At 26.8% G+C, this 56,139-nt stretch carries 45 protein-coding genes, 1 tRNA gene and 1 rRNA gene; 15 read left to right on the forward strand and 32 right to left on the reverse strand.

Going from position 1 to position 56,139, the window contains the following annotated elements; translation table 4 throughout:
- Both ACXYRN_RS01330 and ACXYRN_RS01335 read right to left on the reverse strand, forming a co-directional pair.
- Nucleotides 1-709 (reverse strand): restriction endonuclease subunit S (locus ACXYRN_RS01330; RefSeq protein WP_458607378.1); only part of this gene is annotated, 709 nt, incomplete at its 3' end.
- Nucleotides 710-865: 156 nt separating this feature from the next.
- Nucleotides 866-1,204 (reverse strand): deoxynucleoside kinase, encoded by a 339-nt coding sequence (locus tag ACXYRN_RS01335; protein WP_458607410.1) that lies wholly within the window; start codon nucleotides 1,202-1,204, stop codon nucleotides 866-868.
- A gap of 283 nt (nucleotides 1,205-1,487) precedes the next feature.
- Between ACXYRN_RS01335 and ACXYRN_RS01340 the strand changes: the two genes are divergently transcribed.
- Nucleotides 1,488-1,563: transfer RNA gene (locus ACXYRN_RS01340), tRNA-Thr, on the forward strand.
- Nucleotides 1,564-1,575: 12 nt separating this feature from the next.
- Here ACXYRN_RS01340 and ACXYRN_RS01345 read toward each other — a convergent pair.
- The 9 genes from ACXYRN_RS01345 to ACXYRN_RS01385 form a co-directional block, all read right to left on the reverse strand.
- A complete protein-coding gene (locus ACXYRN_RS01345; RefSeq protein ID WP_458607379.1) occupies nucleotides 1,576-1,887 on the reverse strand; it encodes a thioredoxin family protein in 312 nt (103 codons plus the stop codon).
- A 578-nt stretch (nucleotides 1,888-2,465) separates the two neighbouring features.
- The gene (locus tag ACXYRN_RS01350) at nucleotides 2,466-2,687 is read right to left on the reverse strand and encodes a TM2 domain-containing protein (protein WP_458607380.1); all 222 of its coding nucleotides are present in this window, start codon (nucleotides 2,685-2,687) and stop codon (nucleotides 2,466-2,468) included.
- Nucleotides 2,688-2,838: 151 nt separating this feature from the next.
- Complete coding sequence (locus tag ACXYRN_RS01355) at nucleotides 2,839-4,437, reverse strand: ATP-binding cassette domain-containing protein (RefSeq protein ID WP_458607381.1); 1,599 nt, start codon at nucleotides 4,435-4,437, stop codon at nucleotides 2,839-2,841.
- Complete coding sequence (locus ACXYRN_RS01360; protein ID WP_458607382.1) at nucleotides 4,437-5,999, reverse strand: ATP-binding cassette domain-containing protein; 1,563 nt, start codon at nucleotides 5,997-5,999, stop codon at nucleotides 4,437-4,439. The genes ACXYRN_RS01355 and ACXYRN_RS01360 overlap by 1 nt, the downstream gene beginning before the upstream one ends.
- Nucleotides 5,983-7,854: a class III lanthionine synthetase LanKC N-terminal domain-containing protein gene (locus tag ACXYRN_RS01365; RefSeq protein ID WP_458607383.1), complete on the reverse strand. Its 1,872-nt coding sequence runs from the start codon at nucleotides 7,852-7,854 to the stop codon at nucleotides 5,983-5,985. The genes ACXYRN_RS01360 and ACXYRN_RS01365 overlap by 17 nt, the downstream gene beginning before the upstream one ends.
- 44 nt (nucleotides 7,855-7,898) lie before the next feature.
- Nucleotides 7,899-8,036 carry a hypothetical protein gene (locus ACXYRN_RS01370; protein WP_435129896.1) on the reverse strand — a complete coding sequence of 46 codons (138 nt, stop codon included), beginning with the start codon at nucleotides 8,034-8,036 and terminating at the stop codon, nucleotides 7,899-7,901.
- Nucleotides 8,037-8,215: 179 nt separating this feature from the next.
- On the reverse strand, nucleotides 8,216-8,461 hold the full coding sequence (locus tag ACXYRN_RS01375; RefSeq protein ID WP_458607384.1) for a hypothetical protein: 246 nt from the start codon (nucleotides 8,459-8,461) through the stop codon (nucleotides 8,216-8,218).
- Nucleotides 8,462-9,013: 552 nt separating this feature from the next.
- Nucleotides 9,014-12,922 carry an Ig-like domain-containing protein gene (locus ACXYRN_RS01380; protein ID WP_458607385.1) on the reverse strand — a complete coding sequence of 1,303 codons (3,909 nt, stop codon included), beginning with the start codon at nucleotides 12,920-12,922 and terminating at the stop codon, nucleotides 9,014-9,016.
- A gap of 283 nt (nucleotides 12,923-13,205) precedes the next feature.
- Complete coding sequence (locus ACXYRN_RS01385) at nucleotides 13,206-17,015, reverse strand: Ig-like domain-containing protein (protein WP_458607386.1); 3,810 nt, start codon at nucleotides 17,013-17,015, stop codon at nucleotides 13,206-13,208.
- Between the two features lie 617 nt (nucleotides 17,016-17,632).
- Between ACXYRN_RS01385 and ACXYRN_RS01390 the strand changes: the two genes are divergently transcribed.
- Entirely contained in the window at nucleotides 17,633-20,329 is a 2,697-nt protein-coding gene (locus tag ACXYRN_RS01390) for an HsdM family class I SAM-dependent methyltransferase (RefSeq protein ID WP_458607387.1), read from the forward strand.
- Nucleotides 20,330-20,816: 487 nt separating this feature from the next.
- Here ACXYRN_RS01390 and ACXYRN_RS01395 read toward each other — a convergent pair whose 3' ends face one another.
- Both ACXYRN_RS01395 and ACXYRN_RS01400 read right to left on the reverse strand, forming a co-directional pair.
- A complete protein-coding gene (locus ACXYRN_RS01395; protein WP_458607388.1) occupies nucleotides 20,817-21,572 on the reverse strand; it encodes an IS30 family transposase in 756 nt (251 codons plus the stop codon).
- Nucleotides 21,573-22,133: 561 nt separating this feature from the next.
- A complete protein-coding gene (locus ACXYRN_RS01400) occupies nucleotides 22,134-26,009 on the reverse strand; it encodes a hypothetical protein (protein ID WP_458607389.1) in 3,876 nt (1,291 codons plus the stop codon).
- A gap of 672 nt (nucleotides 26,010-26,681) precedes the next feature.
- On the opposite strand from ACXYRN_RS01400, the gene ACXYRN_RS01405 reads away from it, so the two are divergent.
- The 4 genes from ACXYRN_RS01405 (at nucleotide 26,682) to rpmA (ending at nucleotide 28,975) form a co-directional block, all read left to right on the forward strand.
- A complete protein-coding gene (locus ACXYRN_RS01405) occupies nucleotides 26,682-27,989 on the forward strand; it encodes a YitT family protein (protein WP_458607390.1) in 1,308 nt (435 codons plus the stop codon).
- A 58-nt stretch (nucleotides 27,990-28,047) separates the two neighbouring features.
- Nucleotides 28,048-28,293: a hypothetical protein gene (locus ACXYRN_RS01410; RefSeq protein WP_435129919.1), complete on the forward strand. Its 246-nt coding sequence runs from the start codon at nucleotides 28,048-28,050 to the stop codon at nucleotides 28,291-28,293.
- Between the two features lie 112 nt (nucleotides 28,294-28,405).
- Entirely contained in the window at nucleotides 28,406-28,705 is a 300-nt protein-coding gene (gene rplU, locus ACXYRN_RS01415) for a 50S ribosomal protein L21 (protein ID WP_435129922.1), read from the forward strand.
- 6 nt (nucleotides 28,706-28,711) lie between these two features.
- Complete coding sequence (rpmA, locus tag ACXYRN_RS01420; RefSeq protein ID WP_458607391.1) at nucleotides 28,712-28,975, forward strand: 50S ribosomal protein L27; 264 nt, start codon at nucleotides 28,712-28,714, stop codon at nucleotides 28,973-28,975.
- Between the two features lie 25 nt (nucleotides 28,976-29,000).
- Here the strand turns inward: rpmA and ACXYRN_RS01425 are convergent, their stop codons facing one another.
- On the reverse strand, nucleotides 29,001-29,738 hold the full coding sequence (locus ACXYRN_RS01425) for a DNA-processing protein DprA (RefSeq protein ID WP_458598066.1): 738 nt from the start codon (nucleotides 29,736-29,738) through the stop codon (nucleotides 29,001-29,003).
- 496 nt (nucleotides 29,739-30,234) lie between these two features.
- Here ACXYRN_RS01425 and ACXYRN_RS01430 point away from each other — a divergent pair, with 496 nt between their 5' ends.
- The 6 genes from ACXYRN_RS01430 to ACXYRN_RS01455 are packed head-to-tail and all read left to right on the forward strand — an operon-like array spanning nucleotide 30,235 to nucleotide 36,007.
- Complete coding sequence (locus ACXYRN_RS01430; protein WP_458607392.1) at nucleotides 30,235-31,056, forward strand: MIP/aquaporin family protein; 822 nt, start codon at nucleotides 30,235-30,237, stop codon at nucleotides 31,054-31,056.
- 23 nt (nucleotides 31,057-31,079) lie between these two features.
- Entirely contained in the window at nucleotides 31,080-31,778 is a 699-nt protein-coding gene (locus tag ACXYRN_RS01435) for an NERD domain-containing protein (protein ID WP_458607393.1), read from the forward strand.
- Nucleotides 31,759-33,906, forward strand: coding sequence for a helix-hairpin-helix domain-containing protein (locus tag ACXYRN_RS01440; RefSeq protein WP_458607394.1), 2,148 nt, complete (start codon nucleotides 31,759-31,761; stop codon nucleotides 33,904-33,906). The genes ACXYRN_RS01435 and ACXYRN_RS01440 overlap by 20 nt, the downstream gene beginning before the upstream one ends.
- 16 nt (nucleotides 33,907-33,922) lie before the next feature.
- Entirely contained in the window at nucleotides 33,923-35,011 is a 1,089-nt protein-coding gene (gene dcm, locus ACXYRN_RS01445; protein WP_458607395.1) for a DNA (cytosine-5-)-methyltransferase, read from the forward strand.
- Nucleotides 35,012-35,015: 4 nt separating this feature from the next.
- Nucleotides 35,016-35,609 carry a DNA cytosine methyltransferase gene (locus ACXYRN_RS01450; RefSeq protein WP_458607396.1) on the forward strand — a complete coding sequence of 198 codons (594 nt, stop codon included), beginning with the start codon at nucleotides 35,016-35,018 and terminating at the stop codon, nucleotides 35,607-35,609.
- Between the two features lie 32 nt (nucleotides 35,610-35,641).
- A complete protein-coding gene (locus ACXYRN_RS01455; RefSeq protein ID WP_458607411.1) occupies nucleotides 35,642-36,007 on the forward strand; it encodes a DNA cytosine methyltransferase in 366 nt (121 codons plus the stop codon).
- Between the two features lies 1 nt (nucleotide 36,008).
- Here ACXYRN_RS01455 and ACXYRN_RS01460 read toward each other — a convergent pair whose 3' ends face one another.
- Genes ACXYRN_RS01460 through ACXYRN_RS01510 form a run of 11 tightly spaced genes read right to left on the reverse strand, consistent with a single transcriptional unit; the run spans nucleotide 36,009 to nucleotide 45,147 of the window.
- The gene (locus ACXYRN_RS01460; protein WP_458598054.1) at nucleotides 36,009-37,310 is read right to left on the reverse strand and encodes a hypothetical protein; all 1,302 of its coding nucleotides are present in this window, start codon (nucleotides 37,308-37,310) and stop codon (nucleotides 36,009-36,011) included.
- Complete coding sequence (locus ACXYRN_RS01465; protein WP_458598052.1) at nucleotides 37,283-37,618, reverse strand: hypothetical protein; 336 nt, start codon at nucleotides 37,616-37,618, stop codon at nucleotides 37,283-37,285. Before ACXYRN_RS01465 ends, ACXYRN_RS01460 begins: the two co-directional genes overlap by 28 nt.
- Nucleotides 37,619-37,624: 6 nt before the next feature.
- Nucleotides 37,625-38,989, reverse strand: coding sequence for a M17 family metallopeptidase (locus ACXYRN_RS01470; RefSeq protein ID WP_458607397.1), 1,365 nt, complete (start codon nucleotides 38,987-38,989; stop codon nucleotides 37,625-37,627).
- A complete protein-coding gene (locus ACXYRN_RS01475; protein ID WP_458607398.1) occupies nucleotides 38,977-39,363 on the reverse strand; it encodes a YigZ family protein in 387 nt (128 codons plus the stop codon). Before ACXYRN_RS01475 ends, ACXYRN_RS01470 begins: the two co-directional genes overlap by 13 nt.
- A complete protein-coding gene (ylqF, locus tag ACXYRN_RS01480; RefSeq protein WP_458607399.1) occupies nucleotides 39,356-40,207 on the reverse strand; it encodes a ribosome biogenesis GTPase YlqF in 852 nt (283 codons plus the stop codon). Before ylqF ends, ACXYRN_RS01475 begins: the two co-directional genes overlap by 8 nt.
- Nucleotides 40,194-40,481, reverse strand: coding sequence for a hypothetical protein (locus ACXYRN_RS01485; protein ID WP_435128783.1), 288 nt, complete (start codon nucleotides 40,479-40,481; stop codon nucleotides 40,194-40,196). Before ACXYRN_RS01485 ends, ylqF begins: the two co-directional genes overlap by 14 nt.
- Nucleotides 40,481-41,197 (reverse strand): TrmH family RNA methyltransferase, encoded by a 717-nt coding sequence (locus ACXYRN_RS01490; RefSeq protein WP_435128786.1) that lies wholly within the window; start codon nucleotides 41,195-41,197, stop codon nucleotides 40,481-40,483. Before ACXYRN_RS01490 ends, ACXYRN_RS01485 begins: the two co-directional genes overlap by 1 nt.
- Nucleotides 41,184-41,723, reverse strand: coding sequence for a tRNA (cytidine(34)-2'-O)-methyltransferase (locus ACXYRN_RS01495; protein WP_458607400.1), 540 nt, complete (start codon nucleotides 41,721-41,723; stop codon nucleotides 41,184-41,186). Before ACXYRN_RS01495 ends, ACXYRN_RS01490 begins: the two co-directional genes overlap by 14 nt.
- Before the next feature lie 8 nt (nucleotides 41,724-41,731).
- On the reverse strand, nucleotides 41,732-43,588 hold the full coding sequence (locus ACXYRN_RS01500; protein ID WP_458607401.1) for a hypothetical protein: 1,857 nt from the start codon (nucleotides 43,586-43,588) through the stop codon (nucleotides 41,732-41,734).
- A complete protein-coding gene (locus tag ACXYRN_RS01505; protein WP_458598039.1) occupies nucleotides 43,578-44,453 on the reverse strand; it encodes a DNA adenine methylase in 876 nt (291 codons plus the stop codon). The genes ACXYRN_RS01500 and ACXYRN_RS01505 overlap by 11 nt, the downstream gene beginning before the upstream one ends.
- Nucleotides 44,443-45,147, reverse strand: a complete 705-nt coding sequence (locus ACXYRN_RS01510; RefSeq protein ID WP_458607402.1) for a DNA-methyltransferase — start codon at nucleotides 45,145-45,147, stop codon at nucleotides 44,443-44,445. The genes ACXYRN_RS01505 and ACXYRN_RS01510 overlap by 11 nt, the downstream gene beginning before the upstream one ends.
- Before the next feature lie 172 nt (nucleotides 45,148-45,319).
- On the opposite strand from ACXYRN_RS01510, the gene ACXYRN_RS01515 reads away from it, so the two are divergent.
- The 3 genes from ACXYRN_RS01515 (at nucleotide 45,320) to ACXYRN_RS01525 (ending at nucleotide 47,235) form a co-directional block, all read left to right on the forward strand.
- Complete coding sequence (locus ACXYRN_RS01515) at nucleotides 45,320-45,472, forward strand: hypothetical protein (protein ID WP_458607403.1); 153 nt, start codon at nucleotides 45,320-45,322, stop codon at nucleotides 45,470-45,472.
- A 181-nt stretch (nucleotides 45,473-45,653) separates the two neighbouring features.
- Nucleotides 45,654-46,004 carry a hypothetical protein gene (locus ACXYRN_RS01520; protein ID WP_458598035.1) on the forward strand — a complete coding sequence of 117 codons (351 nt, stop codon included), beginning with the start codon at nucleotides 45,654-45,656 and terminating at the stop codon, nucleotides 46,002-46,004.
- A gap of 1 nt (nucleotide 46,005) precedes the next feature.
- Nucleotides 46,006-47,235, forward strand: coding sequence for an Eco57I restriction-modification methylase domain-containing protein (locus ACXYRN_RS01525; RefSeq protein WP_458607404.1), 1,230 nt, complete (start codon nucleotides 46,006-46,008; stop codon nucleotides 47,233-47,235).
- A gap of 36 nt (nucleotides 47,236-47,271) precedes the next feature.
- On the opposite strand, the gene ACXYRN_RS01530 is transcribed toward ACXYRN_RS01525, so the two are convergent.
- The 7 genes from ACXYRN_RS01530 to ACXYRN_RS01560 form a co-directional block, all read right to left on the reverse strand.
- Nucleotides 47,272-49,089: an AAA family ATPase gene (locus tag ACXYRN_RS01530; RefSeq protein ID WP_458598178.1), complete on the reverse strand. Its 1,818-nt coding sequence runs from the start codon at nucleotides 49,087-49,089 to the stop codon at nucleotides 47,272-47,274.
- Nucleotides 49,089-50,093 (reverse strand): hypothetical protein, encoded by a 1,005-nt coding sequence (locus ACXYRN_RS01535; protein WP_458607405.1) that lies wholly within the window; start codon nucleotides 50,091-50,093, stop codon nucleotides 49,089-49,091. Before ACXYRN_RS01535 ends, ACXYRN_RS01530 begins: the two co-directional genes overlap by 1 nt.
- Nucleotides 50,093-50,470 (reverse strand): hypothetical protein, encoded by a 378-nt coding sequence (locus ACXYRN_RS01540; RefSeq protein WP_458607406.1) that lies wholly within the window; start codon nucleotides 50,468-50,470, stop codon nucleotides 50,093-50,095. Before ACXYRN_RS01540 ends, ACXYRN_RS01535 begins: the two co-directional genes overlap by 1 nt.
- 53 nt (nucleotides 50,471-50,523) lie before the next feature.
- Nucleotides 50,524-51,138: a hypothetical protein gene (locus tag ACXYRN_RS01545; protein ID WP_458607407.1), complete on the reverse strand. Its 615-nt coding sequence runs from the start codon at nucleotides 51,136-51,138 to the stop codon at nucleotides 50,524-50,526.
- 332 nt (nucleotides 51,139-51,470) lie between these two features.
- Entirely contained in the window at nucleotides 51,471-52,013 is a 543-nt protein-coding gene (locus ACXYRN_RS01550) for a hypothetical protein (RefSeq protein WP_458607408.1), read from the reverse strand.
- Complete coding sequence (locus ACXYRN_RS01555) at nucleotides 51,985-55,680, reverse strand: AAA domain-containing protein (RefSeq protein WP_458607409.1); 3,696 nt, start codon at nucleotides 55,678-55,680, stop codon at nucleotides 51,985-51,987. Before ACXYRN_RS01555 ends, ACXYRN_RS01550 begins: the two co-directional genes overlap by 29 nt.
- A 374-nt stretch (nucleotides 55,681-56,054) precedes the next feature.
- Nucleotides 56,055-56,139: ribosomal RNA gene (locus ACXYRN_RS01560) — 23S ribosomal RNA — on the reverse strand; the annotation flags it as partial.

Consider the following 56,139-nt stretch of genomic DNA (forward strand, 5'->3'; position numbering starts at 1 on the left):
CATATGAATCAAAGAGCGATTCCAGAACCTCCTGTTCTCAAGCGTGAGTAAATTCAGAGAAACGAATATTAGGAAATTTTGAGTTTTGATTAGGAAACATTTTAGATAGCAAAGTTGACTTAATGTTCATTAAAAAGTCATATTTTTGCTGATGAAGCAAAAGGAGAGAATCTAAAGAAGAAAATATGCTTCCTATTAAAATATTTTCTCTTTCATTTGATGATTTTCAAATTTTTGCTTTATTAACCATCTCGCTACTTAAATTAGGTTGAGTTCCTGTTGATAATACTTTATTTCAGTGTCTTTTAAAATTTTTAAAAAATAAATTATAGAAATAAAAATCAAGCAATTTATTATTTTTTAAAATAAAACTAAAAATAGCTTGACTTGTTGCTAAATTTTCTTTATTAATCGCTATTTTTCCTATAGAAGCATAAATAGACATATTTAATGAATTTCTTGGAACCAATCAAGCGTTAGAGTTATTTAAACCTTCTTCAGAAATTCTTTTTTCTGTATTTTTTATAAGTTTTTCTGAATTTGTTATATCTTTAATAGTTAAAAAAGGTATATTTCCTGAATAATATTTTTTATTTGTTGTTAAAGGAGTCCCACCAGATTTACCTAAAACATAAATATCTTTAAAAAGTTGTTGTTCTCACTCATCTTCAAATCCATTAAACCTCAAACTAGGTACTTTTTTGTCCATTTCTATCCTTTCTTTTTATAATTATATTTAAAAATATCAATTTTTAAATAGACAAAAACTAGATATCATCTGATATCTATTTTTCGTAAACAAATCGATCTATAATTTTTGTTGCTTCTTTTAACACTTGATGGTCATCTAAATCATTTGTGTTAATTATTTTATAAGGAATATTATATTTTTCACCAATTTCTCAAGCAAAGGACGATATAACTGATGTAATCTTTTTAAATAATCTATATTCAAATCAAAGTTTTTAATTTCAACATCTCTACCTCTTTTTAGGATGCGATTTTTAATTACATCAAAATCAGCATCTAAAAAAATTGCTAAATCAGGGTTATCTTTTAAATCTATAATATAATCGAACAAAGCATTAAATGCATTTAGATACTTTGTTGGTTTTTGCTCAAGTGTAACGGTTGCAAAAATATGATGTTCAACATTAAAGCGATCTAAGAAGATGTGGTGTCGTTTATGATTATGATTTTTTAAACTCTCATCGTTTCTTTACCAGTAAGTTGATATAAATAAAGATATATTCATAGATGCAATGCTCAAAAAACTTTATGAGAAATGAAAATTCGTTTCAAAATCAAAGATGCAAGAAATTTATTTTACTTCTGAGTCATATTAACCAAATCTTTAACAAAAAACAGTTAAGAATTTATTTCATTTCTTAACTGTTTTAAAAGTTGTAAAAAAGATAATATACAGACATAAAAGTCCAAAATTAATCTTTTATTTTATATCTAAAAATGGTATAATATCAGAAGTTGCCGTCATAGCTCAGCAGGCAGAGCACGTCCATGGTAAGGACGGGGTCGCTGGTTCAAGTCCAGTTGTCGGCACCATTTTTTATACCTTTATTTTAAATATTCTTGAATATCATTTTTTAATACATCATATGGTTTAAAACCAGTAAATTCTTTTACAAGTTTTCCGTTTCTGTATAATTTTGAATAAGGTATAGATTCAGTTCCTGATTCCTTAGCAAAAGCTCTATGAGTATCTATATTAACTCTTAAAACTTCAAAATTGTCTTTATCTGCTAACTCTTGTAAAGAACCCTTATACATTCTACATGGCCCACATCAGTCGGCATAGAAAACTACTAATCTGTCTCCTGGTTTTTGAAGTTCTGATAAAACTTCTTCTTTGTTTGATTCTCTTAACATATTTTTTGTTTCCTTTCTAATTTATATATTTATTATATACTAATTTTATAAAAAGTTAATTTTTTCGTATTTTTTTAGCTAAAAATTAACTTTTTATAAAATTAAATTTATTTTTAAGAACTTTACACAATCTTTATCTATACATATCATATTATCCAAAATAAAAATTATGATATTTTTTCACAAAATATAAATAAAAACTTGCTTAAAAATATCAAATTCTAATTATTATAACAAAATGTGAAATAATTATTATGGATGCAAGCAAAAATTAATAATTTAGTTCACTCGTTTTCAACCATTGTTTGTTTAATGTATAGATATCCTTGAAGTTTATATTCATAATATTATCGCTCCTTTCTTAATATTTGCGATATCCTTATTGATTTTTTGACCCTTTTTATAATCGCATATCTTTCGTCTTTCGACTTGCTTGGATCCAAAATATCATTTTTTACCTCCTTTGTAAAGATTTTTATATTATTCATTTTTTTATTTCTCGTTATCAATTATTCGTAAAATTTATTATTGTTATTTTGTTTTATAAAAATCAGTCCATATCAATGGACTGGTTTTATTTAGTTACTTCATTTTAAGAAAGCACCAGATTTATCAGTAAAACTTCCTGAAATTATCATGATGATATCTATTATTCATCATACAAAACTTACACCAAGAGTTAATAAAAATAAAACTCCTGTTCCTGCTTTACCAACATAGAAACGATGTGCTCCTATGACACCAAGAAAAATGCACAGGATTAATGCAACTAAATTACTTTTTGGAGACTGTATTGTCATTTTTTCCTTTCTTTTTTGTGTTTTTTTTAATTTTAAACAAAAAAAAAAAAAAAAAACAGATTGGTCAAAATCTGCTATATTTAAGAAGCTAAATATGGAAAATATATGAAAAGTAAATAAAATTCGGTTCACATGAACCGAAATTAATTTATTAACCTAACTTTATAACTTCATCAAATTTTTCCAATTGCTCTGTATTTAAATGATGTGAAACTAGCAAAATTGTTTTTGATGATTCTAATAAAGTATTTAAAATCTTATCTGATAAATCTTTATTTAAATTAGATAATGTTTCATCTAATAGCATCACATCCTTTTCTTGATAAAAACTTCTTGCAAGAGTTAATCTTTGTTTTTGTCCTAATGATAAATTATTATATGAATCAAAATCTTTATCCTTAAACTTCTGTATTACTTCTTCATCCATATATGCTTGTTTAAGTGCTTTTAGAACCTTTTCTTCGTTATTTTCAAGTAACGAAACATTATTAAATGGATTAACATCAAAAACAAAGTTTTCTGCATTCAAATAACTTAAATTATCTTTAATCGATGCATCAGTATAGGTTTTTACATCAGTGTTATTAACTAATATTTGTCCTTGATAATCATTGATATTATTAATAAGTAAATTTAATAAAGTAGATTTTCCACAACCAGATGGCCCAATAATAGCATATTTTTTGCCTTTTTTAAAGGTATAATTGAAATTATTAAATAAAAGCTTATTTTCATATCCAAAAGTTAAATTCTTAACTTGTATGCTTTCAACAGGTTGCATTTTTACATTTCCACGATCTTTATCAAAGTTAAGGTCTAGCATTTTATATAAAACCTTTGAAGCCAATACATATTTTATTCCATCAACCATTTTTGAAAAGTTGTCTTTACTATCATCCATTCCTTTTTTAAAGGTATATATTAAACCAATCGAAATTGATAATGGATTTTTTATATATAAAAATCCTAACACAATTAAACCTACAATCACACCTATTTCAGTAATAGCATTTGATAAATTGTTATTTCAAACATTAATATTATCAAAATGATAAACTTTTTGATAATATTCTTTTACTTCATTTTCAATAAACTTATATAAGAGTTCTTGATTGTTTGAAAAATATAATAATAAATATCTTTTTAAGTAGTAAGTTAATTTTGATGTTAATTGATTTAATGCTAATTGATTTTGCTCAACATATCAACTAATTTTTTTATAAAAGATAAAGTTAGGTAATGCTGATAAAAGTAAAATTCCTATTACAAAAGCAAATGCGATGATGTTGGATAATCCAAAGAAAATCAATATTACAGCTAAATTTATCGCAGTAGATAAAAAGTTTACAAGTGGAAGCAGTGAATTATATGCGATTGCATTTGCATTATTAAAAACTTGTTCAAAGGCTTGTTGCGATGAATAATTTGATTTTGTTTTCGAATCTGCTTGAAATAATTGGTTATAAAAGATTCTAGAAACTGATTTTGCTGTATATATCCCAAATTTATTTGAAAGCATATAATAAAAATAGGTGCTTATCGATGACATAATATATGCAGCCACAATTACAATTAATAAAATACCAAAACTTAAAAATGCATCATTTTTAACAAATGTGTATTGCCCGATAACAGCATTAACTGCATAACCTTCTAAGATAGATAAAACAAATTGAAAACTATTAACTATGATAGCAACCAAAACAAAAAACAAAAATGGTGTTTTTATTTTTGATATAACATTTTTCATTATGCTACCTCTAAATTAATTACTGCATCATATAAACTAGCATCATCAAGATGATGTGTACAGTTAATTAATAATAAATCTGGATTTTGCATTAATTTATGAAATAAATCCTTTGTATTTTCTTTGTCAAGATTTGATGCTGCTTCATCTAAAATTAAAAGATTTTTGTTTCGATAAAAATGACGAGCAAAATTTAATCTTTGTTTTTGCCCAGTAGATAAGGATGTGTCGCTTTCTATAACATAATCTAGGTTAAATTCGGTTAAATTAGCTTGTTTTAGAGCTAATTTAACTTGATCTTGCATATTTTCTTTTCATAAAGTGACATTATTATATATGCTATCATAAAATACATTCTCGTTGCTATTTAAATATGTAAATGAATTATTTCATACACTTACATCTATATCTTTGATTTCTTGATCGTTTACTTTAATGCTTCCATTGTATCCATGAAGTTGCTTTAAAATTAAATTCAATAATGTAGACTTACCAGATCCAGATTTACCTACTATTGCATACTTTTTACCTTTATAAAAGGTAAAATTAAAGTCTTTAAAAATTACATTTTCTTCATAAGCAAAATTCAAATTAGTTATTCGAATTTTTTCTACATTTATCACTGCATTATCTTTGTTTGAAGCAACAAATTCACTACTAAAATCCTTTAAATAACTTTTATAAGCAATGTAATTTTGATTTACATAAATTGTATAACGCAGTTGAATTGAAAGGGTATAAAAGTAGCCAGGAACAGCAAATATTGCACCAAGTGGTTCATGTTGGTAGAAAATAAAGTAACCGATAATAAACATCATTAATATATATGAGATATATTGAAAACCACTATTGATTACTTCTAATTTGATAACGGTACTTTGTGTTTTATCCAAATCTTTTAATCATTTTTTTAATGTCACATCGATAAAATCAAATAATTTTTCAGGTTTATTTAAATATCATAAGAACTTAAATCCATTAAAGATGTTTTGTAATGTTGCAACATGAGATTCCATTGAAAACATAAATTTCTTATGCATTCTCCCAGCAATTGTTGATAAAAAGAAGGGAAAAATAAATGAAATTAACAATATTGCAAGTCCGATTAAAGCAAATTTTCAACTTATCACAAACATAACAATCAATGTTGCAACTTGCACAAAGACACCTATTACTGTATCAAAAAGGCTTGTAAATAAAAATTCTTGTAGCTCGGGTACACGTTTGTTTATTCAAACTAAGTATCTACCTTCCTTGTTTTCGGTGACTTCATGCGATGACAAAGTAGAAATTTTCGATACTGCTCCTTTAGTTAACAATGTACTAACATATTGTTTTAATTTATTCTTCAGAATTAACTGCATCAATGTAGCAACTAAAAATACAACAGTTAAAGAGATAACAACTATTAAATTTGTTTGAAATAATGCTTTATCACCACTTTTGACACTATCAATCAATGAAGCAATAAAATAAACAACTATCGATGATGCTGCAACTGAAATAATACTAAAAATAAAGATATAAAACAACAAAGGTTTATTATTAAATAGTCTTTTCAACTTTCTCCTTTCTATATTTAAAGACTTTATAAAGCAGATGCAATCCTTGATACCCATTTCAAAAACTTGCATCTATTTCTCTTTTGTCATAATCAATGATCTTTTGATCCCTTAAACAAATGTTTATAAATGCTATATGCTTATTGATTTTATCATTATTAATGTTATATAATTCAACATAAAGATAATGCACTAATAAAATACCTGCATAACCGTTTGCTAAACTTATTTTTCTTGTAAATGATTTGAATAACTTATTAGAAATTAACATAATTTCTTCATCAAAGTCATGGATATTAAACTTATATTTAGCAAAAAGCAAAATATATAAAATTCCTGCACTTCCGTTTATTAAATATGGTGAATGATAATTTCCTGTATCATAAAACAGATTATAATCTAACTTTTCTTTTATAGATTTATATCATTTTTCAAGGACTAATTTTGCTTCATAACTTGTTTTTATATCAATAAGAACTTGTAAAATACTTTGGAAAGCAAAATTGCTATAAATTAATCTTAAATTTAGGTAATTAAATATATCAGTTATACTTGAAATCGCTGGTAATAAATCATTTTTATTGCCAAAGATTTCATTTATTATTTCAAGGTTATACAACGAATCAAAATGTTTAATAGTTAGTTTTCTATTAAATACTTTAAATAAAAAAATTGCAATGTTTAAGAGTTCATACGAGTTGTTCAAATAAAAAATGAGTGATAAATAATCTGATGGATCTAAGGAAGAATCTTTTTTATAATCAAATAGAAAATCTAATAACATATAGAAAATCTTCATTTTATCTGTAGAGTGTGTTAAATTATTAGTATTACAATAAGGATTTTTAACATTCATTGGTGATGAACTTTTATGATATTGTGAATGTTCTAAATCAACAAAATAGAGCATCTTTTTATCTTCATTATAAAGAAAATTATCCATTTTCACATCGTTTAAAACAACTGAACTATATTTTAATGTATTAAAGAAACTTCTAAATGCATCAATTAAATCAATAACTTTATTTTGTTTTGCTTTATTAATATCATAAAGCAAATTATAATCATATTTATATAGATCTAGTTGTTTTCCATCGCAATATTTATATACATAAAAAATACTTTGTGAATTTCAGAATTTCTCAACATAAATCGGAAAATTCGGTATTTCTGATATTGATGCAATTATCGATTCTTTCTCTCTTGCTTTAAGGTTTTCGCCGTTTAAAAAGTATTTTTTACTTTCTTTTATAACATATTTTTGTTTATCCTTTGTTGCTAATCATATATTAGAAAATGAATCAAATGTTATTAAGCCTATTAAGTTATAACCATTAATTATTTTAGAATTTGGTTTACTGTAAAATAAATCTTTGATATCAGCAGGTTTATACATTTTTACAATTTTTTTATAATCGCTCTCATCTTTTTTACTAATACTGCCATATCGATAATGAATAATACTCTTTTTATATTGCTTATCTGAATATGTCAAAGGTGCTTTAAATTCTTTTAAAATTAGATATAAATTAATAATTATTTCTTTTGCTTCTTTTGCACTTGTAGGATAAATAGTAATAAATTTACCAGTCAGATTGTTTAATTGTTTTTCAAATAAACTCTGATATAAAACCTTATAATTTTGGATATATTTAAAACTTATGTTATGAATCTTACAAAATGCAACTACTCGTTGCAGAATATCATTATAAGATTTTATATTAGTTGAAATATGTATTTTTCAACCTTTATCAGGTAGTTTTGCTTTAAGATATTTATAATATGCAAAAGTTTCATCATTATAAATATCTCATCTGTCATCAAACTTACCATAAAATCTTTTTATTTTAATCAAACTTCTAATTTTGACTCCTTATTTTATAAATCAATATGATAAATTTATCATCTCGGAAATATTGGACAGATGATTGTGATAATTCTTTTTGATTCTAATGTAGCAACTTCAGATGAAGATTCAGCAAGTAAAATCTTTTCCATAGTATGTGGTTGTACTAAATCAAAGTTAAAGAGTTCCATTTTCTTAATCCCCTTTCATTTTATAAGTTATATAAAATTACAATATTAAGGTTTTAAATATTGTAATGAAATTTAATACAAAAGTATTGCAATAAAACTTATAGTTTTAATTCAAATTTTCATATAACTCATATGTATTATACCACATACGATCTTTATAGTTAAATATATTTTGAAATTTATTTAGCAATGTTTGCTAGTAGTTTTAAACCTCAGTATAATAATATAAAGAGTAAAATGATTGAAAGCACAATAAGCACAACAAGCAAAATAAATGAAACAATTGCTATTATCGGAATAATCATTATAGAAAACATTGATAAACTTTGTATCGGTTTTCAAGGTCCATAGAACTTATGATTTTCAAACATTGATGCAGCCATTAAAATATGAGATGCAAACATAAAGAACGCTGATGCAATCATTAAAGTATACAATAATTCGATTAAAAATTGGACAAAGCCTGTAATAAACGGAAATCATACAGAAAAGTTTTTTATTACATCAATTACAAACCAATAAAAATCATATAACGATCAAATACTGACAATTAAGAAAAATACCATCAGTATACAGGAAAATAAAATTCATATCCAACCATTTTCTTTGATATTATTTCCTAAATATATAATATAAATAACTATAAATGCCGTTTCAGCTGCAATATAGATAGCAATTAAAGTCAGTAAACTCACCTTATATGAAAATAACCATATTGTAGGATTCGGAATGATTCTTAACGCATTAAGTATGCTAATAACTAAGAAAACAATATTTATTATTGGTAAATAAACAAAAATTTCTATTGATTCAATTTTTTCTGTTGAGCCTTTTCAACTTTGTATATCAAAAAGGTTTTACAGAAACCCTCATAAATATTTAAAAGGTTCTGTAATTACCAATAATAAAATTTCCATAAAACAATTTTATTAAATTTACACAAACCATATAAATTTGATTCAAAAAAGTAGCATTTGCTACTTATTTGAATTCATTAATTTTTGTAAATCATCTCAGGCTTTTTGTAATTCAGTAAGTTTTGCTGTTTTGCTCATTCCATATACTTTATATGCCTTTGCATAAATTTCAGTTCCTTTAGTTAAAGTATATTCACGATCAGCAAATTTTCTTAGCAATCTTCTGACTTTTTTACTAATATCACTGCGTTCTTTGATCAAAGCATCTGCTGTGTTAGTCTTAAACTTATAAGTTTTTGACATACTTCCATCTTCAGATGTTACAACAACTGTTAGGGTTTCATCTTGATAAGATTTAAAAATATTAGCATTATTTGTTGCAGAAAATGTTAATAAGTTAAGACTTTGATCAACTGCTAATGTATAATCAGTAATTTCTGGATGTTCATTAAATCCTGGATAATTATTGTTTGCATATTTTACATTTAATGTAAAGGTGCTTTCTTTTGTTACATTTGTATCAGGTGATAACGCTTGCAGTTCTTTAATAACTACTGCATCTGATCCATTCGGTAAAGTAAATTTTATTCTTACTGCATATGCATCAACTGGTTTAGCAAAGATTAACTCAGTATAATCATTTGGTTTAATAGTAGGGTTTTGGTTTTGTAAGGTGATGTGGGTTCAGGTACCTGTTTTTAAGTTTGTTGCAGTTGATGAATTATCATTCAGATTAGATAATTGAGTTTTTGTAGAATCGGTTAATCCTGTGACTGCTGATGATAAATATTCGACACTAACAGTTGTAGGAATACCTACTTTCTTAGCATCATCAGCTGCTGCAAATCACACTTTAACTCGATCTATTTTAACTGATGCTGATGTGGTTGAACCAAAAGCTATACCAACATAATTTTCATTTACTTTTGCTGGTGTATCTTGTGTTTGTTTTACAGTTTCTCCATCTTGTGGTTCTGCAACAGTTGATACTTCCATTGATTGAGTATTAGGTTCTGAAACTGATGAACCTTCAGCACTACTATCTGGTGAAGCTTTCTGTGTTTTACTTTTCAAAGACTCTTCAGTTGTTTGTCCTTCATTAGGTTTCACCGGAGAAGCAGAACCACCTTCTCCTGTTGCTCCTGAATTTTCTTGTGTATTTTTACTTTCTTCTTGATTTTTATTTTGTGCAGTTACATTATGATTATTGCTTCAAATAGGAGTTGTTGTTGATGCATCAGCAGTTCCATCATTTAATGAATCTACATTATATGTTACAGTAGTAGAATTGTCACTTGATGTACTTGCACTCATAGTAGATGAAGCAAATGCAGCAGGGAATAAATCGGAACTTCCTGATGTTTTTTGTGAAACAACAGTTGTTTTTGTGGTAGCAGTTCTCGGAACTTTACGTACAAATAATTTTGCTGTTAAATTTATTCCTGTAACTGTTGCTGTTTTTTCAACAATATGATCAGAATTTAATTCATCATCTGTTAAATTTTCAAATGTAACAGATTTAGTATATGAATTACCTAAATCATCATAAACAGTAACTGATGTAGGTAAGGTAGGAGCATATCCAGATAATGTTGCAATATGTGTATCTGCAACTTTGACCAAATCATGTACGGAAACAGCAGCAGTTACATCACGAGTAAATCCACGATATGATGCAGTTCCTTTATATGTATAAAAACCTACTTTATCTGCTTTTTCTGGAACATTATCTCATGTTACATCAATTCATCTAGGATATTTATCACCTGGATAAATTGCTTCGATGTATTTAGGTAATGTTATATTATCACCTTTTAAAACATCAATAGTCTGTGTCTTAGCAACGGATAAATTATCCATATAAAAAGCATTTGAACCAGGTGTTTCATTAACATTAATATTTACTGGTGCAGATGTATAATCAACTCCTTGGTATTTTACTTTTAATACCACAGGTTGACTAATGGTAAAGTGCCTACCGATAAAGTGTCCATCCTGATAATCAAAGAAAATATTAGTTAAATTTGAATTAACTAATTCAAATTTAAATCCATCCTTATCTAATCACTCAGGTGTTATTTTACTTCCATCTTCTAAAACTAATGAAACATCAACTGCTTGTGCTTGTCCGATGGTAATATCCGAAACCGAGAACGCTACAGTTTTTAATTTATTAATTAATTTATGAGTATATGTATATGTTTTTGTAACTCCAGTTTCCGATCATACAAAAGCATAATATTTTTTAGTAAACTTATCGATTTGAATGCTAAAAGTTTGCATTCTAGCTCTTGATGGATTTGGTAGGTTAAAATCAACTTCTGTTGGGAATCCATCTGTAAAACTACTACTTCCTTGATAATCTAATTTATCAGCAGCAAACGATGTTGATGTATCAGATGTAACTCTATTACCTTTTACAACTATCGATTCTAATGAATCGCTGGCATCCTTTGTTCGATGTCCAGTAGTTTTTGTGGCACCATAAACAAATACTTCAAGTAATCCAAATACATATGATTTTGTCGGTACATCTGTTCTTGGATAATTGACATAATCAAAACGAACATATCTAGCATGTACTTTTTCAAAAGTAATCTTATAATTATTAGAATTATTTTCATTAGTAACTCCGACAGTAGATGAATTTACTAATGTAAAATCAGAATATTTTGATTGATTAAATACCCGATGGAAATTAACTCCATCTTCTGAAGTTGAAATATATAGACTTTTTGGCCCATTTGTTCCAGTATTATAATCAGCAAACATAAATAACTTAACACCACCTATATCTTGCGCAGTCTTTAAATCTATTGTAATTTGACCTGTCTGAGCATTCGCTTGACGATCACCTACTCAGTTATTAGAATTATTATCTCTGTTATTTCAAGTTCCATCAACTATTTTTTCTATACCAGTTTGTGACGGCACAGCCGTTGCAGTTGCATGATAGGGATCAGATGAGGTTGTATTTACAATATTTTGTGTTCCTGTAGTGTAATTACTATCAACAACCTTTAAATAAGTAGTAACTTCTTTATCAGCATAAGCATTTAAATGTCCTTTGATTTGAATATCACTTGATGTTCCGTTTGCAGTTGAAACATTAGTTGTAGAATTTCAAGTTACAGCTTCTGGTTTACTATCATATTTAGAAAACACATTTACTGTTGCAGGCAAACTAATTGAATCATTTTCATATACCGTTATATAAGGACTTTCGACTTGATATGCATTTTCAAAGGTATATACTTCATATTCTTTTACAAATGATTTACCATCAACTGTCGCAGTTATTTGGTAGACTGCGGCTCTGGTTTTATCAACCTTAGCACTATCTCATGTAACATCAACTTCCTTTTTACTTCCATCACTATAAAGAGCATTGACTTTAGAAGGTAAAACAAGTTCTTTGTTTATTTCACTATGTAAATTATTTGCATCTATATCTAAAATACTTGCAGGTTGTTTAGAAGTTTGTTCTTCATCTAAATCATCTGTATCACTAGGATTTTGTTCATTAGCATTACCAGGGGGTGTGGTTTGGTTTTCACTACCATTACCAGGTTTTGTTTCAACATTTCCTTGGCCACTACCTGAATTTTGTCCACCATTTTCTGGTGGTGTAGTTTGTGAACCTGTCCCTGAACCATCACTTGGTTTATCACCGCTTTCGTTAGAACCACCTGGATTTTGTGTTTGTGAACCACTTCCTTGTCCTGGGTTAGTTGCTTCACCTGGATTGGTTGTTTCACCATTGCCTGGTTTTGGTGTCTCAGAACCTGGTTTGCTTCCTTCGTCAGGCGGGGTTTGATCTCCTGGTTTGGGTTGTTCACCTGGTGTTTTTCCTTCTTCAGGTGTTTTAGGTTTAGTAGTTGAACTTTGACTTCCACAACTAGCTGCTATCGCTGTGGTAGAAGCAGATATAAATAAAAGTGATGTAAGTAATTTATTCTTTTTCCTCATAATTATTCCTTTTACATTATTTGAATATTTATAAAATTTTATTTTCTAGTAAATTTGTTTTATTATAAAAACAATGTTTTTAAAAATAAAACACTTTCTATTTTATTTAAATTTTTGAATTGTTTTTTTTTTTTTTTGTTTTTAGGTAATTTTAAAAGATAAAACTGCAAAATTTTCTTTATTTTTCATTATCCTACTTTTTAACAGTAAATATAGATATAATATATCAACAAAAATATACAAAAACATCGCATTGTTTACAATGCGATGTAAATATTAATAATTAATCTTGTTTCATTAATGTTTCTAATTCATTTCAAGCTTTTTCTAAATCAGTAACTGATGCTGTTTTAGTCATGCCTCAAACATTATACGCTTGTGCATATACTGCACTTCCTTTGGTAAGGGTGTAGTTTTTGCTAATAAAGTTGTTTAGTAAGTATCAAACTTTATCAACTACTTTTGATCTTCGTTCTGCTAGTGCATCAGCAGATGTAGTTTTAAATACATATGTTTTAAAATTACTTGCATCTTCTGATGAAACAGTAACTGTTAAAGTTTCATCTTGTAAAGTTGTAAAGATATTAGCATTATTTGTAGCAGAAATATATAATTTATCCAAACTTTGATCTGGTCCTAAAGTATAAGTTGTAATATCTGCTTTTTCATTAAATCCTGGATAGTTATTTTGATCATATTTTACAGTTGTTTCAAAACTACTTTGTTTTGAAACATTTGTATTTGGAGCAAGAACTTGAAACTCTTTAATTTGCACTGAATTTTTATTGGTTGGGATGCTAAATTTAATTCTTACTGCATATGCATCAACTGGTTTAGCAAAGATTAACTCAGTATAATCATTTGATTTAATAGTAGGATTCTGATTTTGTAAGGTGATGTGGGTTCAGGTACCAGTTTTTAAGTTTGTTGCAGTTGATGAACTATCATTTAGATTAGATAATTTAGTTTTTGTAGAATCGGTTAATTCTGTGACTGCTGATGATAAATATTCGACACTAACAGTTGTAGGAATACCTACTTTCTTAGCATCATCAGCTGCTGCAAATCACACTTTAACTCGATCTACTTTAACAGACTTAGATGTAGAATCCCCAAAAGCAACTCCAACATAGTTATCATTAGCAGTATTTATTGTATCTGTATGTGTTTCGCTTTGCTTTACTGTTTTAGATTCTTCTGTTTTTGCAACAGATGCTACTGCTGAACCGCTTGAATGTCCATCTTGTCCTTTTCCTTCTTGATTATCTGTAGCGCCAGTTCCTGTTTGTGATGCTGTATGTTCTGTATTGGACTTATCAGAACCAGATTCTGAACCCCCTGAACTAGCAACTTGTGTTTTTGGTGTACTTTCTGCTTCATTGTATTTATTGCTTCAAACAGGAGTTGTGGTATTTGCTGCAGCAGTTCCATCATTTAATGAATCTACAGAATATGTGACAGCACTACTATCTTGTGATGTACTTGCAGTCATAGTAGATGATGCGAATGCAGCAGGGAATAATGCAGAAGTTTGTCCTTGTGTAGTTGCTGATTTTTGAGAAACAACAGAAGCTGTGGTGTTTGCACTTCTAGCTACCTTAGCAACATATAATTTTGCTTTTAAGTTTGTTCCAGCAACACTTGCTTCTTTCATCACAACATCAGTTGAATTAAGTTCATCATCAGATAATGTAGGGAATATAACAGCCCTTGTATATGCTCTACCTAAATCATCAAATACAGTAACAGTATTAGGTAAATCAGGTGCATATCCACTTAAAGTTGAAACATGAATATCTGAAACACTTTTAATATCATGCACAGCTACTGCTGCTGTTACAGTTCTAGTTAAGTTTCGATATGTTGCGGTTCCACTATAAGTAAAGAATCCAACATTATTTGCTGTTGTTGGAACATTATTTCATGTTACATCAACATATCTAGCATATTTATCTCCTGGATAAATTGCTTCGATGTATTTAGGTAAATTAATGCTATCACCTTTTAAAACATCTAAGGTTTGAGTTTTAGCAACTGCTAATTCATCCATTCTAAATGAGAAAGGAGAAGTAGGTGATTCTAAGACATTGATACTTACAGGTGCAGATGTATATGAAATTCCTTGATATGTTACTTTCATCACGACTTGTTGAGCATTAGTAAAGTGACGACCGATAAAATTACCACTTTGATAACTAAAGTATATATTTGGATTTTGATTATTTACTAAGTGAAATTCAATTCCATTTTTATCTAGGTCTTTTGGCTCTATCTTAGTGTTATCATTTGCGATTAAATTAAATATAACAGGTTGTGCTTGTCCAATGGTAATGTCTGGAACTGAGAAAGCAACAGTGGTAAGTTTTTTGGTATTGGTAAGTAATCTATGAGTATAAGTATATGTTTTAACTTGTCCTGTTTCTGATCAAACTAATGCATATCATTTTTTGGTATTTGCATCAATTTGGATGCTAAAGGTTTGCACCCTTGCACGACTTGGTTGTGGTAAGTTAAAATCTACTTCGGTTGGGAAATTATCACTAGGACTACTGGTTCCGTTATAATCAAGTTTGTCAGGTGAAAATAATGTGGATGTATCTGTTGTTATACCATGTCCTTTAACAACAATAGAATCAAGTGAGTTACTACTATCTTTGTCTCTATGTCCTTGTGCTTTGGTTGCACCATATACAAACACTTCTCTTAAACCAAAAACATAATTATGAGTATCATCACGTGGATAGTTTTCATAATCAAAACGAATATATTGTGCATTAACTTTTTCAAAAGTTATTACATAGTTGTTGCTATTATTAGCATCTTGTATATTAGCAGATGTATTTAATGCGAAGTTATCACTTTTACTTTGATTAAATACCCGATGGAATGTTTGTCCATCTTCTGATGTGGAAATATATAAGTATTTTGGTCCATTATTACCTGTATTAAAATCAGCAAACATAAATAACTTAACACCAGCAATATCTTGTTTTCTTTTTAAATCAATTGTTATTTGTCCTGTTTTAGCATCTGCTTGACGATCTCCTGCATAGTTGGTAAATCTATTTTCACTACTATTTCAAGTTCCATCAACTATATTGGTAATAGCATCGCCAGAACCAGTTTTAGCAGGGCTAACGGTTGCTGTTGCATGATTGACATCAGATGCATTAGTATCTACAATGTTAATAGATGTATTAGTTGTATAGTTATTATCTACAACTTTTAAGTATGCTGTTACGGGTCTATTAGTATAGTCTTTTAGATGTCCTTGGATTGTGATATCTTGCTGTGTACCTTTTGCTGTTGAAACTGATGAATGCTCATTTCATACAACAGGTTCATTAAATGTACCAAATTTAGAGATGACTTTAACTGTTTCAGGTAAGGTTACTTTATCATTCTCATATACTGTAATATAAGGATTTTCTATCTGAAAAGCACTTTCATTATATACTTCATATTCTTTTACAAATTGCTTACCTGCAACTGTTCCAGTAATTTGATAAACAGCAGGAGTTTCCTTTTTAATTTTTGATGTTTCTCATGAAACAGGAACTTCTTTAGTTGTTCCATCACTATAGTATGCTTGCACTGTATATGGTAATGAAAGTTCTTTGTTCACTTGACTGTATAAATTGTTTGCATCGATTGCTACAACACTAGCAGCTTCTTTTTTAGGAACAACTGGTTCCTGTGTTTGATTTGTTCCTGAACCACCTGGGTTTCCTGAGTCAGGCTTTGTTCCGTCTTCTGGTGTTGTAGTACCTGTCCCTGAACCATCACTAGGTTTATTCCCGCTTTCACCAGAACCACCTGGATTTTGTGTTTGTGAACCATCTCCTTGTCCTGGTTTAGTTTCTTCTCCAGGATTGGTTGTTTCACCACCTGGTTTTGGTGTTCCATCGCTAGGTTTGCTTCCTTCATCAGGTGGGATTTGATTACCTGGTTTAGTTTGCTCACTTGGTGGTGTTTCTTTTCCTGGTGTTTCCGGTTTAGCAGCAGGTGTTTGACTGCCACAACTTACTGCTATCGCTGTTGTAGAAGCAGATATAAATAAAAGAGATGTAAGTAATTTATTTCTTTTTCTCATTTTTTCCTTTCTTATTATTAAGTTAGATGATTTATCAAATCATCTATTTATACTATTTACTAGAAAATATGTTTTATATTTAAAATAATCAAATAAAACACTTTTAATTTTATTTAAATTTTTGAATTATTTTTTTTTTTTTTTTTGTTTTTATATTATTTTTGAGAATAAAACTGGAAATTTTTATTTTCTTTTCATTATTAGGTTGTTTAAATATACATAAAATTTATATTTGCTTATATTTATATTAAAGAACAATAGAGATAATTTCAATATAAAGAAACGAAAATATTTAAATGTTAGTGGTTTAGTAAACTATTTTATTTGTGATTAAAGCTACATTTTTTCGGGGCACCAACTCACTAAAAGAAACGATCAAATTCTTTTTCCTAATACCTTAATATTTGGTATTTAAGAGAAAGATTATATTTTTCTTGGTTTTTTACAAAACTATGATATTATTATTAAGAACCTTGTTTAAGACAAGAATGAAAGACTTATAGGTCTTACTGCTTGAGATAACCCTCCTTTCACATAATAATTCAGAGACATATGTCTCTTTTTTTTTACCTTTTTAAACCGTTATATCAAAATCATATATAATTAGAAAGATACTTATGGATGCAATATACTTAAACACTTTATTAAATACTTTTCCTTTGTTTTCAAAAGAAGATGGTGTTGTAACAATCAGAATCAAGAATGCTATTATTAAAATAGATTTAAATAATCAAAAATGAAGTATAGAAAACTTTAAAAACTTTGGACACCAAAGGATTTTTGATTTAAGCAAAAATGAAAATTGATCCGTTTTGATGTTAGTTGCTTCTCTGTTAGAAAAAGGATATAAGAAATCACAAATATATTTAGAAAAAAGTTGAAAACTCGGTCATAACACATCAGGTTTTGCAGATGTAGTTGTATCAAAAGATGCAAAAGCTTATTATATTTTTGAAGTAAAAGATATAAACTCAATCCATAAATATATCAATCATAAATCTGCTAAACATACTATGCAAATATTTAGTTATCTTTTTCAAGATAAAAACATCAAGGTTGGCAGTTACTACACCTATAACTTTATAAATCAAAGTCACCAATTTTTTAATATTTTTATAAACGATATTTTAACAAAAGCAGAATCAACTGAATCAATGTATGAAATATGAAACAAACAATGAGATATAAGTAATTTTGTTTTCAATAACAATCTCTTTGAAGCAGAATTTCAAGTAATTAAATATCATCAATTAAAAAAAATAGATTCTGATGCGGTGAAACTTATTTTTAACCAGTTTTTAAGCATTCTTAGACAAAATAGTGTTTCTGATAAATCTAATGCATTTGATAAGATGATTAATATTTTTATTGCAAAAGTATATGATGAAATTTTAGAAGATAGTAATTTTGAAATAGATGGACAAAAAATTAATGGGATGCAATTTCAATTCATCAATAATATTGATAATGATTTAAGTTTTCTTAAAAGATTAAATGATTTATACAAAAATGGTATGAATTATTGTATGAAAAAACAAATTATTGACTACTCTGATTCGGAAATTGAATCAATCATTGAAAATAATGATAATAAACAAAAACTCCGTCAAGTTATAGATGATTTGCGATTAAAGAAAAATAATGCTTTTTCCTTCATTGAAGTTTTTGATGATAAAACATTTATCGAAAACAACGGTGTTTTAAAAGAAATGGTTTTATTACTGCAATCATATAAATTTAAATACAACAACAAACACCAATTTTTAGGGGACTTTTTCGAAGAACTTCTTAACACATCTTGAAAACAAGAATCTGGACAATTCTTTACTCCAATGCCGATAGTAGAATTTATGGTTAACTCCCTACCTATTGAAACAATTATTAAATCTAAGTTAGAACAAAGAAATATAGATTTTATTCCTAAAATGATTGATTACGCTAGTGGAAGTGGACACTTTTTGGTTTCGTATATGGATTATATCGAAAATGTTATCCAAAAACTTCAACCAAATTATACATCTGCTATAAATAAACTGATTCAAAGTTATCAAGTTAACCCGTTTAGTTGAGCAAATGAGCATGTTATTGGGATAGAAAAAGATTATCGATTGGCAAAGACATCTAAAATATCTACATTTTTAAATGGGGATGGTGAAGCACAAATTATTAATGCGGATGGAATTAATAAATTTAATTCTATTGAATTTATTAATAGTCCTTTATACACCGAGAAAACTTTCAATCCTTTTTTTGATTTTGTTATCGCAAATCCTCCTTTTTCTGTTGCCGGTTTTTTAAAAAATGTTTTAAAAAACAATGTATCTAGTGAAGATTTTAGTTTACTGAAAACCTTGGATGCTAAAAGTAGTGAAATAGAAGTATTATTCATTGAAAGAACTTATCAGTTGCTTAAAGATGATGCTTATGCAGCTATAATTCTACCTAGATCTTTTTTAACAGCCGCACAATATGCAACAGCACGCGAATTTGTTTTAACACACTTTAAGATTAGAGCAATTTTTGAATCAGCTGATATAACTTTTAGTGGTACTACAACATCTCCAATTATCTTGTTTATGCAAAAACAAGAAAAGGTAGAGTTAAATTATAATATATTAGTTATTAACTCGCCTAAAACTTTGTTTGCTGGTAATAATGTCGAAAAAGAATTTTTAGGTTATGAATTTAGCGCTAATCGTAATAAGTTAGGAATAACCTTACTAAATGATAATTTAAAGCAATATTATGCTCCAATTGTTAATGAATTTTTGACTAAAAACACTGTAAGTAAGTTGAATAAGTTTACTTTTATTAAAAATATTAATCAGATGTTGTTGTTAGATAAAGATCAAAAACGTATTATTTATCCAAGATTTAACAAACCGAAAACTGGTTATATCAGTATCAACGATATCGCTGATGCAATTAATCCTGTTTATGATAAAAATGTAAATTATAAATACTTAGAAATATCAGATATCCAAAATGGTAAAATTAAACATAAAAATAATAAAAATAAAAAATCATCAAAAGTTGCTTTAAAAGGTGATATTGTCTTTTCAAGTCTACCGAATGCTAAAAAAATAGCTATCGCAGATGATAATTATTTTGTGTCCGCTGCTATATATGTAATAAGAATTACAGATAAGAAAATCAGAGATAATTTTTATAACTATATTTATAATAATACTAACAATATTATCTATGATATGAATGTTTTATTAGATGGTTTCAAAATTACATATGCAAAAATCAGTGAGTATAATTTCAAAAATAATGTATTTATGCAAAAGGATTTGATTTTTAAGAAGTAGGATCGGTTTGTCAACACTATAATTAGTATATAGAATAAAATATAGCACCATTGGTGCTATAGCTGAATTGCAATTAAAGAAGCTACACTAAATGCAATGATTAAGAAGACAAATAAAGACTTAAAAATCAATATTTGTCTTCTTTTGTTTGCTTATATTTTTCGCAAAAGAAAAAAAGAAAGAAAACAAAATCAGTAATCAAAAATTACTGATATTCCTTTTTCTATCTAGTTTAATTTTCTATTTATATTTCTTGAAAAATTTATTTTTCGATGTATTTGATTGTCTTTTTAAATAACTGTAAGCAAATAAAGGTTCTTCATCTGGTATAGGTTTTCAAGGATCTAAAAAATAATTGTAATGATAAAATAACTCATCTGAACTTTGGTATTTAAAAAGTTTACGAGGTATTTTATTTATTTCGTTTTGGACTAAAAGTAATTAATCTTCTGTGACATTATTGAAGTTTGTGCCCTTTGGAAAATATCTACGAACCAGTCCGTTGAAATTTTCAATCCCACCCTTTTGCTGCGATGCATATGGGTCTGCCTTGTAGATATAAATTTGTAATCTGTATGCTAAATAAAAAAAGACTCTTAAATTCTCAACCATTATCTTGTGTAATTGATTTAACATTTAATTTGTATTTTTTAATTGTGTCTCAAAGTAATCGATTAATCTTTCAAGGATTTTTTTCTGGTAGAAGAATGATAATTCCATATCTTGTCATTCTCTCTGTGAAAATAAGTAAATGACTATGTTTTGCACGGTTTCTTCCTATGATTAAATCGACTTCTCAATGTCCATATTCACTTCTTTCTGCAATACTAGTTGGACGAGATCAAAAAGGACGAATCCATCTTTTTCCTACTAATTTTTCTACTCCACTTTTGTAGTCATCTGGATGTTTCTTTCTATATTTGCTGCGTAAACAGTCTTTTCTGCTTATAACTCAAACACCACTTTCGATTCAGTTGAATACTGTTCTTAAGGCTGGTATTTGCACATTTTGAGTATTTTTAATATACTGATAAGTGACAGCGATTCCAAAACTTCTTTTATTAAATTTGCTAAGGAAAATTTGCGAAAATATATCATATTTATGCATGTGTGATTTTAAAATACAATGCTTTTTTCATTGATTTCTTATCTCACATTTTTCTTGCGCATAATAAGCATCATAACCAAATAAATGCGAGTTTCTCTTTATTTCTCTGCTGATAGATGAACGTGAAATTTTCATTTCTGTTGAAATTTCAGTTAGTGATTTTTTCTCTGTTTTTAATAAAAATTCTAATCAAATTCTTGTTTTCAGGGTAAAATTATTAATGAGAGGCTCCTTTCTATTCACTAGATAGAAAAGGGGTTTTTTACAACCGTAATAATTTTATTTAGAAATAACAAAAACAAAGCTTCTCTTTGTAAAATATACATACAATACATTTATCTGTTTTGCACTTTTACCACCCCCCTCCGCTCTCGCCTAATGGCAAAATAGGCGGAGGAACTTTCTTTTTTGTAAAAAAGAAACAAAAAAACTCCCTGCTTTGCAAACTCAGTTTACAAAGCAGGTTTTATTTTTTAAGCTTGCATAAAAAATAAAAAAAGTTACTAAATTTAAAATTTAACTTTTGGGATTAATGACTTTGTAAGTTCAAAATTATTTTTGCTTTTGTTAAATTAATATCGTAAATTTATTATTGAAAATATTTGTGGTTATACAAAAAAAGCTACACAATAGTCTAATTTTTATAGTGTAGCTTTTTAGATTGCATTTTGGGTATAGCACCATTGGTGCTATATTTTATGCTTTATTATTTTTCTTTTTCTTTAAATATCAACCAAATGAAAGTAGAGTTATAAGTGCGATTACAGAAGAAACTACTGCTGCTATTATTGCGGCTGTTGTTTTTGATTTGCTATTCCTAGAATTTGTAGGTGTTTTAGTTTCTGTATTAGTTGTTGTGCTTTCATTTGTTTTTGGTTTATCTTGTTTTGATTGATCGTTTGCTTTTGTTTGAGGGTTTTGCTCTGTGTTTGCTTGTTGGTTATTTGGATTTTTTGTTTCTTCTTGTGGTTGCGGAGTTTGTTTTTGCTCAGAAGTTATTTGTGAATCTGTTGGTTTTGATTGAGTCGGTTTATTTTTTTGATCAAGTTTTACTTCTACTTCGTTTTTTAAAGCAGTAAGTGCTTTGGTATTATTATTTTCTGGTTCATCTAATTTTGCTTGATATGTTGGTTTGTCTGCTTCTGAAAGCTTATTAATTAATGTTTGAACTTCTGCTTTTAAATCAGCTAAATCTTTCGCTGTCTTTTCAGAAGCAAGTTGATCATTAACTGCTTTTTCCGCGATATTCAACTCTTGCAGATTAGTAGAATCATTAACTTGTTTGGTTAGCTTAGTTTTTGCATCAGTATTTGTTATTGTTGCTGCTAATGAAGCAATTTTAGGTTTTTTAGCATCAAAATCTCTTTTATCAGTTTCAGCATCTTGTTTATTTTGTTCATCTAATGCTTTTTGAACCTTAACTTTTACTTCGTTTACTTTTGAAGCATCTGTTGCAACACGTAATTCTTCTTGCAATTGAGATTTATTATTTTGGTCTTTAATTTGATCTATTAATTTCTGTGTATCTACAATTGCATTAATAAATATTGATAGTGCTTTATAAGTTCTTACAGAATCTGGCACATGATCTGAATCTTTTCCTTGAAGAAATTCAATTAAATGAACTTTTCTTTGATCTACATCAGAAAGTTTTCTTAAATCCATTACAACTGCAAATCTAAATTTTTCTAGCAATTGATTACCGATACCAATTGCTTTTTTAAGTTTTTCCTCTGAACCCTCAGCATCGCGAATAATTTGTCTAAATTTAGTAGTTCCAATTCCATTAACCCCATCTTCTTGACTAATAAACAATGTTTTTGTTCATAAATCATATGCATCAACTATTAATTTACCAACAAAAGTTTTTGCTGCTTTAACAGTATCTACTGCTTTTGATAAATCAATAACATTATTTGTTAATGCCTTAGAAAATTCGGTTGAAACTGTATCAAATGATTCTTTTTTCTGTGGATTTGAATCAACTAACATTTTATCTAAATCAGATTTATTTTTATACTGAATAACTAATTCGGAATTTAACTCTGAATTTAATTGTGTTAATATACCTTGTTTAGTATTATCAGATTCGTTAGTTGGATTACCATATAGAAAATCATTAACCAATTGAGCACTAGTCATTGTTGCTTTATTTTTTTGATAATATTCTTTAAATGTGTCCCTGGTTTTTTGAACGGTTAATTTTTCAATTAAATCTGGAATCAGACTTTGATCTGCATCCACTGCTTTATTTTTCGCTTCAAATAATTTTGTTTTCAACTCTTGTAATTTTTTAAGTTTATCTGTATTTGATGTGGCTTTTTTGGCTTCTTCAAGTTCTTTATCAAAATTAGTTGATTGATCACTTGTTAAAGCTCCATCGGTTGCTTTTAAGGTAGCAATATCTGCTGCATTAGCATCTTCTAAAACTTTAATTATTTTTTCAGTTGTGGTATCTTCAACAATGCTTGATTCAACTGTTTTAAGGTTTGCATAGATAGTATTAATATCAGCTATTTCTTTATCACCATCTTTGGTTACATTATTGAAATTAGTTTGTTTTTGCTTTTGTGCTTCATTGATTATATCTTGAATGCTCTTTACATAACCTAATTCAACCTCGTTAATTGCTTTTCTTTTTGCAACAGCATTATTTGCAGTTTGTGCCTTAGTTAATAATTGTAAAAATTTAGCACGATTATCGATTTGGTCAAATTTAAAATTCTTGAGTTCATCTTCATTTTTGTCTTTTTGTACTTTTTCTATTGTTTCACTATATTCTTTTGCTTTTGTCGCAATTTTCTCAAGTATATCAGTAACAGACTTACTAATATCTGCAGAAGTTGCATCGATTTTATCTAAAATAGGTGAAATTATTTCATTAAATGATTTTAAAAGTTCTTGCTTTTTAGCATCATCAGCGATTTTATTTATTTCATCTAATGCGGCCTTTTTAATATTTAAAGTAGATATATATAACTCAGAAAGTCATTTAATTTGATCTAATTTTAATAATGAATCATTTACAGAAGCATTCAATAAATCAATGAATGCACTTTTAACATTTGATGGAACTTCTGTATTTTTATTTAATAAATCAACTTCTTGCTTAACAAAGTCTTGTTTTTTTAGTGTTGCATTAACTTGTTCTTCAAGCAAATTAATATCATAAAGTGTTTTACTTTCATCGCTTATTATTTGACTTAAATTATCAGAATATGTTTTTTGCACTGCATTGCTTGAATCTATTTTAGCAATCAACGCTTTTAATTCAGCAACTTTATTACGGAACATTTTAACAGATTTGATAAATGATTCTTTTTGAAGTTCTGGATTTTCATTCATTATTGAATCATATTGAATCTGAGTAACCCCTTGATCTAAATAGTTTCCGTTAAATAAATGTTTATTTTCTATAGTAATGATTTTTTCACCTGCTTGGTCAAATTTAACTTTAAAATTATCTAATCTTTGTGAAATAGCAAGTGTATGTGTATTAACTCACAATAAATCAAGTGCTTTATCAAGATCATTTTTTACTTTATCTAACTCTGCTTGTGTTTTTGCATTTTTAATTTGATTATCAAACTTATCTAAATCTTCTGACTGTTTAGTTAATTGAATTAATGAATCCTTTTGAGCATCTAAAAGTAACTGACCTCTTTGATTTTCATCTGTATTCTCAGTTTTTAATTTAGCTAATACTTTTGTTTTTAGACTTTCAAGTTTATCATTTACATTTGCATCAGGGTTATCTAATAGTGCAGTTTCTAATGAGATTTTAATAGCATTTAACTCTTTTTGTAATTGTGGCTGAGAATCTGCATTTGCTTCTTTTTTATCTTTTACAAGTGATATTAATCTTTGTAAATAATCTATAGTTTCAAAATTCTTTTGATAATCTGATCTAACCTTTAATAATTGAAGTTGCTTAACTAAACTATTCGGTTTATCTGAATCATCAATAGATGCAGCATATGCTTCATTTTGTTTAAAGCGATCATCATTTATTTTCGCTTCATCTGTTTGTTGTTTTTGAACTTTTCATAATAAATTTTGATATTCATCTAAATAAAAAGTTTTTTTAATTTCATCAATGAAGTTAGATTTTGCAACCTTGTTAAATAACGATTCAATCGCATCAGAAACTTTGATTAATGATCATGCTTTTTCAAAAAGAATTGACATCTTGTTAGCATCCATTTCGCTTGGGTTTGCTTTCTTATTAACCGTATTTAAACTACGTAAGTCGTCTAACAATTCATTGCTTTTATAGTCAAAATAAGATGTTTTTGAAAATCTCTTGGTATTTACAGTATTTTTAATAGCATTGATATCTTTTAAATATTGTTCTTTTCTTTCTACCGGCGCAACAGGAACAACATCAATTGGTTTTTCTTGTTTAGGTGGTTTGGGATTTATTTCAGTTTCCTTTGCTTTCTCTTCTGAAGTTAGTTCAGATGATCTAGGTGCATACACAGCAGCAATAACTGCAGCAGTAACTGCAGATGCAAAAACTGCTGAAGAAACTAAAAACATTGCTAATTTATTTTTCTTTTTCTTATCTTTCATAAGGTCCTCCATATATATATATATATGATTGTATTAATATTAATTTTTTTAATGTAGAATAATTGTATCAAATTTTGAGAATTTCCTGTGTTATTTTTTTAAATAAAAATGAAATTATTTTCTTACTTCTCGTACACAAAGTGATAAAATATTAAAAAAGGTGGCAGAGTGAATCTTGCTTGGATTTAATGCACACCTACTTACGGTTGGAACACCGTCTGAGTTATCGTATTAACAAAAGTAGGTGGTTGAAACTGTTTTTAATTACTTTAACGGATAACACAAGTTTGCCTGTGTGTTTGTTGACAACTGTGGTGGTTGCAATCAAACGTTACCAAACATAGGTTTTCGGTTGATCGCTATGTGAATAGCAGTATAAAAACTCCGTGTGTTAGTAGCACCCAGAATCCGAAAAGAGTATATTGACCAAAGTCAAGGTGCTTGGTGAAAACCCAGTATTTAAAATGAACCTTAGCTAAGTTCATGCTGTGCCAGAATAAAAGTGATTATCTGCAGCTCGGGAGTGTCGGACAACACTCTCCCTTTTTTTATATTTTGATTCATAAATGATAAAGTTTTTGTGGAAATATAACTTTATTTTCCCGTTACATAGTTATTTTTGAAAATACAATAAATTTCTTTTTTATTAAAAAAGAATAAAATTATATCAATATGACTTCATTAGATAATACTAATTCAAATGATAATAATTGCTGTGAGTTTCACATAAATAAAGCATTAGATGAGCATAAAGTTGCTAATATAGTAGACAAAAAATTAAACAATAATATCGATTTAGAAAACATCGAAAATAACACACATCATCTTAAATACAAGATGGGTGTATATCTTTTAAATTCTAAAGATCATGGATTAAATTTTAAAAGATTGTTCAAAAGATACTGAAATAAGATAATCTTTATATTTATTGCTTCTTTATTGTTTAATGCAGGAATTCAAATCTTCTTAAAACGAGCAGAAACTATCCCATCTGGTGTAACTGGAATACCTACATTAATTCAATATGCAGTACCTGCTGTGGAACCTTATTTTGCTTTGTTATATTTAGCATTCAATATCCCTTTATTTTTAATTTTTGGATGAAAGATTAAAAAAAGTTTTATCTTTTTAACCCTAACGTTTATGTTATTTCAGATATTAACTAACCTTTTCTTTACTACCCCTGTAATATCTGTCGGCTTACAGGAATTTATTACATTTACTGAAAGAAATGAACCTACAAGCAACTGAAGTAATATCGTTTATTCTTTTATTGGTGCATTATTTATTGCTTTAGGTATCTCGATTTCTTGAAGATCGGGTGGATCGACCGGTGGAACTGATATTATTGCTTATTATTTTTCGGTTAAATCAAAGAAAAATGTAGGCCATGTGTTATCAATTATCGGAGTTGCTACTGCTATTACATTTTTAATCATCTTTGCTTTTTTAAAACCTAACTATTTATATCCCAATCCATTAGATAACGAAGGGAGGGTTATTACAAATATTGCAAATATGCCTGTATACAAGGATAATGCATTTATAAATGGTAGTTGAGATATAAATAAACTCAAAGAAATTTTTAACAATAAAAATAGTGTTAATGGGAGTGGTCCACATCGAATTTATTTTGGTATCCGTGAATTAACAACATTTTTATATATTTTAATTGTTAATGTTTTTATTGATATTCTTTATCCAAAATATAAAAAAGTTGATGTCACTATTATCAGTTGTAATCCTGAAAAAGTATTAGCTTACTTTCGTCTAATAAACTACTGACATTCATATCGAATTGAATCTTATAAATCAGGATATACAGGTAAACAAGCAACAAAAATTTCAACAGTTATGCTTATTTTAGAAACACCTAACATAATTTCTGATTTAAAATTAATTGATCCAAACATTTGAATATCAATTTCAAGGGTAAAACAAGTTGTCGGAAACTTTAATACCGAATTTGTCGAACATTAAAATTAGTGCTATTTTAGTGCTAATTTTATTTTTATTAATAATAAAAGTGGAGGTATAAATGAGACTTAATCAACTACAAGAAATTAAAGGAAGACAACTTAACAAGATTAAACCAGGTTTTGCTTTTTTAAGTTTACTCACTGGTATTCCTTTGTTAGCTTCATCACTTGCTTCAATAGTTGGTTTGTTTAGAACAGCATTTTCAGCAAATGGTGAAATAAAAGATAAAACAACAACTTACAAATGAAGTCATAATGAGAAAAGTTCAACAACAAATTCTAAAACAAACTATATTATCTTTTAATTTGGATATAAACTCTTTTTGGTATAATAAATTAGTTACCATGAGTAACCGTTCTGAAAAGGTTTAAGTAGCATAGCTCACCTCAAAGACGAGCCACTTTTTGGAGGATTGCATGTTAGCAATTATTGAAACAGGTGGAAAACAAATTTTAGTTAAAGAAGGACAAACCATTTTTATCGAAAAAATCGATGGAGAAGAGGGTAGTGAAGTAAAATTTGATAAGGTTTTACTTGTAGATACCAAGATTGGTACTCCTTATTTAAAAGATGCTTTTGTAACCGGAACAATTGAAAAACAAGGTAAAGCAAAGAAAATTATAGTATATCGTCACAATGCAAAATCAACACACAAAAGAAAGCTTGGACACCGTCAACCATATACACGTGTTAAGATAGTGTCTATTCAAGGATAATAAGAAATGGCAAAGACAAAAGCAGGTGGATCTACACGTAATGGTCGTGATTCACACTCAAAACGTTTAGGTGCTAAATTAGGTGACGGACAATTCGCTACTGCTGGATCAATTATTTATAGACAACGTGGAACCAAAATCCATGCAGGTAATAATGTGGGGCGTGGTGGCGATGATACTTTATTTACTTTAATTGATGGTTATATAAAATACGAAAGCAGAAGAAACAGAAAATTTGTTTCAGTATACCCTGAAAGAAAATTAAATTAACAAAAGAAGGGCATTCGCTCTTCTTTTAAATATTCAGTACCTTTGATATTGATCAAATCAGATTAGCACCCGATGCAATAAGTTGGTTATTACCATCATCAATATCAGAACCTGGAAAGCAAAATATTTCTTTGCCTAAGTTTAAAAATGCTGATATTAAATTATTTGACTTAGATTCTTTTTTTAGTGACAAGGATAACAAACATTTTGCTAGTGTTGCTGCAATAAAATTACTTTGTTTAAAGTATTTAATCTGTGGATGTGTATCAGGTGGATATTGACTTATAACAAGTTCATTATCTAAATTCATTCCACGATAATCATAACTATCAAGACCTTCCTTGGCTAAATGTATGATTTTACCTCCTTTAGATCGAAATAAATTTACAAATTCACTTTCGGTCTTTTTGTAATCATTGGTTATCAATACAACTTCTTTTACTAGTACATCAAGGTTTTTGTTTATTATGCTCCAATTATAAGTGTCTCAAAGTTCATTAATAATATAAAATTTTTCTTTTGCAGCAACTAAATCATAATTACCACGATAATAAATAGCAAAAACACATTCATTTATTTCATATAACTCCTTAGGATAGTTGTTTTCGATAATTGTTTTATATTCGATACCTAAATTTCTTAGGTTGTTTTTAATATTTTCTATTTCTTTATTAGGAATCTGACTACCATTTTGAATGTGTTTATAAATTTGATATTGGTCGCCTTTAAATTTTGTACTAAAATATAAAATTACATCTTTCATCATTTCTCCGTTTTTATTATTTATTTTTTTACAAAATAAACTGTAAATGAACCAAAAAAGGAAATGAATTTATATGACTACACATTATTTTATATTATTTTTGTATAAAAAGGTATATAATAATCATTAAATAAATAACATTATTATTTATGTTTAATCACCATTTATATTATTTATATAATTAATAGAAATAAAATAATGTTTGAAATAAAAACTAAATCAAAATTAAGAACGGAAACATAATGGATAAAACTTGTAATTCACCAAAACCAAGTGTTTTTAGTTTTTTTAAACTAAGAAGAAAAACAGAACATCTGCAGAGCGTCCCAAAGATATAAAATCTTGAATTATTCATGGTTTTTCAGAGTTTTTTGGAACATTATTATTAACATTACTGCTTGCGGGTTTATCTACTAATATAACTGTTGTAAAAGGACAAGGTTCTCCTTTAACAATAGAAAACTTTTTATTACATCCAATTGTAGTCGGTTTTTATGTGGGGTTTATAGCCGTTGGTTTAGTTTTATTTATTTTCAACAGATGAAGTAGTGACCTAAATCCTGCTGTGTCAATGTATCGATATCTGTGTGGTAGTCAAACAGGTTGATATGTATCATATAAAATATTTATGCAAATGCTTGCAGCAATAGTTGCTGGTGCTATTATTTTTGCTGTTGGTAAAGCAACCGCAGCACATCATATTGGTTATTTATCTAATCAACCTTGAAATACAATAACTGCTACCAAAAAAGCATATTACTTTTTCCGTGGAGACTGAACACCTAATTATGCAATGCTAAGTGGTTCGATATGAATATTTTTTATTGAACTAATTATGACTGCAATCTTGCTTTTTCCTATTTTTTCGCCTAATATAAATGATAAATACCGTGATATCTTAATAATGTTTATTTTTTCTCTTACTGTATGAATGGGACTTTTAGCTGGTTCGGTAGCCATTAATCCATTTCGTGGTTTAGCACAACAATTACCTGTTCTTGCTTTTGAAAACAACATCGCTTCAGATGGATACTTACAAATTAAAAACACCTTGCAAGGCTATGATGTTATCAAAGATGCAACAAATTCTGTTTCTGCTGCAGTAGTATCTGTTTATCGAAATTCAGTAATTTCTGCAACAATTTCAATGATGTTAGGTGGTTTATTTGCTCCTGCATTCTATATGTTTATGCAAGGATTGACTGCTCGATGATTTAATCCTTGTGTGCTAAAAATTATTGGTTTTAAAAATAAAAAAGCAGAATGTATGGAAAAATGTGAAGAATCAAACCAAAATGGTAAAATTGAACATAAATAGTTCAATTTTTTAATCGGAGTAATATGGATTGAAAAACACACTTAATTTTAACCATCTTTTTTATTAGTTTTTTTACTTTACTTTTTATAACCCTTGTGATTTGATATTTGATATGAAAATACAAATACGATTACAAAAGCAATAAAAAAGGACATATATATGAACAAAAAATTTCGCAAGCAATCAAAAAAGCATTAGTTAAAAAGAGTTTTGAATATGTAAATGGTGGAATTTTTTATTATCAACAAAAAGCATTCGAAACAGATGGATATTTAATTTCTGATTCTTTTTTAGTCATATGCGAAATTAAGTTATATCAAGGAGAAATAGTAGGTTTATGAACTGATGATAAACTTAAAATATATAACAAAAATCACAAAAAACCAAATTTTGTAAATAACCCTATCTTACAAGCACAAAGAAATCTTAATCATACCTTCAAGATTATTGGTAAAAATGTTCCATATGCATATTTAATTATTGTTCCGTATATTTCGGATATACAGATAAATGATTTAGAATCTCATATTATATTTATAACGGATGATAAAATTAATGAAACAATTTCAATGCTTGATGATTTTGCTAAAAAACAAATACCAATTATAAATAAAGATGATGTTAAAACACAATTAAATGCGATGAAAGCAAAAACAAATAAAGAAAAAAAGGACTTTAAGAAACTTATTCAAAAGGAAGCATATGAATCAAAAAGTAATTAATTTATTATCAGAAAAACTAAGAATCACAACATTTCAAGTAAACAAAGTTTTATCGATGCTGCAAGAAGGAAATACAATCCCTTTTATTTCTAGATACCGTCAAGATGAAACAAAGGGTTTAAATGAAGAACAAATTTTTGAAATAGAAAAAGAATATAAGTATAATGTTGAACTTGAAATACGCAAAGAAAGTATCATTGAAATACTTAAAGAAAAAGATTTGCTAACAAATGAAATCAAAAATGCGATTTTTAAAGCACAAACAAAAAGCGAGTTAGAAGCAATCTATGAACCCTTTAAAGTTGGTAAAATTACAAAAGCCAGTCAAGCTATTTCATTGGGTTTAAAACCACTTGCAGATAGTATTTTAAATAATAAAAATCCTAAATTTAACATCCACAATGAGGCCTCAAAATATTTAAATGATAAGATTACATCAATAGATTTTGCTATTGAACAGGCTAATTTCATTATTGCTCAAAATATATCTCAAGATGTTAAAGTTAGAGATTTTGTTAAAAAATATATCATTAAGAATGCTCATTTAAAAACTAAACGAAACAAAAGTGTAGAAGACCCTGAAAATAAGTTTTTAAGTTATTATAAATTTGATCGACACATTAGAGATGTTAAAAACTATAACATACTTGCAATTAATCGAGCAAGCAAGCTAAAAATCATAACTAAAAACTTTGAATATAAAAAAGAACCTATTATAAATGGTATTTTAAGGATAGTTGATAAACATAAAATTAACGAAAAAAAACTACTTTTACCATTACAGGATGCTTTAAAACGACTTATTTTAACTTCGATTGAAACAGAAATATTTAATGAACTTTTTGAAATAGCACAACATAAAGCAATTCAGATTTTTGCTAACTCAGTTGAAAAACTTCTAACTGCTCCTGCAACATACGGACATACAGTTTTATCAATCGATCCTGGTTATAAAAATGGTTGCAAAATTGCTGTTTTAAATCCAAACGGAGATGTTTTAAAAGTAGATAAAATTTTTCCTTCTTTTACAAGGTTTTATAGTAAAGAAAACAATAATCAACCGAGTGCTACTGGTAAATTAAAAGAATTATTTGCTCAGTTTCCACAAATAGATATAGTCGTTATAGGAAACGGAACAGCTTCACAAGAAACAGAGAGATTTATCGCTGAATTTATCAAAAAAAGAAAAATTAAAGTTAAATGAACTGTGGTTTCAGAGGTTGGAGCTAGTGTTTATTCTGCATCAAAAGTAGCCCAAGAAGAATTTCCTAACTTATCCGTTGAAGAGCGTAGTGCGATCAATATCGGACGTAAATTCTTAGACCCACTAAATGAACTAGTAAAAATCGATCCTAAATCAATTGGTGTGGGGCAATATCAACATGATGTAAACCAAAAAGAACTCGAAGAATCACTAAATCACAAGGTAAATAAGGTAGTAAATGAAACTGGAGTGGACTTAAACTCAGCAACAAAATCAATTTTGTCTTATGTTTCAGGCTTAAACAAAGCAAATGTTGAAAAAATACTTGAACATCGTAGAAATAATGGTGTATTTACAAATCGCAAGCAACTGCTATCTATCAAAGGATTGGGTGAAAAAACTTATCAACAGTGTATAGGTTTTTTGAGAATCTTTAATTCAGATAACTTTTTAGACAAAACCTTCATCCACCCTGAATCATATGATTTAGCAAATAAAATTATTAACAAATACAATCTAATACCAAACGAAAAAGGAATAGATGTTTCACATTTAAATATTGAACAACTTATTGATGAATTTAATTCAAACGAATATGATATTAAACTGATTCTGGATGCTTTATCTAATCCGATAAAGAATTTTGATAAAGATAAAACTGGTTTTTTGGTAAAAGATTTTTATCTAGATGAATGAGAATTGAACCCAGGTAATAAATTAAAAGGTACAGTTGAAAATGTAACTGATTTTGGTTTATTTATTTATATTGGACTTAAAAAACATCTTTTTGTTCCAAAAAAAGATGCTAATTTACTAGGTAGCTCAATCTATGAGCAATTTTATGTAGGAATGATAGTAGACACAGAAATAGTCGAAATAGATGAAAAAAGACATCGTATTAGTGGAAAGATTATAGATAAATAACTATATCAAGGATAATATGAAGCATAAAGATAAGACTTATAAAATTGCTAGTTTGTTCTCTGGCATAGGTGGTTTTGAAGTTGGTATTTTGAACTCTGAAATAAATGCAGAGTTTGTTTTTGCTTCAGAAATAGATAAATTTGCAACAAAGTCTTACCTATCAAATTTTATAGATGCTAATATTGTAGGAGATATTACAAAAATAAATGAAGAAGATGTCCCTAATCACGATATTTTAATTGCTGGTTTTCCTTGTCAATCTTTTAGTATTGCTGGAAAAAGACAAGGATTTAATACTAAAAGGGGAACTCTATTTTTTGAAGTAGTAAGAATAATCAAGAAAAAACTACCTAAAGTTATTTTGTTAGAAAATGTCGAGAATATAGTTTCGCACAATCACGGACAAACTATATTATCAATTCTAAAAATTCTTAACGAAATTGGATATACGATTGATTTTAGCATTTTAAATTCAGCAAATTTTCAAGTCCCACAGAATCGCAATAGAACTTACATTATTGGAATATTAGATTATAAAAGCCAAAAATATATAAATGATAAAAATAAAAAAGTTGATTTTATCAAGCAAGAACTAAACAAGAATAATAAGTTTAGAAGTTTTAATTTCTTTAAAAATATCAAGACATCTGATAAGTTTATAGTTTTATCAGATGTTCTAGAGAAAGATGTAGATGAAAAATATTTTATTAAATCAGAAAAATTAGATAAATTTTTAAATAGCCTAAGAATCGATTATTGTGATGTTTCCAAAGAACAAAAAATCATATGACTTTTTCAACTGCCAAAGGATATTTATAATGATCATGAAAGACAAAGAAGAATACATCATCCAAATGGTATTTCACCTACATTATTAGCAAGATCAGATACAACAAAAATATTAATAAAGAAAAAAAATAAATATTATATTAGAAAACTTACACCTTCTGAAAACTTCTATGTACAAGGATTTAACAAACCTTTTGTTGATAACATAAAATCTATTAACATTAGTGATACACAACTTTATAAACAATCTGGAAATGCAGTTTCCCCACCTGTTATAACATCAATATTTAACCTTATAAAAGATATGATAAAATAATTTTATGGAGTTTAAATTTATTGATTTATTTGCTGGTATAGGTGGTTTTCGAATAGCACTAGAAAATGTAGGTGCAAAATGTGTGTTTTCATCAGAAATTGATAAATATGCTTCTGATACTTATCAAAATAATTTTGGCGAATTTCCTGCTGGTGATATATTTAAAATAAATTCTAATGATATACCGGAACACCAAATATTATGTGCCGGTTTTCCTTGTCAACCTTTTTCTACAGCAGGTAAGAGATTGGGCTTTGATGATGACAGAGGTATACTGTTTTTTCAAATTGCAAGGATTTTAAGGGATAAACAACCCATTTCTTTTATATTAGAAAATGTTCCTGGTTTAGTAAATCATGACAACGGTAATACACTAAAAGTAATACTAGAAACTCTTAATGAATTGGGGTATAATGTAAGTTGAAAGTTATTGAATGCAAAAGATTATAATATTCCGCAAAACCGAAACAGATGATATTGTGTCGGAATTCATAAAAGTATAAATATAGACACATTTGATTCTATATTTCCGAATAAACAGAAATTAAAAAACACACTCAAAGATATAATTGAAACTAAAAATACAAAAAAAACATAAGTAAAATTGCAATAAACAACATAAATAAACATATAGAAGAATTTAAATTTAAAAACTCCACATTGAATGATGAACCAATAATAGCAAATAACATTCGTCCATCAAAAGTTTCTTTAAGTAGAAATGGTATCTCTCCTTGTTTAACTGCAAAAATGGGGACGGGGGGTAATAATGTTCCTGTTATATATAAATATATGAGAAAATTTTCTATTAGAGAGTGTTTAAAATTAATGGGTTTTCCTGATGGTTATATAATACGAGAAAACTATAATAGAAGTTATATGCAAATTGGGAATTCTATTGTAATTCCTGTAGTTGAATTAATAGCTAGAAATTTAATCTTAACTTTGCAAAGAAATATTCAAAAAAACTTATTTATAGATAAGACAAATAAATAAGTTAATGGGGTTTAAATATTATTGTGTAAATCCCTCTACTTCTTCCTGAACCATTATCTATTCTGTATGGATAAATATCTATAGGTAGCAACTTACTATCTATAAATGTGAAACTACTACAAAAAGGTTCCTCGAATCATCCCTTACCATAAAAAATTCCATCATATATTTTTTTATTATTCAAGATAATGTTATTAATTTCTTTCTTTGCTTCATTTTTTAACTTAACTAACTGATTCACATCGTTTATACTTTTAATATTATATCTTTTCAATATAAACAAATCAAATTCTGTTCTATCAACTATTAGATCGTTTAAAATTTTACTGTTTCTTTGTTTTTCTTTTTCGGTTGTGTAAAGCAGAAGTATAGTTGCATAAAAAGTAACATTTTCAATATAATCGGAAAATGTTTTTATAAAAGTCTTGATACTTAATTTTGAATATGTAAAATTTTTAGATGTTTTCATCTTAATTGATATACCAGAATTTTGGACTATTTTATAATCACTTACATATTTGAGATTCTTTTCGGTCAAGATATATTGATTTAATAACAAAAAGTCTCTATCTAATGTTTTTTGGGTTTCTATAATATAGCAATCACTCTTACATTTTACTTTTTTGTTGGCTAAATTTGAGTACTTATTCTCTACGATATTAATAATATAATATTCCTTATCATCACGAAGATTCAGATGAAATCTAAGAATTTTTCAATAGGAATTTTCTTTGTGATGATTCATATATTTTACAAAATTAAATTCTTCTATATCACCACCAAGTTTTCCAATACTGTTTTTTCGCTGCAACATTATATCCTGTATATCAGAAAGCATCGTTGAATACTTAAACTGTATTTGCCCTCTCTTTTTTGACCCAGCTATTGTTCCTTTCTTATATGCATTATAGGTTTGAAAAGACAAACGACCTATATTAAATGTACTAGTATATAAGGGATTATTAAGATTGTATTTTAAAATATCATCTCTACTCGCTCAATAACCTGACATAAAATTACCATGATACACATAATCTACCTGTGTGCTTGTTTTTCCTGTAAATAATGCTCTATTTATGAGCATTGATTTATTATTATCAAAAAACTTACATATAAGCAGATGTTTCTCAGGGAATAATTTCTTAAATTCCTTTGTTGTGAATCTTCCCTTAACATTTCCGTGTGAATCATATTCAATCTTTGATGAACCATCCAATGTTCCATCACCTCATATTAACAATTTAATGTCATTAACAGAAAAACCTGGAATAATTTTTAAAGAAGATGTTTGGATTCATTTCACAAAACTACCAACTGATTCTTGATGTATACTATTGCTGAACCTATTTTTGTGCTTATAGAAAATTTTCTGCTATCAATATATATAAATATATCAATTTTTGTATTTACTTTTTTACCAGATTGATTATCTTTTTCTTTTTCAGCGAGCCTAGCAAAAACTTTTGTATTTGAATCGCATTTTAAATTGTTATCCAGACAAATATCCTCTATAAAATGTTTAAATACAATACTAAGATCTTTTATTCTCTTACCATTTATTAATTCAACAATTAACGATTCATTTTTATACCCATGTGAATTATCAACCAAAATTCCCTACTTCTGCAACCTTAATATAGCTTCAACCAATGTTGCTACCAATTCTCCTTGTGGTATACCATTTTTATCTGCTGTTCCAGCAACATCACAATGAATAAAATCCACTCCTTTTGTAAACTCTTTTAGAAATAATGCAGCTTGATTTGAATCAGAACGAACCTTGCTTGATCAATTTGCTAGATCAGCAACTTTTGAACCTTTATTTCCTGTATCAAAGTCTTTGTGAAACGGCATTCTTCATACTTTTTCTTGTGCTTTTTTGGCTGATTCACTAAATACATCTCATTTTTTATCACATGTAGATCATATCCCGGTATAAACATTTGATAATGCTGTCAAAATTGTTCCAGTTAATGTTGCTACATCGATAATCGTAGTAGAATTTAATTTTTCAGCTGCATAAAAAATCCCATCAGCAAGCACTAAACGACCCTCTGCATCAGTATCAACAACTTCAACTCATTTACCAGCCATCGATTGATAAACATTTTCTGGTAGTGATGCATCGCCATCAAGTCTGTTGTCTGTAATACACATAACAGCATATGCATTAACCTTAGCTTTCAATTGAGCAAGTGCTTTCACAGCATATGCAACTATAACTGAACCTGACATATCATATTTCATTCCGTTCATATGATATCCTTTTGTATTAACTCCACCTGTATCAAATGTGATTCCTTTACCTACAACAGATGTGATTTCCCGGCTTTCTGGATTTGCTAAATATTTAACAATAACAACTCTTGGTTCGTGGGTGCTTCCTTGATTTACGGATAAAATAAGTCCCATATTTAGTTCTTGTATTTCTTTTTTAGTTAAAATTTTAACTTCTAAATTTTCTATTCCGCTAAAGTCACTTGCAATATGTGCGGCTAATTGCTCAGAATTTAGGAAGTTTTCTGGTGTAATTTGTAGATTTCGGACATCTGAAACTGCTTTAGCAACTATTTTGAAGTTATTAAATATTTCAAATGTTTTCTCATCTAAATCTACATCTAAAATCCCGATGTTTTTTTCAACTTTTTCTTCTTGCTCATAGTGTTTTTGGAATAATTTTGCTTTTGCAAAATATATCCCAAAAACAAATAAACGAAGTAACTGTTCTTTGTTAAAAAGTGATGCAAATGCCTCTAAATCAATTTGATAATCAAAATTTAAATTGCTTGCAAAGTTTTTAATTCACTCTTTTAAAGAAAAAATATTTTGATCTTCTTTCTTAATATATACATATGCTTCTTTTGTAGCATGATTGTTAGTTACACAAAACTCTTTCTCACCTACATAATCAGGAAAATCCATTCCTTCGAATGCTGGTTTTAACAATAAAGAATCATCTCTTTGTTTGGTTAATTTAATCATTTTTTCTCCTTAAATTTATCTATTGCTAATAAGCTTGCTTGTCTATATGCTCTAATTAAACCACCCGCACCTAATTTTATACCACCAAAATATCTTACAACAACAACTAAAATATTTTCAAGCTTCATAAGCTGTAACAGTTGATAAATAGGTTTTCCAGCAGTATTTTTTGGTTCTCCATCATCGTTATAACCTGCTGATTGAACACCGTTTTGCGAAGTTATATAAGCATATACTGTATGACGAGCTTTTTTGTGTTGGTTTTTAACAAAATCTAAATATTCTGGTATTTGTCTTTTAGATTTTATCGAAAATACATATCCTATAAATTCAGATTTTTTTATAAAATATGATTCTTTGACAAAATTAATCAAATGTAACACCTTTTAATTTTTTTACCCATTGTACAAAATGATTTTGTGCTTTTGGTAAATCAATTTTACCTTTTTCTTTATAGATATTAAATTTTTGAGCATAATCATAAAACAGATTATAAATTTTGCTAACATCTTCTTGTGGTTGCATACCTATTTCGATTAATTTTTGTGGATAATATTTAGATAATAGTGCTCATATTTTATTAGCAACGCTCACTATGGGGAAATTTTCTAATTTTATTGAACCTATAGTGAGTAATTTAACAGCTGTTTCTTGATCATTAAACCTTGGTAATAATATCCCTGGTGTATCTAAAAACAAAAATTCATTATTTACTACTCATTTTTGTTCTCTGGTAACTCCAGGGAAATTAGCAACTTTTAATGTCGCTTTTGATGAAACTAAATTAATCAATGTACTCTTTCCACAATTAGGTATTCCCACAACAAAAGACTTAATTTTTGTTTGAATAATTCCTTTGGTTTTATCTTTTGCCATCCGTTCCTTGTTCATCTGTTTTAGTTTATTTAAAATTATATTTTTTGATCTCTTATTCCTCAAATCAAGTCATAAAAGTTGTTCATTAGCAAATCTTTTTTGTATTTGTTGTTTTTTGCTTACATCCATTAAGTCGCTTTTTGTGATAATAAAAAGTCTTGGTTTTTGTGGTGAAATTTGATCAAAATCTTCATTATATGAACTTATTGGACATCTTGCATCTAAAACAACAATAAATATATCTGCCAATTTTGAATTTTCTTTTATTTGTCTAAAACCCTTTGCCATATGTCCAGGATATCATTGGATTAGTTGTTCAAATTCATTTTTATTTTCGATCATTTTCGTCCTTTTTATATAAACTCAGCTTATTTGTTAGTCTATTCTTTTCATAATCACTTTCGCTTAATTGCTTTTGTAGTTTTTTTATTTCATCATTTAATGTATTTATTTCTTGATCTTTTTGCTCTATTTTACTACTTGCAATTAATAGTTCGTCAATAATTTCTGAAAAAATTTTATTTACTTGTTCAGGACTATATCCTTCTAAGGTGATATTTACGGTTGAACCATCAATTTTTTCATAAATTTTTTTTAATATATCATTTATTTTCATTATCCGTTCCTTACTTTATTCATTATTATTGCTGCTGCAGTTGCAACATTTAAACTTTCAAAAGAAATAGGTATATAAATATTGTGATTTGATAATTTCAGAATTTCATTTGAAGTACCTTGCCCTTCGTTACCAAAAACTATTATGATGTTTTTCTCTCTAAAATTAACATTATTTAGTGACACTGCTTTGTTATTTAATGCTGTAGTATAGATAAAAAAGTTATTTTTTATGCTTATTAAATATTGATACAAATTATTTGTAGTGATAACATTAACATCAAATATTGCACCCTGACTTGAACGAATTACTTTATCCGAATATACATCTAGATTTTCAACAATAACTGTATCAAAATCAAATGACTTAGCGAGTCTTATTATTGTTCCTACATTTCCAGGGTCTTGTAAGTTATTTAATGCCACTATTTTATTTGATCTTTGATTTTTAAGTTTACTTTTATCACATAATGCAAGGCATTTTGATGGGGATTTTGTTTCTGATAAATATTCTATTAAGGATTCGGATATTAATGTAGATTTGGGATAAAGTTGTTGTGATGGTGTTTCAAATATTTCAATTACTATATCTTTTTTTAATGCTTCTTCTATTAAATGTTGTCCATATATAAGAAATTTCTGTTCTTTCTCACGATACTTTTTTAACTGTAATTTCTTTAAGAACTTGATTTTCTCGTTTGCCCTACTTGTTAACATCTTGAAATTGTAATAAAAAATCCTTTCCCTTTTCTACTTCGTATCTTGATAAATTTTGAAAATTAAGTTGTCGCATTACTTCAAAACCTAAAATACAAACACTATTTGCTAAATTTATCGAACGCATTGCTGAAACCATCGGAATACGAACACAATCGTTCAAGTGTGATGCTAAAATATGTTTATCAATGCCTGTTGATTCTCTTCCAAACATTAATCAAACTTCATTTTCTTCATCATAAACTCTTTTATAATCAATGTCTGTATAACTTTTTAAACCATATCTAGTTACATAAAAAATTTTTTTATCTGTGTATTTTTTAGCAAAATCTTTATAGCTAAAATGAACTTCATGAGGTATATCAGAAAGCATTCTACCAGCACCATAACGTCTGAGTCATTTTGGGTGCAAATCAAAGGATATCGGCTTAATAATATGCAATTTAGCCCCGATAGCATAACAAGTTCTGATAATATTTCCTGTATTAGGACATATTTCCGGTTGGTATAAAACAATATTTAACATTTTTCTCCTTATTTTGTAATTGCTTCTATAAACATTAATTCTGTTACATTATCATCATTAAAATTATCATTATTAACAATTTGTTCTTTAATAAGATTATTAGTTTTTTCTATATTTTCTAAAAGTTCTATTATATGGTCAGTGAAATTATTAACGTTTTGAAAATATTCTTGAATTAATATTGGTTTTATAGTAATCATTTTGGATGTATTTACCCATAAATTTGTATTATTTTCTTTTATTAAATCTTTGCTTTCATCGAAAGCAAAATATAAATATTGCAAAAAACTCTTGAAAATTGTTTCGCTAAATAATAATACTATTGTTTTAACTTTATTATTTTTCCATATTTCAAATGCATGTCGTTTATTAGGTTCAATTTCATTTTTTATTAATTGACTTTTGTTATTTAAAATTGTAGTTTCTACAATAATATTTAGTTCTTTTGAAACAAAAGATGCATCTGGTTGTCCACCAGGTGCTGTCATTTTAGGATATAGATTATAATCTAGTAATGTGTTAGCAAAGTCTTGAAATTCTGGAAAATTAACATATCAATATTTTTCTTTTGTTATATATCAAACATATAAATTAATAAAATATTCAGTTAAAATTGCTCGAGAAATACCATTTAAATGTTCTCATTTTTCTTTAGATTGGTCTAATTTTATCTTATGTAGATAAGTATTTATATTTATACCATTTTTAATAAAGCTAACTACTTCTTCTAAATCAAAAGGTGGTATAAGTGCTTTTTGATATTTTTGAATATTTGTTTGATTAATATAGTTTTTAAATATTTTTAAAATTTGTTCAACAAAGTTTTCTAGCGATGTTGTAGTCAAATTATTTAAAAGTATTTGTTTATCTTCAAGAATAAGAAATTTAAAAAAATTTCTTATCTCATCATTTCTAAAAGTTAAATATTTTTCGTTATCATTATAATCTATTGTAAAAATTTCAAGGTTTTCTAATCAATATAAAGTTAGGTTTAAATATTCCTCCTTTGCTGTTAATATATCAGAATAATAACTAACTTGTTCATTAAATTCATTAAAAGGTATATTCTTAAAAAAATCAATAATTTGTTTTTGATTTTGAACTTTTCATTCAAGATGCAATCTTTTTTTTACTATTAAAGTTAAAATTTTTATAATTTTTTCTGAGTTTTTTAATGAAAAAATTCTCTCAAAATTAATTTCTCATTCTTTATCATAATTTTTATCTTTAATTTTTTCACTTAAAATATTATAAAATTTTCAATTTTTTATCTTCTTTCTAAAATTAAATTCCTTTCATTTTTCACTTTGATGTTCTTCAATAGCAAAATGTAAATTTATTAAGTCATATTTAGACATAAATTTTTCTTTGCATAATGAAGTAAAGAGTTCTTGAAATGGGTATTTACTTTGAAATTTATCATTTATATCCTTTGTATTAAATTTTAAAAATAAGCAGATTCAAATAAAGGTGTCTGATGAAATACCAAAATATTGTCCAAATAAATCTAATAATCTAAAAATTTCGCTATCTTCATTAGCTCCCCTAAGAATATTGTAAAAAAAACTACCATCCCGATTTTTCAAAAGTGTTATATTTTTTTCTTTTTTTTCATTCTTTTTTATTAAGCTAAAGTTTCTTAAAGTCTTAAACAGTAAATTTATATCTTTTTCTAAATAACTTGTATTTTTTTGTTTAAATCCTTCTTTTACACAAACATTTCAAAAGTTTTGATATTCGCCTAATAAATCAGAAATTATATTTTGTTTATATATATAATCTATGACAAAATTATACAAAGCAATTTGATTATTTTTTCTCCAGGATGTATCACCTATCTTTCATAATTTGACATTATGCTTCATAATTTTTTACTAATATCTCCGTTGTATTTTTTGAGGTTCTTTGATAATTGCTACTTTTATAATTTGTGGGAACTTCTTTTATAACAAAATTTTTATTTTTTTCTAAAAATTCTTTTAATATATTATTTTCAACATCTCCATTTTTTATAAAGTTAGATAAAATAAATTTATATTTTTTATCATTTAATTTTTGCAAGATTTTTATCAACCTTTTTTCATCATCAATGCTTCAATTATTATTATATGTAGCATTTGAAATAAGGTATGGGGGATCAAAATAAAATATAATTTGATCTGTTTTATACTTTGAAATTAAATCAAGCACTAAATCTTCAAAATCTAAATTATATGTTTGAATTAATTTAGTTTTGGATAATTCTATAAATTTTATTAAATTACTTCTTCTATATTTGGTATAACCACTTTTTCCTATTGGAACATTAAAAAAACCTTTTTTATTGAAGCGCAATTCTGAATTAAAACTAAAAAATACTAATATTATTAATAATATTATATCCTTAGTTTCATTATAGTCATTTCTTATAACTAAATACTTCTCTTTATTTTCTTTATAATTTTTTTTATAACTTAGTTGATATTCTTCTAGTTTTTCGTTGATTTTTTTGTCTATTATGTCAAATTCTGTATATAAAAAAGATGTTAATATTTCAAAAAGTGCTTTATCATATTCATTATAAATAACATTTTTAAATGGGCTATTTATACCAACATTAAAACTACCACCAAAAACATCAATAAATTTCGTACTTGCCTGCATACTAGGTAAATTAGTAAAAATAATGTCTAAAATACGATATTTATTACCTAAATGATTAAGCGGAGAACGTATATGTTTATTTTGCATTTTTTAATATTCTTTTCTGTGATTTTTTAAAATAGTCATCGCTTATTTCACTACCAATAAAATTTCTTCCTAATTTTATTGCTGCTATTGCTGTGCTTCCACTACCCATAAAAGGATCAAGAATCAAATCACCTTTATTCGTATGTGTTTTAATTAATTCCATAATTAGTTTTTCTGGTTTTTGAGTCGGATGAATCCTTACGGTTTTAGAATTTTCAACTGCAAAATTATATTCAGGTTTTTTATATGGATAATCTTTGTTATTATCAAAATTAAAAATTCATTTTTTTCCAGGTTTAACGGCTCAAATAATAAATTCAAAGTCTGTTATATACCTTCTATTAATATTTCGGGGCATCGGATTAGGTTTAATTCAACGAATTAAATCCTTAACAATTAAACCGCTTTGATTTAGTGCTTCAGCAATTGCTCCAAGGTTTTTTCAATCATTAAATATCAAAATACTACCACCAGGTTTTAAAAGCACTTTAACTTCTTTAATTCAGTGTGTTTGATCAAAATCTTTATCTCAATTACCAAAGTCAATTCCTTGTCGATTAATAGTATGAAAATTATTTTTACGACTTATATTATAAGGTGGATCTGCAATAATGCAGTCAACACTAATATGATTTTGTTTCATTTGCTTGAACAAATTGATACAGTCTAGGTGGTAAATTTTATTAATTTGCATTTTATTTCCTTTTATTAAAATTTTATCATATTGGATGTAAAACTTCCTGAATTCTTTATGTTTGTCTCGTTTAATATTGTAATTTATTTTTAGTCACAAGGTAATTCACAACCAAAATTTTTATCAGTTATTTTAAAAATTTATAATAGAATATTATATATAAGGATAATGAATGAGAGATATTGAGCAACTAAAACAACTTTGTAATAAAATAGATGAATTAACATATGAATCAAAAATTGGTGTTGATTATATAAATGCATTGAAAAATTTGTTTTCTTTGAAAAACAAAAATGACTCCCCCTTTTATATCAAGATGTCATAACTCAACCTAAATTGTCAGATTTCAAGTTTGAAGGAATTAAAGATTTTCAATTTATTTGTAAATTAAAAGCAAAACCGTTAATAATTAAGGATGACAAACGATATAATGAAAAAATAGTAGCTTTTGATTTTCATAATGAAAAAGCAAAGAAATTTTCGAAAACGAAGTGGGTGTTGTTTATATGATAACAGCATATATAGATAATAATGAATATATTATTAAGTTTGGTCAAACTAGAACACCATTTATATATAGATTGCAATCTTATAATTGTGGTACTGTTGTTAACTGAAGAACTGCATCTACAACTAATATAAAGATTTTACAATCCTTTGTAAGCACAAGGTTAGAATTCAAATTATATCTATATCAACCTCAAAAACCACTGCAAGTAGAATATTATGGTGAATTCGCTTTTGTTGCTTCTCCTGCAAGCATTTTCGTAGAAGATAGGTTATTAAACATATATTTAAATCAATTTCATCAAAAACCAATAGCAAATATTCAATCCAAAATGACTAGAAAGAAATAGTATGAAAAAAAATAATATTAATAATACAGAGGTAAACAATCAATTTGAATACCAGAAAATAAAAGAGTTCTTAAATAAACTAAATGAAGATCAAAATCATATGAAATCTCGGGATGATATTTGTACTCCTATGGAGTGTGTTGAAAAAATGATAAATTATATCCCAAATGAGTTATGAAGCAGGAAAGACTTAAAAATTCTTGATCCGTGCTCTGGAAATGGTAATTTTGGTGCATATTGTGCTACAAAAACACAACTTAATAATATTTATTTTAATGAAATAAGCGAGTTAAGAGTTGATAATTGCAAGGAATTATTGAATCCACCACATCTAAGATGTGGTGATGCTTTTGATTTAAATGATGAATTTAATATAAAATATGATTTAATATTAGCAAATCCACCATATTCAGGTGGAGGAAACAAAAATAGAAGTTTATCAAATAAATTTATTGAATATTCTATTGATTTATTAAAGGATAATGGATATTTATGTTTTATAACTCCGAACAATTGAATGTCTTTCAACAACCATAATACTACATTGAAAAAACTTCTTAAAAATGGGAGTTTTATTGTGATTGACAATGATGTAAAAAGATATTTTAATAAAGTCGCTTCTTCTTTTTGTGTTTTTGTATGACAAAAAGGTATTTTTGATCATAAAACCACCGTATATAATAGTTTTCTTAAAAAAGACATTCAAGAAAATGTAGTAATTTATCCAAGTTTACCATTTATACCTTTATACATATCACAAGAAACATTAGATTTAGTTCAATTATTAATCCATAAAGACCCTACAGGATTTAAATATCGCTGTGATTTACACAACTTTACTAAAAGTATATTGCTTAGTGATAACCAAGATCAAGAATTTAAATATCCAACAATTCATACTATTAAACAAATAAGATATGCAAAAATTAAACAAGATATCTTTGATAAATATCTTATTATAGTTCCGCTTTCTACTTATTTCCTTCCTTTTATAACTACAAATTTTAATGTTACACAATCTGTGGGTTTTTATCAATTTGATGATAAAAAAGAAGCAGAATATTTTTTAAAAATTCTAAAGCAAGATATATATAAAGTTTTGGTACATATTAGCAGATTTGGTAATTTCAATAATATAAAAGTTCTTAAACATCTCAAATATAATATTAATACTTTTGATCATAAAATAACTTCTAAAGTTGCTCAATTAGTCAAATTAATAAAATATTAAAAACTTTTTTAACTGTGACACAGTTAAAAAATAAATTTATTCCAAATTTAAAAAGATTTCACCTTCTTTATACTCTATATTTAATGTTGTTTGTTTGCTTGTTCGAATGTTTGTAAAGTTTTCAAAAATAAAATCGCTAACTTTATCAATTAAAATTTCATCTAAACCTGTAATAATTCCACGTGCCCCTAATTTTTTATCAATTTTTGTTTTTGTTTTGGTTAACAAACCATTTATTACATTTTCATAGTCTGCTATTCTCATTTCTAACTCATATAATGACTTCAATTGTTTTTGTAGTTTAACAAGGTTAATTTTAATTATTTGTTTTATGATATTATCATCAGTTATAAAGTTAAATGCTATGATATTTCTATGGCCGATACGATTTAATAATTCTGGTCTTTGTAGTTGATTATTAAAATAATTTACAACTTCTTTTCTAAAATTCTTTTCAACATTTATAACTGAATCATCTGGAGATACTTTATTTGCACCAATGTTGGACGTAAAAATAATAAAAGTTTCCGAGAAGTCTATTAACTCTCCCTTAGAAGATGTCAATCTACCATCTTCTAAGATTTGTAAGAATTTATCTAGTATTTTCGGGTGTGCTTTTTCAATTTCATCGAAAAGTAAAATAGAAAATGGATTTTCCTTCACTTTATTAGTTAACTCTCCACCTGAATCATATCCTACATATCCTGGTGGAGCACCAATTAATCTTTGATCAGAATGTTCATGATTATATTCTGACATATCAAAACGAAGCAATTTATTTTCATCGTGAAAAACAAATTCTGCTAATGCTTTTGATATTTCGGTTTTACCTGTCCCTGTGGGTCCGGCAAAAAATAAAATTCCTTTTGGTTTGGATAACTTTTGCGATTGCAAGATACCATTTAAACCAATAAATGATGAAATTAATGTTTGCTTTATTTTAGCAATTGCTCCATCTTGACCTAATACTCTTTTTCTTATCTCAATTTCAAAGTTTTTGAGGTTTACAGGATTAATTTTCTGTCACTCTGATTCTTTTTTATTATAATGAATAAGGTTATATTTTTCAGTATATGTGAATTTATTACTTCCTGTTCATCAAACTCGACCAATTTGCATTATTTCACGGCATGTTTTTTGTGATGTTAATCCTACTGCCTGCGAGTGCTCTTTGCTTTTTATTTCTTGTAATTTACTTACATCAGAAACAATGAAATTTTCAGATGTGTTTTCTATTATATATGATCGCTCGTATTGATTTGGTTTATTGATGTGAACTACTGCAGCCTCAGGATTATCCTTAACTAATTCACTAAAGATATTTTGCTCATTTTTTGCTATAAAAATCACTTTATTTTGTTTATTAATATCTGCATTATTAATCAGTTTTTCAGATTTAATGTTAGTTAAAATAACTGATAATATTCCACTAATAACTTCAATTAACTCAGGCGAATTCGTTGCTGTATTAGAAATTAATATATCTGAAAAATCAATAATATATACATTTGGATTCGCTTTTTTAGAAACTTTGTTCTTGTTAAATTCAACAATGCTTTCAAGCAATCTTCTCATATATGTCAACAAATCGATACTGTTTTCTTCTTCATCTGTTTCATATTCAGAAGTGATAACTTCTGGATATAATTGGAATTCACCATATCCAGGACTAAATTTAGTTATCCTTAGATAACCTAACGATTCAAACAAATTAATTATATGTTGATCTAAATTATGTTCTTTTTTATTATCATGTTCATCTTTATAATAATATGTATCATATACATTACCTGAGATAACTACAAGATTCTTTTCTTGCAGTTTAATTGCTAATTTCTTTAAAGAATTATACATTATTTTACTCCAGATTTTATGGTTTGCTGCATGGCTTTTAATAATGGTTTTGCATTGATAATATTACGAAGTATTTTAATATCTTTGTATAAATATCCTTTTTTAGAGACTGCTTGCTGAATCTTTTCTGATAATGTAACACACATATGTTTCTCATAATCCCCTATATCATATTGTACACTGTCATCTAGATTGAAAATAATTTTAAATCTATTATCTTTATTATTTTTAAAATTTAGAACATATGCAAATGAAACTCGCAATTCACCTTTGTCATCAGTAATTGTAATAACATCTGGTGTACCTTTTAAATGATACCCGTTTTCTTTTAAAACTTCTTTATAGGTATTTATTTTTCTTTGGGTTAAATTATTACGATAATTTAACTCTTGTATTACTGCTAATAAATCACTTATTTCTTGCGGAGAAGTCTTTGTATCTAGCTCATCAAGTAATTTGAATTTTATCTTTATATCTAATGTAGATTCTTCAATTAAGTTCTCAATATGTCTTTTAGTTTTATCCAATGTTTGCTTAGTAATCTCTTTATTTCTTATCTGAGAAATTTTGGCTTGCAGTGCATTCGTTGTAATAACTGTACCAGTTTCTTTTAGTTCTTCTATAGCGATGTTTGCAATATAACCTTCTTTTAAAATTAGTCGATTTATTTCACTTTCATCTTGTTTAATTTGAGCAAAAATATCATCGATATAGTTTAAATTTAATTTAAGATTTTCTAGTTGTTTAAAAATTCTGTGTTTTTGGTATTGAAATTCTGTTTCTCTAGCAGTAACTTGATTTTCATATATTTGTCTTGTCTCTGAAAACGACTCGAGCGTATTTAAACTTGCAGCTACTGATTCTAAAATTTCTTTACATTGTTCTTGAAATAATTCAGATGAAGCATTGTTATAAAGTTCTGTAACTTCATCATTAATTTTATTTAACTCTTGTTTTTCTGCATCAATGCAGATGCTATGAGTAATTACTGCAGCATGTGACATTATTTTTCTCCTTTTTTACTGTTATCAAATTCTGATTCAAATCTTAACAATTGCTTCTCTTTTGTTAAATTAAAACTAAAATTTTCTTTTTCTTTGTTATGTATTTGCTCAGAAGTTCATTCATATGTTTTGGAAAAATTAGGATATCCTTTTTCTTTTAATAATTTAGAAACATTTTTTGTTGAATTTACTAAGGTTTCTAAACTTTGTCTTAGTTTTGCTGTTCTGCCTAAAAATGTTTCTTCAGACATTGTTGGAGCATCTTTTAGATAAATTTTAATTTTATTTATATTATTTGATATATATGGACTTTTTAAAGGACTGTAATTTATTGCAGTTAATTTATTTAATTGTGATTCTAATTCGCTCTTTGTCATTGATTTGTATTTTAGTAGCAATAAATTAAGAATCTCAAATGCTTTTTTAATATTTATTTCAGGTATTCAGTTGTCAAAATACACTTCGCCATTATATAAAACCAAGGAAATGTCTCATAGAAAATGTTTAGCAATGTTGAATTTGTTATATCATATTTATATTTTGATGATACTAATTTTATAAATTCACCGTTATCTATATTCTTATAAATGTTATTTTTTTGCTTCTTTAAATATTTAATTAATTCATCATATTCAATTAATTTTTCTGTGTATAAATACATTAATTTATTTATATCTGTTATTTTATGATTTAATATTTGTTCTTTATTTTTAACAAAGAAATTATAAAAATAATTAACTGTGAAATTATAATCAATAATTTCCATAACATATTCCAGAACCTTAGCATCTTTTATCTGATGATTTATATCCTGTGTGTTTTCTTTTGAAAACTCACTTTTAATCCACTGTTTTAAATCTATTTCTTCTTTATATAACTGATAGGTATTAACAAAGTCAGTTTTTGGATTTCCCAAATTGTTATTAAGGTAATATTGCAGTTTTATTGGTGCTTTAAAGACTTGTCAATGCTTATTTTCAGCATATATAATTTTAATTGAAATGGGTCAGATTCAACTCTTTTGTTCATTACATTTATCTATCAAGTTTTGATTTTCTTCTAATGAATATTTTAGATCTTCTTTATCCTTTTGATAAAAATTCCCTTGAAAATCACTCCCATCAAAAACTTCATTAAATTTTTCTTGAAGTTTTTGTCTAAGTATATATGAAAATTAAGGAATATATTGATTATATGAATATATAAAATTTGTCTTGTTTCATTTAATTTTGTTATTATCTACTTCAAATTCACAATTTTCTTCTATAAGAACATTAACTTTCTCTAATTGATGTGAAATAAAGACATAATCCTTATTATCATCATATCCACCTGATTTATATTCTTTCCATTGCGAAACATTATCATCGTTTGTTTTTATATTTTCGCCAGTTTAATTATGTTATTTAAATCATTTGAATCAGAAAAGTTAGGTTTTCAATTAATATCTGTTTTCTTTACAGCTATTCTGCGTTCTTTATTTATTAAATTAACATAAATTATATTTTTTACTATCTTTTCTTGTTCTTCAAGTGTTTTATACTCATCATTATTAAAATATTCTAATATTTTTTTATTTATCTTAATAGAATGAAATCTCAAATTCTTTCAATCTCCTTTATTATATTCATTAGTGAGTGTATATAAAACATTATTTATAAATAAATTATCTATTTTTTCTTCTATTAAAACAAATGATCTTTGTCAAATATTTAATACTTTTGTAATAACATCTTTAAATAAATCAGTAGATTTAATTTCGTAATTACTTCGAAAGTCTGGGTTTTCTAAATACTTAATAATTCCTACAAAAATCGCACTTAGTTCATCCATATCAATGAGTTTTCTGTATTTTTTAAATATTTTTAATTCTAAATATGGAACATTAATCTTAATCTTCATTGAATTGTTCTTCATCATAATTAACAATTGCTCCTTTGCTTGATGCTTCATCATATCATTTTCTGATAATGCTTTCGAATTTACTTCCTGTAGGTAGATCTATTTCTGAAACAATATCATTAAGAGGTTTTCGGAATGCACCAACTAAAATTAATTTATCCTTTGTGCGCGAAACTGCAACATTTAAACGTTCTATTTTTTTATAAAAATCATAATTTCTGGTATTAAGACTAACGAAACCGTTCTCATCGAAACTATTTTGTGCTCTGATTAAATCTACTATAACAATATCTTTTTCGCGACCTTGAAAGTTATCTACTGTATCTACTTTGATATTTTTTAGTGCCTTTATATGCGAGTATTCTTTGATGAAGCTTCTAACAACATTACTCTGATCACGGTTCATACAAATTACACCAATTTGGTTGGAGTTTATATTGTTATTTTTAAATAAATTATGAAGTATTTTTATAATAATATATGCATTATATTCATTGATTCTTCCGTTGTATTCTTTGTTTTTAAACATAGAAGATTTTTGATCAGCAGTGTAAGAAAGATTGCTAAGAGCATTAATTATTTTGTTTTTTTCTGAATGTTCTGAATTTAAAGAAAGAAATTTCATAAAATCTGTCGAATAATGTGTGGAATCAACTATGTTAAAATGATGATTAAAATTATTATTCTGATTCGTTTTTAAATTATAATTAATAAATTCGTGACTTTGATAAATGCTCGGCATCTCGAGTTTTTCATCATGATCATAAACAAAGTTAACTATATTCATTATCTCGGTAGCAAAACGGTGTTGAGTTTTTAAAAATGAATATGGTGAATGATTATTATATCTTCTTTTTATTTGCAATGCATGTTCTTTAAAGAAAGGAAATTCCAGTTCCTTTTTAAGATTATTTCAAAACTCTTCTGTTGCTGGTCATTTTGAGCTATTTTGAAGTTTCAACCAATTTCATCAATTATCCAAAATTCCTTTATCTGATTCTCCATATTGATTAAGTTTTTTGTCATTTAGGTTTTCAGTTAATTCAACATTAGGTGGCAGTTGCCGATAATCTCCAACTAATGCTACCTTATTAGCCATTAAAATACTATTAATCACTTCTAATGTTGTTGATTTTGATACTTCATCAAGAATTTGAAAATATATAGGATAATCTATAAATAACCTTTTAGAATTATCGCTATCATTAAAAATCGATATTTCTTGTCTGGCTGATGTAGTCATTCCTATAACATTGATTAAATCTGCATCAAATGCTTTCCTAGCAAAATTTTTAATATCATCAATACTGTTGTTTGATTTATCAGCATAATAATTTTTCATTTTATCAAAATATATACTTCATTTATCCTGGATTTGAGCTTGTGTTTTCTTTAGAATATCATCAAGATTTCAAAATTCGACTAATCTAATTTGTGATTTACTTGCTACATTTTTAAATTGTTGAAAATATTTATTTTCTTCAAATCCTTTATATTCATGGTTAGTTTTGATTGTAAAATCTAATATCTGGTGCAATATGTCATAATCTATAGTTTCTTTATAAGGGGATAAAGTTATTTTCATAACTTCATCTTTTGTGTGTTGAGTTATTTTTAAATATAAATCTGGTGCTTTGTCTTTATTTGATTCTAAATATTCAACACTTAATTTTATATCAATATATTTTAGTAAATTTTCTTCTTTATTATCTTTATACCAATTTAAAAAAGGTTGAAAATTCTTTTTTTCAGTAATTAAATTATTGAATAAAGAACTTGTAAAATTCTTTAACATCGCTTTATCGCTGAATTTTTCATTTTCTAGAATTTCAGGATTACTGTAATCTATATCTTCTCGTCTTAATAACTTAAAATATATAAAATTGGGATTCTTTTTATTAATTTCATACAAGCGATCAAGTGCATTATTAATTGCTTCATGTGTTGATGACATTATTAAACAGTTCTTTTTATTTTCATTTACTACATGCTCTATAATTGCACAAATAGTCTGTGTTTTTCCAGTCCCAGGCGGTCCTTGAATGTATGAAATACTTGATGAATTTAGTGCTTTTTTAACTGATTCTTCTTGTTTTTGATTTAAATTCAATGCTATCTGACTGTTTATTTTAAAATTTGCTGGTATGTTCACCTGAAAGAAATTTGGTTCTTCTACTGATTTTGCTAAATAAGGATTTCTGTACATCCCATCACTAAAGTTTTTTAACGAATTATAAAATCTTCTATATTTAATTACTAAACCTTCATCTTTATCCGACAAATAATAATGATTGCTATTAAAAAGATCTTTTATATTTAATAGAGAGTGTTCAGAATCATTAATTGATTTTATATTTATATTCTCTATTGACTCAGATTTTGTGTCTTTTTTTATCTTCAGTTCAGTCTCTATAATTTTATATATCTTAAAAAACTTATCTGCTATTAGTTTTTCAATATATTTTACTTTTTTTTCTTCTTTTTCTATACTTTCTTTATTTGATTTAATTAAAGTTCGTATATCAGATAATTTGGTGTTTGATATCCTTATATTTTCACTTATATTTTTGAGTTCTACATTGATCTTTTTTATCTTCTTCACTAGTAATAATTTTTCATTATTTAAGTAATTTATTTTATCTTTATAATTATCAACATCATAATCATCTTCTCATGATTGTTCTTTAATTTTTTTAATTTCTTTTATTTGATTTGATACTTCATTAATTTTATTATTAAAATTGCTTATTTGTTGTTGTAAATCTTGTTTATGTTTTTCAGATTGTTTCTTCTCTTTTTCTTTTTCATTAATTTCATTTGTCAGATTTTGATTCTGATGTGTAAGCATATTTATTGATTCATTTGATGATTTTATAAATGAATTTAACTTACTTTTTATATACTCGGTTTTATCAACATCATTTTCGTTTTTGTTTGTAAATTCATATTTATCATCATAATCATTTTCAGCAAATATACTGATATTCTTACCGGAAACAAGTTTTTCTTTTTTATTATCTCTGCTCACCAAGCATCAATACTTATGATATGTATTTATATTATCAACTCTTCTGTCTTTGAATTTTAAAACAGGATATGAGTATGTCTTTTTATCACTTTCTTTATTAAAGATATGGAAAGAAATTAAAAAATCCAATGAATTCCTTAGTTTTAATCCATTTTCAGTTTTTGTATTTTTTGTTCACATTAATTCACTACTTTTTTCAAGAATTATGTTTCTTATTTTATGATTCTCTTTTAGAGTATTGTATATTCTAAAATAATTTTCTTCGTATTTAATATTTATAAGCTGAATGCAAAGATTAGAAATATTTTGATATTCTTTTTCTAATGATAAGTCCAAAAACTCTATTCTACTTAATTCAAAATATAAATCTTTAATACTCTCCAGTTTCTTTAATTTAGTAAAAAGACAAATGCTATTAAATCTGTCAATCTTATTTTCTTTAATATAGGAATCCTTTAGCTTTACAATAAAAACTACAGTTGAAACCAACGGTCCACCTGTTTTTAAATCGTTCCAATCATTATTTAACAAAACCTTTTCTAACTTCTTTTTGCTTGATAGCAAATCAAGATTTATTACTTCCAAGTTATAATTATCTATATTCTTAAATACTCCATTAAGATAATTAATATACTGATTTATATCATTAGAATTCAAGTAATTTAAATTCCTTCGAAATGTTTCTTGAAGAAACTTCTCCAGGGTTTTCTCTTTTTGTTTTTCAGAAATATGTCCTGCTTGAATTCTTAAATCGCCATACGAAAGCTTACTATTAAAATTAACAGCTATATTAATAGTAGATGTGTGTGTGTGTGTAGCAAGTTATCCACAACCATATTTAATTTACCTCACAATTTCTCTTATTATGAATTATTTATTCATAAATTTTACTATAAAAATAGGCAATTTATTGCTTTTTACTGATATTTTTTAGGTTGTGTTCTTACACAAGTTAAAAAAATGCCCCTTAGGTATAGTCCTTTGAAAACTGAATAGTAATTATAATTCATTAAAATGTCTTGAATACATTTACTTTTAAACCTATCAATTTATTAGTAATGGTCAGCTGAATGTATTACTACACTTACACTTCCATCCTATCAACCTCGTAGTCTA

It is taken from the genome of Mycoplasma sp. 4423 (assembly GCF_054353855.1).